We start from the raw sequence: 57,318 nt of genomic DNA on the forward strand, positions 1-57,318 counted from the left end.
TTCTGGCGAATTCTGGTCAGGCGGATAAGATGGGGTTCGTGGACCGCTTACGAAATTCGCTGCATTATTTTGCAAAGTCTCTCCACTCTGGAAACCGACCCATTATCAGTGGTCATACTGCGTTCTCCTAGTCGTAGTCACACTCTGGCGAACCCCATTCGCCGCCAACAGGACCTCCAACGGCGCCCTGGAGCCTGCGGTGCTTGATCCAGGCAATGGCGATTTGATCAAACAGTTCACAGGGTATCTGCAAACGAGTTCGTAATTTGGTCCAGTTGTCCTGTTCAACTAGGAGCCCCTGTGTGTTTTCGAGGTCGAGGAAGACGTCTTCGGGCTGTACTGGGTTGAACGTTAACTCATGGTACAGGTGGAATGTTGGCCCTGATGCTATGGAACATTTCGTACTCATTTTTACGCCTTTATAAAACAAGTTTTACATATGTAGAAGTACAAAACTGGCTTGTTTTTATTATTATATGAAATAGGAACGAGATGCAACTTGTCTGGGTGCGAAAGTTATTATCACACTTATGCTTTCCTGAGCTTAATATTTGTTTTATCACAGTGTTTTATTTTGTAAATACACTAGATTTCGACCATCGCCCAACATAGTCTATAGGAACAATCTTGCATCAGGTATTAACATGGATTTCAAATGTCGATCGGTTAAAATCAGCGACATCAGACTGGATTCATCGGTGTATTCCGTAAATCGATGTGTGGCAAATATCATCGAGCCCTGTTTTGATAAACTCGAATTGACGCCATTTGCCATCGAGCTCTTACTCGCCTCATCGCCACTCATTGGCTGGGAGTCAAAATCAAAAACAGTCCATGTTTTCGGGAATTTGCGCTCGTTGTATCTCGTCAGTCAGTTGGATAACACTCAGAAAGTTCCCGTTCTGTTGGTTCCCGAGAAAAGCATCTCAGATCCCACAATCTTCTCTATTCAATCCACGTTGCTCAGCCTTCTGAACCACTCAGTTGATCGTCGTGTTTTAACGGATTTGATCTCGCTGTTTTGGCAGGAGTTGGACACCAGTGATAACCGAGGGCAACTGTCACCGAGGTTCGTGAGTAAATCAGGTCTCGCGGAGGCTGCCGGGATTAATCGGCGCGATTTCCCAAGGCAGACCCAATATTACCATTCCAAATTTATGGCTTATCGGGAGGCGGATGAATGACTGATTCCAATTCTCCAGCTCTTCTATCGCCTGGGCTCGTGGCAGAGCTTGGCCTACGGCAAGACATAATTGGTGAGGCGTTGGTTAAACGCGCGCTTCGACTGCTGTGGCCATTTCTACAGCGCGTGAACAATGGGGTCTATCTGGAGGCCACATTCTCGATCGTTCTACAATGGATCGATGACGACGCGGTTTCTGATTCTAATAAACAAATCGCGCACCCTGCTGGTACCCGAGGACTGAAAACGGAATATCCGGTTCACGCGCTGTTGCTACACATTGGGGCGCAACGCACGCTATCCGAACAGTACCTTCATTTGTGCGCTCACGTTGTCTGGATTGCCCAGACATTGCAGGAAGCAATTAATTCAAACATTGCGGGTACAGGAAATACCAGCGGTGTTGCGGAAAACCGTCGAGAGGTTTGCAGGCGGATGCGCAAACTATCCGATAAAGCGCTCGGGTTTTTGCCGGACATACCGGATTCATCGAAGCATTTACATCAGCGACTCAAGCAATTCTCTCCTCGGGGTCAAGTCCGAGGACTTAATAAAACCTGTGAAATCCTTGAGCGCTCATCGGCGTACGCGCTCGCGCTCAGAGGCTCCCCGTTTCGCGATAGTTATCCCGGGGCCAAAAAGCGTCATGCCAGTATACCAAAGCAGTTCTGGGAGCGGAGCGTGGACTGTATCGATCCGGATGATCAGTACGCTGATGAGGAGGCGTTTACCATCCGATCTGAGGCTGAGCCCGATGGGATGAGTCCCCAGGCGTTGATCTGATCAGGTGCCGCGCCCGATGAAGTTCAGTCCCAGACCCGTCTGCTGATTAGTCACCGGCCTATCAAGGCGAGGTCTGGTGAATCGCTGGTGCAGCAGCACTTCCGCAGTCGATATGCTCATCGACACGCTGTGAAAAACGGGCAGATGACCCCGTCACAGTGGCGGAAATTAAGCTTTTTTGATTTACATGTTCTGATCGGGGCATTGCGTGAAAACGAAGCGGAAGATGCTTTTGTATCTATTTTTCTGGTGCTCTCTTTGCTCACAGGTTCCCCTGCGGAGCGGGTGCTGGAGTCCCAGCTGTATAGATCGACCACCGATATCCCCCGACAGCTCGATGCCGGTGCTCTGTGCTGTGTTCTCAGAGAACGGGTTTGGGTACGAGGTGTGTTGAGGCCTGATTATGCTAAATCGGCGCGGTCTGAGTGGTTGCGGTATGTCGAGGCAACCACGACGAAGCTGACGTTTCCAATTCCTGAGGAACTGATGTCGATCCTGGTGAGTCGACTCAAAGAACTGCCGTTGGATTTCAATCCCGGTAAACGGCGGCCGCTTTTCCCGCTTCGTGATGCGCCTATTCTCGAGGCTGTAAAGCGCTTTTTGTCAAAACTCAACGAGCGATACAAAACGCAATTCACTCTCCTGCGTATTCAACAAATACTTTTTAACCTGCTTATCGCTGGAGAGGGGGATCGGGTGGAGGCAGCGTTAATTACCGGGCAGATGCCGTCCACTGGCCAGGCGGCCTCGTTATACTACCACTGGGCCAAAAAATCAGATCTCATCCACACTTACAAGGAGGCCCTTGGAGGACTACCCGCACCTATTACATTCGAGTGGTCGGCACGATCAGGTGCCTCAACACTGGGGGTGGGGTCTGAGATCTGCCCAAAAACAAAACCGCTGCAGTTGTTGGCCAATGATCTCCAGGCGGCTATTGAGATTGCCAGACGAAACTGGGGTCATCAGGATGCCTGGATCGATTTTCATAACTGTTATATCCGCTATGTCATCGTAATGGTGTTGTTCGCAACGGGGCATCGCGCTGTTCAGGATCCCATCCCTTACGCTGAAGACGTCGATTGGGAGCGAGGCCTTGTCGTCATCAACGATAAATCCGGCGATCACATGCAGAAAGATCGACTGGTTCCGTTGGTCCCGACCTGCTTGTTGCAATTGGAAAAGTTCGTTCGACATAGAAACTGCATTTTGACTCGAATGCGCCTGCTCCTGAAAACTCCGGTTCGAAATGAGTTACCGTTTTTCTTTTTCCTCAGTGACGATTTGAAGCCGCAAAGCGTTCAACCAAAAACGCTCCAGGACCAGCTCAGCGATACCTATGACTTGCCACTGAATATCAACCGACATCTTCTCAGGAGTACGCTGCGCAAGCAGGGATTGCCGGGAACAGCCGTCGACGCTTTTATGGGGCATTGGTCGGATGGTCAAAACCCTTTTGACCGGTTCTCAGCCATGGACCCTCAGGTGTTCCTGTCCCAATGTTCCAAAGCGTTAGAAACGCTTTTCTCGGAGGCAGGTTGGCACGTGGTGGAGGGCCTGTCATGACGGAGTCGGTTATGTGGTCCGGTTGGTCGAGGGCTATGAAAAAGAAGAGCGAAAAGCTGGGTGACAAAGCGCGCTCGCATGAAAGGCATCGTAGGCGACGAAAGTGCTGGGTACACGCGCTTGAGATTCTGAAAACCGAGGCCCCTGGATTGTATTCTGGCGAGCAAAACGCTGACTATAACCCGACCGAAATGAATCAGTTGTTCGAAAAACTCAAGGGCCATGCGTCGAATCAGGATTATCGCGATCGCCACAATTACATAGTCGAGGGGCTTCACCGAGGTGCGCGCGAACTGGCCTGGCAGATCGAAGTGCCGAGTATGATTCAGATCTACCACTCGCCTAAGGCTCCCCTGTCCGTTCAGGGGCAGCGACAGGGTGTGAGTTACCGTCGTTTACTGACGATGTCTAATGAGCACTTCGGCGATATTCTGCTAGAGCCTGCATCGAGCGATTCAAAAACAGAATCACTGCAGGCGCGGGAAGCCGAGGCAGGGCGCCTTCTATTCTCGGCTATAACCCGAGGGGGCATTCTGAATGCCGGGTGGTTGACGGCACTTCCCGATGCGTTGCATCGAGGAGTCTGGGTTGACGAGAAGAGCATTTCGCTTGAATTGCAAATGTCGGATGTGGACAGCTATCGTTTCAAGGTCGATTTTTCCAAGTCGGAGAGCCGCAGGCGATGGTTCCCCGATCCTGTAACGGCCATGCTCCTTTTGAGGTGGTACAAAAAGTACGGAAGAGCGTGGCCTGAATCGAAAGGGCCGGTTTTTCGTCAAATAGACGTTTTGCTAGATGCGTACTTCCGATCTCTGTCTTTGCCCAAGACATTAGAACTGCCGAAGGTAGATCATAAAGGTGGTAGGCCAAGGATTTCTCGATGGCTGCAAGAACATGCGTGCCGGGAAGCTGCGAAAGATTTTCCAGGGTATCTGGTTCACTTTGCGTCGTCGTTGGAGGTAGGCGCCTCGGTTCCCAGAGAGGCTTGGCTTCGGTTACAAACCGGTTTGATTGCCAAAGACATCAGTCGGTCTTTGCCTGCAGATAACTCGGTGCCCAGCGTGACAATTGGAGGAGACCAGCCGTTACCGAGTAGTGAGCAATCTGGGCAAAGGGTTGCCAAAGACCATCAACAGACCCTCAACGCTTTGCGACTATGTTTGACGCATAGGCGCTATGACCTTGGGGCGGAAAGGTCGGTCCCGAACGCGATTGAGGCACTCAAACGCTTTGTCGCAGAGCCTAAATACAGATCTCCTATTCTGAGTCTGGTTGCGCATTGGTTACTGTCGAGGTTGCGCAGTGAATCAGCACTTAACGCAAAACGCATAAAGCCTGCTTCTGCATTGCGATATCTAGGAACCGTGGGAAGACCATTACTTGTTGCAAGTCTCCAGAACCCGGACGTTGAACACTATGATGCGGACGACTGGATCGAGCTCTACGAGAAAGCCATCTGTTTTGACCTGAGCTCGGAAAGCAAAGCGACTCGTCGCCAGCGCCTCTCGGAGTTCCATGCTTGGCTCGTTGGACATTATATGGTTCCGCCAGTCGATATTGTTGAAGAAGGGGTCTCAGTGCGAAACGTGGATGCAAACCTTCTTACACCCAGAGAATACACTCGGGCTAAGTCGTGGCTGATGGCCCTTGAAAATTCTCGTCAAAGTGTGATTTGTTCACTGGTGCTTACGATCGGGTTTCGTTGCGGGTTGCGTCGGCGTGAAGTCACTCACCTAAGACTGCAGGATCTCGAGGGGCTGGGGGAGCCGGGTTTCAATAAGCCGTCACTGAGGGTAATGAATCAAAGAGGCATGACGCACAAATCTCAGTCTGCAGTCCGTCGTTTGCCGATCTGGCTGCTTTTGATGGAGGCAGAAATAAATGAACTCAAACGCTGGCTACATACCCGGATAGCGGAGCTGGGGGGTTCCCTCCCGCCGAATGCCCTGTTGTTTTCCATGGAGGGACGGCCTGCTGAGATTATAAACGATACCTATGTGTTCAAGCCCGTTACCCGAGCCATGCGTACAGCCAGCGGTGACAACAATCTGCGCTTTCACCATAATCGGCACGCGTTTGCTACTTTTATGGGCTTGAGAATGCTTGAAAGCTACCCGGGGCAGTTTCTGCCAGATCCTTGGGTCACGGAAGACTCGGGCGAACCTCTTTTGCCCTATTGGGGAGAAGATTTTTCCCAACTGGCGTCGCTTGGTTCTGCGCAGTCGCCTACTCAAAAGCATCTATGGGAACTGTGTACCTGGTGTGGCCATCTGACACCTGGGGAAACCATGAGCTCCTACAGTCATTTATTTGATTGGGTGCTGCGCCGATATCTGGCAGAGCGACGAAACCCCGAGTTGACGTTGGCTCAACAAGCTCAGTTGGTAGGTGTCTCTGCGACTGGAATTGAAAGACTTCGTAATCGACACCACCTGCGTGGGACCCATCGCGCCGGTGATATTTTGGCAGCACTGGCTAATCGGTGGAAACCATTCGCGATCAAGGCCAGGCTTGAAAAACGTGTTCTGGCGACCGCTCCTGAATTTGAAGAGTCTGATCGTAACGCTGCCACGGGCACATCGCCACTGGTTCTCTATGAGATGCTAAAGAACCTCGAAAAACTGTTTGAGCGCGATACCGAACCATATCTGAAAATTGCGGACACTTATGCCCTGCCTGAGCGGCTTGTGCGTGAATGGGCCTCCCGGGCAGAACTTTTATCTCAGGCGCAGACGTACAGAAAAACGCCAATCCTAAGGTTTTATCGGACGCTGCCTCGTAAACCTCGGGTGTTACCCAAGTCCCGACCGGACCATGCGCCGTCGTCTGAAATTTTTATAGCGCCGCCAAGAGAAAAAGATTTGCGCGCAAGAAGTGAGCAACTTTATAAACGTTTGGTCGAGCTTTTCGAGAATGATCCGGATCTGGTATTAGGAATGCTGTCCTCTTCACTGAAGGCGTTTCAACGCACAAAGGTGGCGCTCAAATTCGAAGACCTCGAGGATAGGCGGAAGTTTTTGACGATCCTCGATTCGGTGGGGCTAAAAAGCTGGACATTTGTTCACTTGAAGTTGGCGCCGGGAATGGACGAGCAGCGCGCAAAGACCCATTGGAGTGATGTTTTTGATGTGGATAAATCACGGATAAAGATCAAACGTGGACCCGAGGACGAAGTGAAGCCATTTCCTTTAGGTTCGGCGCACCCTGATTTTTTTGCCGACAAAACGGGGCTGCGGAGCACTTGGACGGTCGTGAAGTTCGTTTTGGCCGCCGCCATCATCATGTTGCCATCGATAGAAATGTCTGGGGGTGTCTTGTAGAAGGAATGAACCCCTGGCGGCCGAAGGGCCGGCAGGGGTGTTTGTCAGGCGATATCTGGCAGGAGTATGTGCTCTTCAATGAATGCGTACTGGCGACCGCCAAAGCGGAGGATCAGGAGTAGGGCATACAAGCGCTGATAGAGACCCGGCACCTGAGTGCCACTTCCTGCCGAAAGTGTCAGAAAAGCCAGGATATCTCCTCTTTCAGACTGAAGGATGACGCTCATTATCGATGCATCGGGTTGGGTTTCAGTTAAAAGGATCTTCACAACAACAAAGATACCTATCTCGTGAGACGCCTGTTTGAGCATTGCGAAACGGTTCATAGATCCATCTCCCACCGATTAAGTGCCTTCTCCAGCTCGACGATCAGAAACGCCAAAGCTTGACGGGTTGGACTGAGACCGTGGTGGAGCAACTGGGAATGGACCCAGGTTACCAGCGCCTCATCGTTTGAGCGCTCTGTTCCTGTCCCCAGGCAAAACACCAGTTGCTTGCCTGATTGAATTCGAAGCGCAAGCCCAAGAGAGGCGGAGAGCTTGTGAACGGAGTCTGAGTTTAATACACGCACGTCATGATTGGTCTGGACCAATTTCAGATCAGGTTTCATCGCTCACCTCCAAGGGTTTGCTGTCGAATTCGGTAATTAAAAGCCGCTCAAAAGCTGAGCCATCACGCCGGGTCAGGTTGGGCACATAACGCGAGTACACCCGGAACAACATTTCGGTCGTGGTGTGTCCCATCTGGCGAGCGATCCATTCCGGATTCTCACCCGCGGCGAGCCAGAGAGTCGCTGCGGTGTGCCGAGTCTGGTAAGGGCGACGTTTTCGCAAACCGAGGTGACGGAGCAGGGGATACCAGACTCGTTTGGTGACGTTGTTGTGGCAAAGTGGGCCACCAGTCCTGGTGCAGAATACGAAGGCCTGTTTACCTGTTGCGCGTTTTTGATCCTGAAGGGCAGCGGCCACCAGCTGGGACATTTCGATGGTACGGAATGAACCATCATTTTTTGTGTATTCCAGCCGACCTTGAACCAATGCTTGGCGAACCAAAATCTGACGACGCTTGAAATCCACATGCTCCCAGTTAAGCCCATCAATTTCACCGGTTCGCATCCCGGTAAAGAATCGGACGACGTAGTAGTTCCTGAAATCGGGCCGTACGGTATCGATGATCTGTTTCACTTCTTCGATTCTGAACGGCTCCACATCCGTCCTCGGCACCTTCAGTGATTTAATCCCGTGATAGGGTGAGCTAAACTCAAAGCGGTTGGCTGCTTCGCTAAGGATCATGCGCAATGGCGTGATGATTCGGTTGATACGACTGGCTGAAAGACTTTTTCCGCTCCGGGTTGTAACTTTGGCGAGTGAGGCCCGGAATTCGAGAATGTCTTTTTTGGTGATGCGGCCAACCTCTTTTTCCCCGAAATAGGGGTTGAGGTAGTTTTTCAATGTTCCCTCCACTGTCGAAATGTGTGACTGGCGCCACTGGATTTTCATTTCGTCGAGCCAGTCTTTCGAGAAGGCTTCGAACAGCGGTGTGTCGTGTGCCTCCCTGGCTCGCTGGACTTCCGCCTGTTTGGTGAACTTCTGTGCCAAAGAGCTGTTTGGGAAATAGCGGTGGTACTCGAAAGTTCCCAGAGTGATTTCTGCTTCAATCCGTTTAAGGATGGTCTCGAGTTTTTTGCGGTTAGCAGATGTGCTATCCAACGTTGTCTGTTCTCTGCAGCGCTTGCCTGCATATCGGAAATCGAAAAATAGTTTGCCCGTTTCGGGGCGTTCTACGATTTTACCCACGGCACATACCTCCTCCGGCCATTGGCACAGCGAAGGCATGGCTGCTGGAGTGATTGAGCATGTCCTGCTCGATGACGTTCCAGATGTAGAGGATCTTCCGGCCGCCAAATGGGCGGAAGTAATGCACACCCTCGAGTAGTACTGAGTCTTTAAGACGTTCACGGATAGTCCGTGTGTCGTACTTGATCCGCTCCGCCAGTTCTTCAGTGGTGAGATATTCCTGTGACATAAGAAAGCTCCTTTGCTATCTTCGAGTGCTGGAGGACATACCGCATTTCTAGCGCCTCAAAATGTCCTCCTGTAGATCATTATGCACTCATTAGGACCTTAAGCAAGTCTTTTTGAGCTCCTGCGGGTTAATTTGTTCTTTGGTGGGCCAAATGATTAAGTGCCATCTGTCCAGACTGATGGGTGAGAAGAAGCTCAAGATTGTTGATGTGGCTAGGGAGACTGGTTTAAACAGAGGCACTGTAACCAGGCTCTACCATGAGACTGCGAATCGAGTTGATTTAGAGGTAGTTGAAGGGCTGTGCCGGTATTTCAGTTGTCAGGTTGGAGACCTCTTCGAGTTCGTTGATCAACCAGATGGAGGTAATAGTCGTTTTGATAAAACGCCGTGAGATTGCTGGGTAAACGTCAGCGGTCTCGGCTTATCTTCGCAGAAGGATTGTCTTTTTAAATCTATCCAACGCCATGGCGAAAATGAGTTTTAGGACACAGTTCTGAGGCTTCCACCAATATGGGGATATGGAGTGGTAATGGAACCGACGCAGTACTACGAAATAGCGAGAAGGACCTCAGTCATTAGATGGCACGTAGAGGAACAATCCTGGATAGCTCCACTTGGTTTGCTCGGAGAGCTTGGATCTCTGGCTACGGTATTAAAAAGGAAGATTCGGGATCGTTTTGCGAGCACCCGATATGACACCCATATGTCTGAGGAATTGGCCGACCTTCTGTGGTACGCGGTGACAATTGCTGACCACCATAGTTTCTTCTTAAAGGAGTGGCCAACTCCCAATTCTACCCGGGGACTGTTTGAGAAAATAGTTCGTCTCGAGAACAAGATATCCAGCTATTTGGTCGAGTCTGTTGCGGGGCCAATCAGTACTGAAAGGGCTGCTGAACTTCTTTCCAACATTTTTACCGAGTTGGCCAACTCCGCAGCTTCGTTGGGCCTATCTATGGATGCCGTGGCTGGGGTGTCTGTTTCTAAAATTGAATCTCACTGGTTGCCAGACTCCTCAAGGCCTGCGGAGCAGTTCGATAGGGGGTTTCCCGCGCATGAGCAACTACCAAGGCAGTTTAGTGTTGATTTTCTAGAAATACCTCACGACGAGGGCCCCCATGAGCTCATCGTTTCTATGAATAATGTGCATTTAGGCGATCGTCTCACGGATAATAATCACCGCGTCGATGGTTACAGATACCATGACATTTTTCACTTGGCCGCAGCCTGCTATTTAGGTTGGTCTCCCGTCTTCCGGCGAATGCTCAAGCGAAAAAGGAAAAGCGATCCAGAAAAAGATAATGTGCAAGATGGAGGGCGCGCTGCGATTCTCGAAGAGGCAATAGTTGGACAAATTTTTGCATATGCTAGGCAAAATAAATTTTTGGCAGGAATGGATAGGGTCGACGCGGATTTGATTAAACTAATTCAGGCGTTGGTCGAAGATTACGAAGTCTCGAGTACCGAGCCATGGGAGTGGCAAGAGTACATTGTTGAGTCCGTCGCGATGTTCCGTAAGATACGGAACGGATTCACCGGCCAGATAGTTTTCAATGCTGATTTACGCAAAATGTGGATCAAGACTGAAACTAGTGAACATTAGGCTTCCACCAATCTTCATTGGCAACCTACGCAAACAACTTTAAGCTTTTTTGCTCAAAAGAGAACGTTTCCTGAGTCGTTCTATCAATTATGCTGCGTTGGAATTCGGAAACTCTGGCATTGATACCCCATTTCGGTGGGTACCAAGGAAGGTTGAGCGAAGGCGTTGTGGGTTGAAACTTTTGTTTGATTCTTGACCTGCCAGTTCTTCCAATAATTTCAGGATGTTTCACTCGCGCATACTTATCTACTTCGCAAAATAAATTTTGACAATCGATAAGCTGCAACGGACGTCCCCATAGCGACTCAAAGGGTAGGTTTAGGCGGTCAAAGTTTGCCTCTTGTTCTTCAGACATCATTCTAATGATATCGATCTCGCTGTAGTCACCAAAATCAGTGAAACATTTCCTGATTCCGTCTCTAGCTCCTGGTCCCGGGATCACGAATTCTTGCTCAGAATAATCGAAATGGGCCGAGTAGTTTAGGTCTGTAATATACTGGTATGCGAGAAAAGGCCCAATTGATGGCAATGAAAGAAGAAGTTCATAACCCTCTTTCATCGATTTGGCATGGCTGATTTGGCTGAAGAAACCATTTTTTTCCAGGGATTTTAAAAGCTCTAGGTGAAATCGATGTTTGCTTCCAGTGCGCACTCCATTGGAAGAAGCGCCAGAGGGCATTATGTATGCTGCAGAATAGATCGATCTCTTGCTGGCCTTGGCCGCTTCAAGCAGACGGCTGTATTCGGGGACATTAAATGTATTGAGCGATATTTCCTTCTCTAGACCGCTTTCAAGCAACTCCCAAGTTTCGATCTTGTTAAATATCTTGAACAGTAGCGTTCGGAAGATCGTGTTTTCAGCATCGAAAGAGCCTGAATAAAGGACATTTTTGATTAGGTATTGGCTGACTCGATCCGACGCACGATAGGCATTAGTGAACTTGTGGGCCCGTAAAATTGGATCGTTCGTCCATGGCCCGATCTCGCCGACCACACGTTTGTTGAAAACAGTCTGCCGCTCAGTTGCGAATTTCCAGTATGAATCGAAAACCACAGACGCTTTTGGACGGCGCTTCCTGATTATTGATAAGGGGGCTGCCACATTTTTTCGTAGCGCTGTGCTTTTCATGAGTTACCTCAGAGCTTGAATACAATGCGTTCATGATAGTACAATTATAATAACAAATATTATTGTTAATAACAAAATGTCGCGAACGAAGAAAGACTCTGAATTAATGGGCGCCATGTGCGCGAGGTTGAGATACTTGGCTCAGGAAATCCTATGCTTGAGTGACAAGGTTGTGGCGTCGAGGATGGGCTACAGCAATACCACCACTCTATGGCGTGTCTGGCAGGGTAAAACATTTCCGGATCCTGAGAAGCTTTTTAGACTGGCAGAGTTGCGTTCTCCCGGTGGACAGAGTCCCTGCCTACACTGGATTATTACTGGTGAGGGGGAGCCATTGCTTAGTGACGTAGGCTATCCCTCGAGTGTTGGCTCCCGTGCTTTTCTACAGGACAAAATTAGAGTCCTTCCATTGAGCAAAGTTGAGTCTCTTATCAGTCTTCTGGCTGACTAAAGAACATCCTCGGTAAAATCGAAATACTCCTCTTGAATCGCCCGGGTATAGCCGACGCTCAGCTTCGGCAGGCTCTATATTTGTCAGGCAGCCTTCTAGCTAAATAGGTAATCAGATTCACGCACAACGAATCACAGCCGGGCAAAGAAATCTTTAAAGGCTAAGCTAGAGGGGGGCAGGTCAAAAGTTGCATGCTACGTAACGTCCTGGCTTGATTGTTTCAGCACTAGGGTACAGGGGATAGCTTGCTTTATAGTGATGTCTCCGAGAAGGTTGGAGTGAATATTCAGTCGAGGTTATTTGAAATGGAAAAAGGTGTTAGCAATATATTCATCAGTCACCATCACAAGGATGATGCGAGTGTAGATGGATTTACCTCGCTATTAGGGGCTAGGAATTACTGGGTTAGAAATAGCTCAATCAGGGTGAAGCCTGAGAACCAACGCCGCATCGAAGAGAAAAAGGTTAGTGACGCAACGATTAGGCGATTGCTGCGCCGTAAGCTCCGCTGGGCCAGAAAGCTCGTTGTGATTGTCGGAAAAGAAACCCATCAGCGTGACTGGGTTAATTGGGAGATAAAAATTGCTCACCAGATGGGCAAAGAAGTAATCGGCGTTTATGAACATGGGCTAAAAGATAAAGTTGAGATTCCAGAAAATTTAGCTGAGTACGGCAAGGCCATAGTCCCTTGGCGTGGTGACCTCATTAAAGAGGCGTTAGAGGGTAAAGGCGACTTTTTGAAACCCACAGGTGAGGCTTTTCCCAAAGGAGTAGGAGCTAACGTTTTATGCTAATTGATCAGAACTCGCGTCTCTACATTTATGCTATAACTCGAGACTATGGCTTTGCGCCAAATCCATTCTTCGGTGTGTGTACACTCGCCACATGTAAACCACGAATTAGAAAGCAAGCTCGGGTGGGGGACTGGATTCTCGGAGTGGGAGGCGCTGAGCTTCAAGAGCATTCAAGAAAAGCGATTTTTTTAATGAGAGTTTCTGAAAAAACGACATTCCAAAACTATTGGAATGATTCTCGATTCGCTAACAAAAAACCTCTTCGGAATGGGAGTAAGGTCCGGATGGTTGGCGATAATATCTATCACAAGGATATGCATGGAGATTGGTTGCAAGAGGACTCTCATCACAGCAATGCGGATGGAACTGTAAATCAGTCCAACCTAAAGCGAGATACTGGAGAAACGAGCTTAGTTTTAATATCTGATTATTTTATTTATTTCGGTTCCAAATCAAGGGAAATTGACCTGACGCTCCTAGACTACAAGCGCATCAGAGATTATAGGAAACTTGAGCTGAATAAAAACCCCGTTGCGTTTGAATATTTTCAAGAGTTCTTGGATTCTAATAGCAGTTTGGTAAATATGATTATGGCAGACCCGTGTGACTTTGAAAGCTCCTCTGCAAGAGTCGATCAGAAGACTGGAGCCGTGACGTGATTAGAGAAATGTAAATTTTATCTTAGTCGAAGCGATCTTCTACTTATCGCTAAACTTCAGCAGTGTTTTTAGACGCTAAATGGACATTGTCTTATGGACTATGAGTTTCTCTCACCGTTAACAATAAGTTTTATTTGGCATCCCTTTGATAGGGATGCCGTCGATCCAATTGTTGACCAAGTTAGAGGCTCGTTTGCGAGAGATGCTAGCCGTCCGTTCTCGCGATCATTAAATATCCCATTGTTTTTTTATAGCTCTTTATCACCCAACACGCCTCCACAAAACCTGCCCGTGAGCTTAGCTTCAAAAAACTTAATTTTTGTGTTTACAAGTGTAAACACAATGGGCTTTGAGCGATGGACCGAATATGTCGAAAAGCTTGGTAAGAAATCCGGGCTTGTGGCTGTGCCAGTGGCAATTGACCGGGAAGGGCTCTCCCACGAAGGAAGCCTCGCAGGGGTTAATTGCCTCAGAGCATTCGATTGGGCTGGCCCCCATTACAAAGCAAAGGCGTTGGTTGCGTTGTCTCATGAAGTTTATCGTTTCGGATTCGCCAAGCCAGACATTAAAAAAAAAGGCAAAGATTCTTCTATTACGTTGTTTTTAAGCCATGCGAAGCGTGGCGGGACTGGGCTAAGAATAGCCCAAGCGATAAAAGAATTGATCGATGAGAGCAATTTAAAGCGATTCTTTGACGCGACAGAAATTGCGCCTGGCTTCTCGTTCTCAGCGGAGATCGAAAGGCATATTCCCGAATCCACACTGATTGCTATATCGAGTGATGAATACTCCTCGCGATATTGGTGTCAGAGAGAAGTGCTTTATGCGAAGCGATGCCAGCGTCCGATCGTGGTGGTGGATTGTTTGGAGGATTACGAGGACCGAGTTTTTCCAGCTTCTTCAAATGTTCCTTGTGTGCATGTGTCTCCGGACGAAAGCTTCTCCAAAAGGGATATCTTAAGAATTCTCAATGTTGCAATACTTGAGACAATAAGGCATGAATTTGCTTTGCAATCCTTACAGTTTTGCCAAAAGCAGGGCTGGATTCCCGCCGATTGTTTAATATCACCTCGGCCACCTGAAGTTCGCCAAGTGCTATCTCTGGCCGATTCGAGACCAGTATCTATTTGTTATCCAGAACCGCCGATTTATGAGCAAGAGGGTGACTGGCTATCTGGCCTAAACTGTAAAGCATTTACGCCTCTTTGGAACGAGGAAGATAGAGATTGCTTCAAGAGCTTGAGAGCTGGGATATCTATTTCAGAAGTTTTGGGCGATGGATTTTCAATGCATCATCTACACGGTGATCAGCTGATTAGGCTAGCACAAGATGTTGCGCGGCACTTGTTATCACGTAGCGCAATTCTTCTGTACGGGGGCGATCTTCGGAAGAATGGGTTTACTGAGTTTGTCCTTGATGAAGCTGGCATCTTGAAGGACCGCCTTCCGATGAGTGAGCCCCTTGTTGAAAACCACTTGGCCTGGCCGCTTTACGTATCTTCGGCTGACATCGTTGCTTGGCGTGCGAGGCATCGAAACGTCATGCTAACGGTTCAACATGACGTCCCTGAAGATGTCGCTTTGGGAATCGATAAAGAGAAATTCTTGGAACCTCATTCGGGATCGAATCGGTTTGTCTGGTCTCGCTGTCTGACTGAGATGCGCGAAAAGTCAGTTAGCTCAAGCGATATCCGAATATTTGCTGGAGGCAAGACTTGCGCCTACTTGGGCAAAATGCCAGGAGTCCTAGAAGAATTCTTGATAGCAATGCGCCATAAAAAACCAACCTTCCTCCTCGGTGGTTTTGGAGGTGTCGTTGCTGAAATATGTGAGCTTCTTGAGACAGGCAAAGGTTCTGGTGTTTTTGATGAACAGTGGCAGGTTGCAAACAATGCTGGTTATCAGGAGCTTCAAAGTGTTGCATCTCGTTATCGACTGGAGGCGGACTATTCATCAATTGTGAACTCTATTGTTGGTCTAGACTTGGCTGAGATTTCATTGAGATCTGGGCTAGAAAAAAGCGAATATCTTCGGTTAATGAAATCTCCGTTTCCTGATGAATGTGTCCATCTGGTATTGAAGGGGCTGAGGGATCTTGACGTAGTGTAAGCCTCCCTGTTTTAGCTGCACTGGTGATCACAGTTTGCCGCCCATTAGTGTTTCGCTAGATTGCCCTTAATCACTGGGGAACAGGTCAGGGCGTCGAATTTAATATGGTCTGTAAAGAAAAATAGGTTCAAACTAGTGCTTGAAGGAGTTGGGTTAATGAGCGACAGGAAAAACTGCCGCTCATGCAACGTGGTGAAATTAGCTATTTCACCAGCGTCAAGTTAGGTTTGAATTTGTGAGAAAAATTGCTTTGCGAATTACCACTCAAAGCATTCAGCATCAAACCGAATGTAAGCTCATTCAGTTCTTCCGGTTCAATTAATAGCTCCTTGGCAACATCACTTTTTGAGATACCATCATTGCGAAGGCTGGAAAAAACCTTCTTGAGCACCTGCGATGTTTCGAATGGCGAGGGTTCAGGTTCGTGATCCCGGCCTAATTTAGCCAAGTCAATACACAGTGTTCGATAGGTCCAGTCCGATGTTAAATTCAGGGAATGAAGCCGGTAATTAAGGGCCGCTGCAGAGACGTTCCAGTATTTCTTATGAGAGATAAGGCTCTTTAACGTCGCTGTTCTTGGGGCATTTGCCAGCACACTTCTTCTAGGCATTAGAAACGCTGATGCAAAAGCGTTAGCTTCCTTCTCTGCTTCTTGACCTTGTGGTGCGCCGTGTCGGTGCATTACCAAATGGCCCAATTCGTGTGCGGCATCAAACCGGCATCGTTCCGCTGTTTTCTTTGTGTTGAGAAATACAAAAGGAATATCGTCATACCACATGGAGAAGGCATCGACTTCCCTAGCATCAACGGATAGAGAAAATACACGCACGCCCTTGGATTCAAGTAAAGCGATCATGCTTTTAATTGGAAGCTCGCCTAAATCCCAGTATCGGCGCAGCATTTCGGACGCGGCTTCAGGATCATTTTTCTGCCCGACACCTGGATATTGGTCACCCTCAGATGATCGTTGGCCAGCGTCAGTTTTTGAATCTACATTCGACGCAATTCTGTAATCCTCAGGAAAGTCGGGTGAAGGCAAATCAAACTTGCCATCGATCCAGCGGTTCAAGAGAAGTGCCACAGCACCCGCCGATAGAGCAATATCCCTTTTAGAAGCTGTCATTTTGGTAAGCGCACGAAAGCTCGCCACCTCGACGGGGAGCTCTTCTACGTCATCAGCAAAGAAGAATTCGACCGGAAACCTGAGCGCGTTCGCGATCTTTTCGATTGTGTGGCTTTCAGGCACGGTCTGACCGCTCTCATAAGCAGTGATTGACCGGTCTGTCACACTAACTACCTTTGCCAATGCTCGCTTTGTAAGGCCTCTGCGCTTTCTCGCGAGGGCAAAACGAGTATTGTTGAACATGCTATGCCTTTTTCTTAATGGGTACTTCTATATCCGGCAAGTCTGGGAGTTCGATTTCGACTGAATCATCATCTAGCGGCATACTCGGCAGAACAATCCGTTCCTTCCAACCATTGATTTTTCCGCTGGAAATACTGGATGGAAGGGAGAGCTCGCAGCGTACTTCGTTGGCAGCCAAGTGCATCAAAAGTACCCAAGTCGTAAGCCCTTGGGCTTCCTCTATCGCTTGCAACAACTCACTGAACATATCCAACTGATTGTTGGCCTCAATCGCTTCAGCAGTATTAATTCCCTTCGGACACTTATTTGAAGGCGTCGGCCCAACCATACCGGTTGCATCATCTCCGGTGGTGACAACGATAGCCAAGCCCTCTTTTTCGTTCACCGTAAGCTCATAGTTGCCTTTATCTGATTTAATCCACCCCTCAGGCCTTAGCTGTTCCCGTAATACGGCAACGGTTTCTGCCCACATGATGATCCCGCGAGAGATACTCGGATGATTGGCCGTAGTGCGAGATCTTGCCAGGTATCCCTGCCAGACGGATTCTCTAAGGACAGGTAACCGAATCCCAAGTTGGGACAGTCGATCTATAGCATTCTCTTCAGTGTGTAAAAGGTTGTGCATGAGGTTGCCTCCAGGGCGGAACTCTAGTCTTCCTGTTTTTATACCTCAAATGAGGTTAAAAAACAAGAAGAGTAATGGCGTGATGGAACTAGACAGCCTGCCAGAGCCGGGAGATCTCGTTGAGGGGGCATCGAATATTTCGAGCCGGATTGAGTAGCTACAGAGAAGTTCTCACTGGTCTACCAAAGGCGTAGGCCGGGCATTTACATTGGGGCTATGGTAGCTCTATATTGCCCTCATAAACGTTCGGAGCCCTAACAGAGGGACTTTTTCCGATGGTTTTTTGTGTCCAAGTTAGGGGTTTGCGGTTTCCATGCAAAGGTCAGTTATTTCGGGCGGAGAAAAACGTCCCGAAAGCCGTGGACACACCATGGACACAATTTGGACACAGACAAATAAAAAAGGCCTGCGTTCTCACGCAAGCCTTTGAAATATATGGTGCGCCCGAGAGGATTCGAACCTCTGACCTCTGCCTCCGGAGGGCAGCGCTCTATCCAGCTGAGCTACGGGCGCGTCAAATGGATGCTGCTGCATCCATTTCGAGTGCGCAATCTTACGTGCGAAGGGGTTGCCTGTCCAGCCCCTCAGCGGTTGTTTCTTAACGTGGATAGAGCCGTTCCGGGGTGATAGCGACCAGGGTACTTTCGTTGCCAATGCTGATTTCCCCATCCTGAATTGTGCACTGCAGGCTCATGTTGCGCTCGGCCAGTTTGGCGAGTTCTTCGGTCGCATCAGGGGGTAGGTTGATGATGTTCAGGTTGTTGAAACGGCTGAGTTTGCTCTGGTGCTTTTCCCACCATACTGGCACGCCGCGGCCGCCGTAGGTATAAAGGATAACTTTGCGGGCGCGGCTGCAGGCTTTGCGTAAACGGCTCTCGTCCGGCAGGCCAAGTTCTATCCAGAGCTCGATCTCGTCACTCAGGCTCTTCTGCCACAGGTCTGGCTCGTCGTCGGTGCTGATGCCTTTGGTAAATTCCAGGTTTTCACTGGCGTTCAGAAGAAAGGCCAGAAGACGAATCATCATGCGTTCGTCGTTCTCCGAGGGGTGTCGTGCCAGCGTTAGCTGGTGATCGCCATAGTAGTGTCGGTCCATATCGGCGATATTGAGTGTCGCCTTGAAGATGGTGGCCTTGAGCGCCATAGGGCTTCCTGCAATGGGGTGAATCTGTTTATTTGAGCTAGTGTAAAGCAATTGATGGGGCGAGCAGAGTATAACGCTTATGGTGATGTTGCGCGGTTTTCTGGTTTTGATGATGTTCTTCCTGTTGGGGGAGACTTTGCGGGTGCTTTTCGGGTTGCCGGTGAGTGCGGGTGTGTTGGGTATGATCCTGATTGCGGGTTTTCTGATGTTGTGGGGGCGGGTCAGCGACAGTCTGGCGGTGGCCAGTGAGTCATTCATCTCGGTGTTGGTGTTGTTGATTATGCCGGGCGTAGTGGGAGTGTTTTTTCTGGCAGATGCTTTTGCGGGTATGTGGCTGGCGATCGGTGTGGCGTTATTGCTGGGCACCTTTCTCAGTGTGCTGACGACTCTGCTGCTGATGCGACATTTCGCCCCCGCAGACGCGGAGGATAAAGCTGTTGAGTGAATTGACGGAAAGATTCGATGTTCTGGTCCAGACGTTATTGCAAAGTCCCTCCCTGGCCATTGCTTTGACGCTGGCGGCTTATTTTGCAGGTATTTATCTTTTCCGCGTCTTTGGTAGCCCGGTCTGGACGCCGCCGATACTGATATCAGCCACGCTGCTGGCAGGCACCCTGGCGCTGGCAGGCGTTGATTATGATATTTACCGGGGACAAGCCCAGTGGTTGACTGTGTTGCTCGGCCCCGCCACCGTTGCGCTGGGTGTACCGTTGTATCAGCAAATGCATCACATTCGCGCCTTGTGGCGCCCCATCCTGTTTACCTTGCCACTGGCGGCCACACTGGCGGCACTTTATGCGCTAGGGCTGGCGGCTATGTTTGGAGCCTCCCCTGAAGTGCTGGCTTCACTGGCGCCCAAATCGGTTACGGCGCCGATTGCCATCGGCATCACTCAGCAACTGGGTGGTTCCGTTCCGCTGATGATGGGCGGTCTGCTGGTGACGGGGGTGGTGGCTACCCTCTGTGTTGATTTCCTGGGGCGATGGCTGAACATCGCTGATGAGCGTATTCTGGGCTTGGCACTGGGGCTGAACGGTCACGCTATTGGCACGGCCCGGGCCTTCGAGATCAGCCCGGCTGCGGGTGCATTCGCGTCCCTCGGAATGGGGCTTACCGGTATTTTTACAGCGCTGATGTTGCCTTTGGCTTTTCGGCTCTCTCTATGAAATTGCTTTTAGTTACATCAAAACACTTGAATTCTTGCATGCGAATGACAATAATTATCAGTACATTTCATGGGGCCAGTGAATTTTCCTATGTACGTATGTCTTTGCAAGGGCGTAACAGACCATCAGATTCGCGACGCAGCGGAAAACGGCTGTCAGTCAATGCGCCAGCTTGGCAAAGATCTGGGGGTAGGGCGCCAGTGTGGTCGTTGTGCCTGTATGGCCCGGGAAATCCTGCGTGAAGCACAGCCCCAGGACTATATGAATCTTGCCAACTTACTGGCCCAGCCCGCCTGATTACCCCTCTCAGACCTAAGGAGCCTCTGATTAACTCCTAGATCGCTCAGAAAGCCCCGAAGGGCGCGCTCTGAAGGCTGCATCTGCGGCGTTGCGACTCTTGCCAAGGGTTACGGCCATTGGCGGCGAGCCGCGCCTTGCACCTACAGCCTTCAGAGCGCGCAGAGACGATTCAGGAGTTAATCAGAGGCTCCCTGAGTTCATCTACAGTCCAGATAGAGTAAAGAGTACCCTTCATTTGTGTCCTGCTCTCATATGTGAATCATTCACCGGCGCGATTTTTTATCGCGACGAATAGGGCTATCCTTGTGAAAATATCCGAATAATTAGGGAGAAACGGTCATGAAAGGCGATAAAAAAGTCATCCAGTATCTCAATAAAGTGCTTGGCAACGAACTGACAGCGATCAACCAATATTTCCTGCACTCGCGCATGTACAAGGATTGGGGCATCACCAAGCTTGCGGCAAAGGAATACGAAGAATCCATTGACGAAATGAAGCATGCGGACCAATTGATCGAACGCATTCTGTTTCTCGAAGGTCTTCCAAATTTGCAGGATCTCAACAAATTGTTGATTGGTGAAAATGTTAAGGAAATGATTGAGTGCGATCTTAACCTGGAAATGATCGCCCACAAGGATTTGAAAGAAGCGGTTATTCATTGTGAGACCGTAAAAGACTTCACCAGTCGAGAGCTGTTCAGAGGTATTCTCGACAGTGAGGAAGAGCATATTGACTGGCTCGAAACCCAGCTCGATATGATCGAGAGAATGGGCCTCGAGAATTATATCCAGCTACAGTCGTCAGCCGCTGAATAAGCAGTCGCCAGCGAAGGGTGTGCGGCTCACGCCCTTTACCGGCCCGATTTGACTTGCCGCGATGTCTTACATAACCCTCACATCCAGTCAGATGCTTAAGCAGGTACAATGCTGGCACGCTTTTTTTATGGCATTTCTCGGTACCCTCTATAACGTTCCACCGTACCAAAGGACCTCAAAAGGAGATTGTGATGGATCTGTCCTGCTTCAAAGCCTATGACCTGCGTGGTCGTGTACCTGACCAATTGAATCCTAAGCTGGCCGAGTTGATCGGACGGGCGTATGTAGAGATCACCGGCGCCCGCAAGGTCATTGTCGGCTATGACATCCGGCTGTCCTGTCCTGAAATCACTGAAGCGCTGAGCTCTGGGTTGATGGCGGCCGGTGCAGACGTGTTCGATATCGGCCTGTGCGGTACTGAGCAAGTGTATTTCGCCACGTCTCATTACGGCATGGACGGCGGCATCATGGTGACTGCCAGCCATAACCCCCGTGATCACAATGGCATGAAGATGGTGGGGCCGGAATCCCGCCCGATCAGTTCCGATAATGGCCTGAATGCCATTCGTGACCGTGTCCTGGAGCCTTTTTCCGATGCCGCCAGGCAAGGGCGCTATGAAACGCTTGAAGTCCAGGCAGCCTATATTGATCACTTGCTCGGTTATATCGACGCCGGGTCACTGAAACCGCTGAAAATTGTGGTTAATGCGGGCAACGGTGGGGCTGGCGTGGTGGTGGATGCATTAGAGCCACACCTGCCGTTTGAGTATATCCGTTTGCATCATGAACCAGACGGCCACTTCCCCAACGGTGTACCAAATCCGATACTGGAAGAAAATCGCGCTGTAACCGCAGACGCGGTGATCGCCAACAAGGCCGCCATGGGGATTGCCTGGGACGGAGATTATGATCGCTGTTTCTTTTTTGACGAGAATGGCCGGTTTATTGAAGGTTATTACATTGTCGGCCTGCTGGCAGACCAGTTCCTGCGTAAGGCGGGCGGTGGCAAAGTTATCCACGATCCTCGGCTGATCTGGAATACTCAGGATCTGGTAGAAGCCGCCGGTGGTACGGCGATTGAAAGTAAGACGGGCCATGCCTTTATAAAGCAGCGGATGCGCGACGAGGACGCCCTTTATGGGGGTGAAATGAGCGCCCACCATTACTTCCGGGATTTTGCCTATTGCGACAGCGGGATGATTCCCTGGTTGCTGATTGCCGAGCGGCTTTGCCAGTCCGGCCAGACTCTGTCATCGTTGATTGATGCCCGTATCGAGGCTTACCCGGCCAGTGGTGAAATTAACCGGACGATCGATGACCCTGCCAAGGTGATTGCTGCGATTGAGGCGACTTATGGGCCTGATGCGAAGTCCGTTAGCCATGTTGATGGCCTAAGTGTGGAGTTTGCTGACTGGCGCTTTAATCTGCGGATGTCCAACACCGAACCGGTTGTGCGTCTGAATGTGGAATCCCGTGCCGATATCCCGCTTATGAAGGCGAAAACAGCACAGCTGCTTGCGGAAATGGACCGTTTGAATCAGGCCTGAAAGATGGCAGGGCGACTGTCGAACTAGTCGCTCCGCTCTAACACTGAGGTTAAAGCCAGTCGTTGAGCATTATGCCAATTCCAATTCGCTGTATGCGATGGTTGTAGTCGATCAAGCTTTCACCGTACCCGTTGTAATACTGAATATAGCCCTTCAGGGCATCTCCTAATGGAAAGCTGTAACCAAGCTCGACGGACGTTCGGTTATCCGATGATTTCAGATTGTTTCTCAGCTTGAGAGAAATAGTCTTGTCTTCGGTCAGCTTGTAAACAGCCCAGTAATCCGCATAACCGAGGTAGCTTTCGATGTCCGGGTTGTCATCGTCACTCTCTGGTAGACGGTACCAGGGGGATACAATGAACAGCCAGCGGTCATAGCTGTAGGTGACCGTGCTCAGGATCCGGTTCCAGCTTCTTGATTCGGGTTCGGAGCGTCCATTTGACTGATGATTGAAGCCCAGCGCAACCGTATTGAAAGTGCCCGGCCCGAAATCCAGATTAGCCTCATACCTCAGAAACAGTTCGGGTTGGTAAGTGGTCTCACGGAAGGGCGCAGAGTTGTCGGTGTTGTATATCTGCCAGAACGAGAGCTGGGTGTAGCCGAACCAGAAGGTGGTGCGGTTATCGAAGATGCCGGTCAGCAATGGTACTTTGAAGCTTATTTGATATTTGGCTTCCTCATTGTCCAGCGGATCATCGTAGTTCGTTGTACCGGTCCGCGGGCTGAAAGGCGTCTGGTTAGGCTCGTGCGCCCATGTCGCTGGCATTAGATACATGGGGCGATGGGAAACAAAACCCCCGGAAAAAGAAAACAGCGCTTTTTCCGCGGCGACATAACGGTTAACCAGGGATTTCATGAAACCCGACTCGTGATCCTGTTCGGCTTCACCCAAAGGTGAGCGTTCGTCGGATTCAGCCGCCAGTCGAGTGTGCCCGTTCTCATCGGTCTGAAGCATTTCGGTGGCGGTTTCAGTGGCTTCAATTTCCTGCTCGCTGGCAGCTTCCCGGGCTAGCTGCGGATCAGAGTTGGCATCGTAGCAGGCAAGCCGCTTGACACCGTCCTCTATCAGCGCGCAGTCTCGTGGGCTGATATCGCCTTGCTCAGAGGTTTGTGCCTGGCTGTAAGCTCCGGTTGGAGTTATCAAAACAGCCGTAAAGAGCAACCAGCTTCGGGTCAGAATCATGACGGTATCCAGTTTGATGTCAGGGGGTGGCAGTAATACTTGACCAGGTCTGAACAATGCTGAATGCCCAGATTCCGAGGAGTGTCAAAGTTAACAGGGCAAAGACTACCTTATGTTTGGTCCCGGTGCCTGCCTCTGCGGCAGCGATCCAGCGCACGTACATGAGCCCGATAAAGCTGATAAATACCACCAGGCTTGCGACAGCAGGCAAAAGCAGCCATCCGCTGTTGAACGAGGTGCCATCACGAGCCAGGCTGCTAAAAATAAACATGGAGCCCAGTAAGACAGCGAGGGCAGAAAATTCAGCAATCAGTAATGGTACTCGCCAAGGATGCTTCGGCAAGTTATTTTTTTGCGAGTTCTCTGGCATGACCTGCTCCATTTAAAACAAGCGATATGTTAACGGTTTCCGTGAGTTAGGGTTACCGAAAAAACTCTTAATTAATCGTTGGGTAATGTTTTTGCCCGGAAAAAAGGGCGTAAAATGCCGCGTTGGTTTTTTTGGTCTGCCCCAGTCGCTATAATGCGGCAAATGAAATTATAACGCTCTGATGAGGTGCACTGTGAAGATGATGAAAGTCCTGGCGATGGTATTACTCGGGTTCGGTCTGACGGCGGGTGCAGTAATGGCCAGCGTTGAAGATCAGATCCGTGCGCGAATTGAACCTGTTGGTACGGTGTGTGTTGACGGCGAAGATTGTGGTGATATTGCCACCTCAGCGGCACCGGCCCAGGCCAGCAGCGGGCCGCGCAGCGGTGATGAAGTTTACACGGCAGCATGCCAGGCATGTCACGCCAGCGGTGCGGCAGGTGCTCCCATTCTTGGTGATCAGGAGGCCTGGTCGAGTCGAGTAGATAAGGGGCTGGAAACACTCGTGACTCACGCGATTGAAGGCTTCAACGCGATGCCGGCGAAAGGTGGCTGTGCAAGCTGTTCTGATGAAGATATTCAAGTCGCAGTTGAATATATGGTAAGTGAGCTGGAGTAACGCTGGAGAATAAGGGTTCAATGTTGATAAGAGGCTGGCTTTATTGCCGGCTTCTTGCTGAGTAGCGGGTGGCTCAGACGCAGTTCCTCTAAGCGGTTCCACTAAAGTGTCACGCGCCAAGATCGCCCAATAAGGCGCTCAGGGTGGCCTTGCCCTTCTTGTTATTAGCCTCCACATCCAGATCGCCCATACCTTCCCATTTGAGGTCTTCTTCGGGTAGCTCGTCCAGAAATCGGCTCGGAATAGTTTCCAGCTTTTCGCCGTACTGCTTACGGGTGCCTGCAAACGTTAATGTCAGGGTCTCCCGTGCACGGGTAATGCCCACATACATTAGCCGTCGTTCTTCTTCGATGTTACCTTCCTCGATACTGCTTCGATGGGGCAGTATCTCCTCCTCCAGACCCATAATAAACACATGAGGAAACTCGAGTCCCTTGGAAGCATGGAGGGTCAGCAGTTGCACCTTATCACTGTCGTCCTCTTCTTCGCGCTGCTCCATCAGATCTCGCAAGATCAACTTGCTGATAGCGTCCTCGATTCCTAGTTCGTCGGCTGTACCCTTACCGTCTTCCAGCATGCGCTGGATGGAGTCCACCAGGTACCAGATGTTTTCCATCCGCCGCTCTGCCTGCTTCGGCGAACCTGCATGCTGGTGCAGCCATTCCTCGTACTCGATATCAGTAAACAGCTGCTTGATGACCGGGATAGGGTCTTCCTGATGCAGGCGCTGACAGGTGTGGTCTACCCAGTGGGCGAAGCGGCGCAGGCGGTCTAGACCTTTTTCGGTAACATGTGCTTCAGCGCCCAGGTCACCCAATGACCGAAACAGACTGATATCACGGGAGCGCGCATAGTGACTGAGCTGCTCCAGGGTTCGCGGACCAATCTCCCTACGTGGCACGTTCACCACTCGCAAAAAGGCCGCATTATCATCCGGGTTGACCAGCAAGCGCAGGTAGCCCATGGCATCCTTGATTTCGTTTCGGGAGAAAAACGATTGGCCGCCGGAGATATGATAGGGAATCTGGTACGCCTGCAATTTCATTTCCAGTAACCGGGCCTGATGATTGCCGCGGTAAAGTACTGCAAAGTGCCGAAAAGAAAGGCCTTTTTTCAGTTTCTGGTCGATGATTTCAGTCGCCACCCGATCCGCTTCCGCATCTTCGTTACGGCACCTTACCACCCGGATTTCATCGCCGATGGTGTGGTCACTCCAGAGCGCCTTTTCAAACACATGTGGATTGTTGGCGATTACCGTGTTGGCGCTGCGAAGAATGCGGCCGGTGGAGCGGTAATTCTGCTCGAGCTTGATGATCTTGAGGCTGGGGAAGTCCTCTTTTAACTGGGCCAGATTTTCGGGCCGGGCGCCCCGCCAGGCGTAGATTGACTGATCATCATCCCCGACCACGGTGAAGGCGACACGTTCCGCTACAATAAGCTTGACCAGTTCGTACTGGCACAGGTTGGTGTCCTGGTATTCGTCGACCAGCAGATAGCGAATTTTACGCCGCCACTTTTGCAAGGTTTCCGGTTGGCTGCGAAACAGTTGAACCGGTAGCAGAATCAGGTCGTCAAAATCGACCGCGTTATAGGCTTTCAGGTATTCGGTATACCGGGCATACACCAATGCAATCCGCTGTTCCCTTTCATCCGTAGCTTTACTAAAGGCTTGTGAGGGGCTGCGCATCGCGTTTTTCCAGGATGAGATTGTCATCTGGATATCCGAAAGCTCATCACCTGCGTCGGCGCTGGCTTCGCGCATCATGAGGTCCTGCAGCAGGGCCTTGGCGTCTTCAGCATCAAAAATCGAGAATCCCGGATGGTAACCGAGGTGGGTATGCTCTTCACGAATAATGTTCAGACCCAGGTTATGAAAGGTAGAGACCGTCAGCCCCCGGGCAAGCTTCTTGTCGACCAGTTTGCCGACCCTTTCTTTCATTTCCCGCGCTGCCTTGTTGGTGAAGGTGAGGGCGGCAATATGGCGGCCCGGAATCCCCACCTGCTCAATCAGATAGGCCATCTTGCGGGTAATGACGCTGGTTTTGCCGCTACCCGCACCGGCCAGCACGAGGAGTGGACCTTCCACAAAACGAACGGCTTCGCGCTGGCGGGGATTGAGTTCGGCCACAAGGAACCTGCTTTAAGTGATTGGAGGCGGTATTCTACACCAGTGAGCTTTTCTGTACCTTGTGGTTCCTTCAGCTATTCTTTATAGGTAACTCTGAGATACTTGCTTACAGGGTTCCGAACGGACGCAGCTTGTCAGCCATGGCCGAAATGATGGATTCAATGAATCGCAGTAGTGTCCGAATACTGATTCTGACGCCCGAACATACTGATTACCTGTGGTATGTGTCCCTACTGCGTGGCTGTTTCGAAATATTACCTGACACCACCTGGTGCCCGGACCTGATTGACTGCGACGACCTGATCCGGAACACCGCGTTTGAAGTCATTCTTTGGGATTGTGTGCTTCATGGCGGTTCCGAATTGGGGTTCCTGCAATATCTTTCGGTCTCGGGCAGCGGTAAACCGATTATCGCACTCAGTTCCGAGGTGGAGTCCGAACGTACGCCTGAAATGTTGATAAACGGCGCTGCGGACTATCTCCGCAAGGGCGGGCTTGATATCTGGTCCCTCGGGCGCGCTGTACGCTGTGCCTGGTACGGGGATCAACTGGCGGATTCCGCCAATGGCCGTCTTGGCTGCGAAGTGGCCAGCGGCTTCATCAACCGGGATCTGTTTTTTGACCGTTTACAGCAGTCATTGCTTCGAGCCGAACGCAGCGAGACCCAACTGGCCCTCCTGCACATTAATCTGGATGACTTCAGGGCGGTTAATGAAAGTCTCGGCTATCAGATGGGCGACCAGTTGATGCTCAAACTGGCAGAACGCCTGCGGCAGGTGTTACGGCGAGTGGATTCCCTGATGCGAATCGGTGGCGATGAGTTCGCTATCATCGTCGAACGGGTAGGAAATTCCCTCGATATCACCCAGATAATCCGAAAGATCGTCCAGGCTCTGAATGATCCGGTAGTGGTTGACGGAAATAGAGTTGAAGTCAGTGCCAGCCTGGGCGTTGCGACTTATCCCGAAGCTGGCGACAGCCCGGAAACACTTTTGCGACGCGCTAACCGAGCCATGTTCGAGGCCAAACTGGACACCGGCACCAGCTACCGCTTTTACAACCAGCAACTGCACATTACCGCTGGCCGGCAACTCAAGCTTGAGGCGGATCTTCGAAACGCCCTTAGAGGCCGCGAGCTCGAACTCTATTATCAGCCCCGGATAGATCTGGTCACCGAAGAGGTTCGAGGTGTGGAGTGCCTGCTAAGGTGGAATCACCCGGATGGTACTCTGGTGCCACCGGATGAATTTATTCCGGCGGCCGAGCGGAGCGGCCTTATCGTGCCTATAGGCTACTGGGTTATCGAGCAGGCATGCGAGCGCCTGCGCGAAGCAGCTGCGCTTGGTTATCCAGGTCTGGTTTTCGCGGTTAACCTGTCGTTCAGGCAGTTTCATGACCGCAAGATGACCGAAACTATTTTCCGGATTATTTACAATGCCAACGTCGATACCAGTCTGCTGGAGCTGGAGCTGACGGAAAGCGCCATGATGCATGATCCCGAATATGCCCAGCGTTGTCTGCGAGAGCTAAACCAGTTAGGCATCAGTTTCGCCCTGGATGATTTTGGCACGGGCTTTTCTTCCCTCAGTAATCTTCAGCATTTGCCTATTTCAATGGTTAAAATCGACAAATCGTTCGTGCAGGAACTGGGTGTATCCGGTGATGCCGAGCACATTATCCGGGCGATCATAAGCCTGGCTCACAGTTTACAGATGAGTGTTGTGGCGGAAGGGGTGGAAACAGAGGGCCAATTGGACTTCTTGCGACAACAGCACTGTGACGAAGTTCAGGGTTATTATTATGCCCGCCCGATGCCTTGGAAGCAGTTGATCGAATTCCTCCAAGAGCGCAACCGCCTCGCTTGCCTGCAGCAATAAGCCGCTGTACCTTTGCGCTTTAGCTTTTTCTGAAAGCGCCTTTTTTGTGCCAGCGCTTTCTCAACCGTGTTGAAGACGAGGTTGCATGAACAGTATTTCAAAGCGCATTGCGGATGAACTGGGGGTTCGGGAACAACAGGTTAACGCGACGGTTGGGCTTTTAGATGGCGGCGCGACGGTGCCTTTTATTGCCCGTTACCGCAAGGAAGTGACCGGTTCGCTAGACGATAGTCAACTGCGTTTGCTGGAAGAGCGGTTGCGGTACTTGAGGGAACTTGAAGATCGCCGTGCAACCATCCTCAAAAGCATTGATGAGCAGGGCAAGTTGAGCGATGAACTGCGTGCGTCAATTGAGGCAGCCGATGCCAAGAATCGCCTCGAAGATCTGTACCTCCCGTTCAAACCCAAACGTCGTACCAAGGCGCAGATTGCTCGCGAGGCAGGTCTCGAGCCGTTGGCCAATGCACTGTTTGATGATCCGCGCCAGGAACCCGAAACGCTGGCTGCCGGTTACCTGAATGACGACGGTGGCTTCCCGGATACCAAGGCCGCTCTGGAGGGTGCACGCTACATCCTGATGGAACGGTTCGCAGAAGATGCGGAACTTCTGGGCCGACTCAGAGATTTTATCTGGCAGCAAGCGCAGCTGAAAGTCAGCGTCATCGAAGGCAAAGAAAATGAAGGCGCTAAGTTCCGGGATTACTTCGACCACGTGGAACCGCTCAGAAAGGTGCCTTCTCACCGGGCATTGGCGATCCTTCGGGGCCGTAATGAAGGGATATTGAGCTACACCCTAGCGGTAGGTGACAGTGAGGAAAATCGACGTCAGCCTCACCCAGCCGAACCTCGTATTGCTGCACACTGGCAGATTCGTGACCAGGGCAGGGCAGCAGATAAGTGGTTGTCAGAGGTGGTGCGCTGGACCTGGCGGGTAAAACTCTCTACCCAGATTGAAACCGATCTCATGTCCCAGGTGCGGGAAGCGGCAGAAACCGAAGCCATCAATGTCTTTGCTGCCAACCTTAAAGATCTGTTACTACTGGCTCCGGCTGGCCCTCGGCCGACTCTGGGTCTGGACCCGGGCCTACGTACCGGGGTAAAGGTGGCGATCATTGACGGCACTGGTCAGGTCACCGGTCATGGCGCCATTTTCCCCCATGCGCCCCAGAACAAATGGGACACGTCTATTGAGCAACTGGCAAAATGGAGCCGGGAATACAGCATCGAGCTGGTTGCGATTGGCAACGGTACTGCTTCCCGGGAGACTGAAAAGCTGGTGGCAGATGTCATCAAACGGTATCCGGAATTGAACCTGGCTCGCATTGTCGTTAGCGAATCAGGTGCCTCGATATACTCAGCGTCTGAGTTTGCTTCACGTGAGTTGCCTGATCTCGACGTCACTATCCGGGGTGCCGTTTCCATTGCTCGCCGCTTGCAGGATCCGTTGGCCGAAATGGTCAAGATCGAGCCAAAATCCATCGGTGTGGGCCAATATCAGCACGATGTGTCACAAGTCCAGCTTGCCCGAAGCCTCGATGCCGTGGTGGAAGACTGCGTAAACGGTGTCGGGGTTGATCTCAATACCGCGTCCATACCGTTGCTTGCGAGAGTGGCCGGGCTGAACCAGACCCTGGCAGAAAACATCATAGAATTCCGGAACTGTCACGGTGCCTTCCGCAGTCGTAAACAGTTGCTGGACGTCGCGCGGCTGGGTGCCCGTACTTTTGAGCAGGCGGCGGGCTTCCTGCGTATTGCCGACGGTGACAATCCTCTGGACCGTTCCTCCGTGCATCCGGAAGCCTACGGTGTAGTGCAGGCTATCGCCAAAAAGAGTGGGCGGGATATTACCCAGATCGTCGGGGATTCCGCGTTTCTACGTACTCTGAATGCGCAGGATTTCGTCACAGATCAGTTTGGTCTGCCCACCATTCAGGATATCCTTGCAGAGCTGGAGAAACCTGGGCGGGACCCTCGTCCGGAATTTCGCTCTGCCAGCTTCCAGGAAGGGGTGGAAACCCTGAAAGACCTGAAGCCGGGCATGGTGCTTGAAGGCACTGTCACTAACGTGACCAACTTCGGGGCCTTTGTGGATGTTGGTGTGCATCAGGACGGACTCGTACATATTTCAGCGCTGTCTCACGAGTTCATCAAGGACCCCCGCGAGGTGGTAAAGGCCGGTGACATCGTCAAGGTCAAGGTTATGGAGGTTGATATCCCTCGCAAGCGCATTGCGCTGACCATGCGCATGGATGATCAGCCCGGAGCATCCGACCAGAAAAGCCAACGTCAGGCCCGGTCGGGTTCGACAGGCAGGCAGGAGAGCCGTCAATCCGGCCCTGCAAAGCGGGACAATGCGCCCCAGGGCACCATGGCAGGAGCGCTGGCCCAGGCGATGGCATCAGCTCGAAAAGACAAACGCTAGAGCCCTCCCGAGGGCTCGGTATTTCCAGATACATTCCGGACAGTGGTCAAGGGCCACTCCGGCCTAACAGGAGTGATTCATGGGTGCATCCCGGCAGCAGCTTTTCGGTCAGTTTACGTCGCAACAATGGGACGGCTTCCGGAAGGGTGTCGAAAAAGAAGGGCTGCGGGTGGACCGGAACGGCTTTATCGCGCAAACGCCACATCCTGAAGCCCTGGGTTCCGCGCTCACGCACCCGAGAATTACCACGGATTACTCGGAGTCCCTGCTTGAGCTGATTACCCCGGTGTGCGACAGCACCGAATCCATGCTGGCTTCGCTGAGTGATATCCACCGATTTGTACAGGCCCACCTGGGAGATGAGGTGTTCTGGTCGGCCAGCATGCCTTGTGAACTCAACGGCGATGAAAGTATCCCGATTGCGGAATACGGCACTTCCAATATTGGCCAGCTCAAACATGTATACCGCCAGGGATTGGCGGTTCGGTATGGTCGCATGATGCAGAGTATTGCTGGCACCCACTACAATCTGTCGTTCCCCGACAGCTTCTGGCAAACCTGGCAGAGTGCGCTGGATAATCGCCAGAGTCTGCAGGAGTTCAAGTCGGATCAGTACTTCTGGCTGGTGCGTAATTTCCGCCGTCGCAGTTGGTTGCTGATGTACCTGTTTGGCGCGTCGCCCGCACTGGATGCCAGTTTTGTGAAGGGCGTTTCCCACGACCTGTCCCGCTTCAATGAGAACAGCTGGTATGGCCCAGAGGCGACGTCTCTGCGGATGGGCGACCTGGGTTATCACAACAATGCGCAGTCATCGCTGGATATCTGTTTCAACAAACTCAGCACCTACACCGATACTCTGGCCAGGGCGATCCACACCCCCTGGCAGCCCTATGAACGCCTGGGCACGCGCCGTGATGGCCAGTTTATCCAGATCAACACCAATATCCTGCAGATCGAAAACGAGTATTACAGTGCTGTGCGCCCCAAGCGGACCACTCACGTGGGTGAGAAGCCGATACAGGCCTTGAATGCACGGGGCGTGGAGTACATTGAGGTGCGCTGCCTTGATCTCGATCCTTTTTCGCCGATTGGAGTGAATGAGGCTCAGGTCGATTTCCTCGATCTGTTCCTGTTGGATTGTTTATTGTCGGAGAGCTCGGAGATCAGTGACGATGAGTGCAACCGCCTTGACCGCAATTACAAGGAGGTGATCAAGCATGGTTCCAGAGAGCACTTCGACATGTCTTTATGCGATGACACGATACCCCTGCGTGAGGCTGGCCGGAAACTGATGGAGCGGTTGGCACCTTTGGCCCAGCAACTGGATGGGTGGTCTGGTGGTACGGCTTATGGTCGGGCACTTGCAGCGCAGCAGGCCAAGCTGGATAACCGTGATGAAATGCCTTCGGTGAAAGTGCTGCAGGGCATGAGGGAAGCAAACCAGGGACATCGCGAATGGACACTGCAAATGTCTCGGAGCCATCAACAAACGCTGAATGCAGAAGGCCTGAGTGAAGCTACCAGGCTTGCCTTTGAGCGTATGAGTCAGGAGTCCCTGGCAGAACAGCAAGCGATCGAACAGGCGGATACCCAGCCGTTCGAAAGGTTTCTCGCAGACTACCTTGAAGCCTGAACCGCAGCTGCGTGTTGTCGTCTAACGTTGGACCACGAAGGTGGTGAACAATACATCCTGAACTTCATCGTCGGTTTGCTGCTTTGTCAGCACTGTGTTGATTCGGGTGCGCGCTTCTTCTCTCAGTGCGTCCTGCCCCTGTGTCGAGGTGAGGTTTGCGACGTCAGTCTGTTCACCAAACAGCATCACTATTTCGTGACGCAGGCGGGGCATGTGATTGACCAGGGCAGTTTGAGCCGCCTCTGACGATACCCGAAGAGAGACATCAGCCTTCAGGTAAGTCAGTTTGGTGGCGGGTTCGCCAACGTGTGTTATGAAGGGCTTCCCCATCTCGACGTACAGAGTTATGGCAGGCTCAGCGTCAGCCTCCTCATCTTCACTTTGCGATGTTTCAGGTTCATCCCCGTTCTCCTCAGCGTGAAGAGTGGACGCTGGTAACAACACTAAGGACAGAAACAGCACCAGAACGGCATTGAGGCGTGTGATAGGTAACATCATAGGCTTGAAGTTGTTCACTGTTTGCGGTTAAGTGAGCGGGCACCGGGCCCAGCAGATGTGCTGAGAATAACAGGCCCCGGGTCGGGTTGCAGCCTATACGATGCTCCCCGCTCAACCACGCTATGAATGAGGTTACCGTTTGACTCGCCAAAACGTCTTTTTCCTTGTATTCCTCGTCTGCGCTGCCCTGCTGGGAGTGGCTTTCTACATGGAGTACGTCATGAATCTGGAGCCTTGCCCACTGTGTTGGCTACAGCGCTATGCCTTCATGGCGATAGGTGCGGTCAGCCTGATCGCTGCGTTGCACAACCCCGGTGGCTGGTCTGGCCGAATTTATGGTTTGCTGCTGGGTGTATTCTCTGCGATCGGCCTCGCGTTGGCAGGTCGCCAGCTATGGTTGCAATCGTTGCCGGAAGATCAGGTGCCTGCGTGTGGGCCGTCCGTGGAGTACATGCTGGATGTGTTGCCTTGGCTGGACGTACTTAAAACCGCGATCCAGGGTACGGGCGACTGTGCCAAAGTGCTATGGAGCTTCATGGGTTTGAGCATTGCGGGCTGGACTGCGGTTTTCTTCAGTTTCCTGATCTTACTGGGGTTGGTTTTGCTGTTTGGTGCCTTTGAAAAAAGTCGGCATCTGTGAGTTGGCGGCTTTCATGTATTAAAAAGTCCCCCAGAGGGCTTTGAGTAGTTGCTGTAAGGCCGTGCCATGGGGTAACTTGAAGATCGACCAAACAAGAAGCGAACTGTGCCAGTCAGGAGGCATCATGTTAGAGAATTGCCACAATGCCAAGGAACGTTGGGGTGGCGTCAGCGACCTGATTGATCGCTGGCTAAAGGACCGTCAACAACTGATTGTCCATTACATGGATATCTCGAGCGTAGACGAAAACGCACGCGGTGATGCCTCGCTGAACGAGAAATTTACCGAGCTTTGCGAGGTCCTGCTTGACTACGTTTCCGCCGGTCATTTTGAAATCTACGAGCAACTGATCACCGAGGCTAAAGAATTTGATGACGGTGGTATCGAGCTGGCTGCAAAGGTATATCCCCGCATTGAGAAGACCACCGAAGTGGCGTTGAATTTCAACGACAAGCTTGATGGCGGAAAGCTGGATAAGGAAGGTCTGGCGAGTTTGTTTGACGAACTTTCCCGGCTGGGTGAAAACCTTGAGACACGGTTCGAACTTGAGGATTTCCTGATTGAACATCTTCACACGGTGCACGGTGAGAAGGTAATGTCATCCGCCTGAGTGGGAGACAGGTGTCGCGGCGAAACATTGTAGTTAATGTCATAAAAAAACCGGCACTCCCTTATCGGGAGGTGCCGGTTTTTTTATTTCAGCAGGTTGTCCTAAGGGTTAATTTCCAGCAGTTCAACATCGAATACCAGAGTCTCGTTGGGCCCGATGGAGCGGTTGCCGCCCGGCCCGTAGGCAAGCTCGGAAGGAATATAAAGCTTGTACCTGCTGCCCTCGGGCATTAACTGCAAACCCTCGGTCCAGCCGGGTATGACCTGGGAGAGGCCGAAGGTAACCGGCTCGCCACGCTCGCGGGAGCTATCAAAGACGTCACCGTTCAGCAATTCGCCAGTGTAGTGAACTTTTACCTGGTCGCTGGCTGTAGGTTTCTCGCCTTCGCCCTCTTCAATCACTTCATATTGCAGGCCGGATTCCGTCGTCATGACGCCCTCCCGCTCACTGTTTTCTGAAAGGAAGGTTTCGCCAGCAGTTTTGTTCTCTTCTGCCAACTGTTCAATGTTGGCGGCTTGTTCCTGTTGCATGGTCTGTTGGTATTCTTGCAGGGCCGCCTGGATTTCTTCCGGTGTCATTCTGGCTTCTTCACCGCCAGCGTGGCCGTGTTGAATACCCTGCAGGAACTGATCCATTTGCAGGTCAGGCAGATCGTTGTTCATGCGTTCGCCCAGAACCAGGCCCATACCATAGCTGACTTTCTGGTCCGAGTTTTCCAGTACGGGATCGGTTTCTGCCTGGGTGCTTGAGTCACTTGAGCAGCCAGTCATAATTCCGGCAATAGCAATGGCGAAAAACGTCTTTTTCATGCAAGCGTCCTTAGATAGGTTAATGATAATTAGCTGTCATTACGGGGAGTGTCGGTGTCCAGGGCGAAAGGAGCTGCATAAGGCGAACTCCAGTCATCGTCAAGACCATTATAAGAGGCGGAAGCATCCAGGCCCTGAGTAGCAGGTTCTACCGCCAGGGCATTCCAGGCCCCCTGTGCCGGCGGCTTGTCAGCATAATGCCAACTGCCGTCACTATCGCGCCATTTAAATACGATATCCGGTCCTTTCTGTTGTGGTACCGGTGTTGGTACGACACCTTCAAAAGAGGGTATCGGCTCTGCAACTTCGGGTGGCTTGGCGCTGGTTTTGGTTGGTCCTTCCGGATCATTAATTCCAAAAAAGATCAACGCTAGCAGTAAGCCCAGTGCAGGAAAGGCGAGGCGAATCAACCACTTCATGATCACAGCTGACGCTCCACCGGGGTGATGAAATGATCTGCCAGCAGTTCAGTCAGAGAATTGATCAAACGTCTGGCCTCCTGGTCAATGGCTTGGGCATCCGGTGCTGCTGCGTACAGGTTACACCGAAAAAGGGTGTCGGCAACATCTTGCGATGGAACTGAGACTTCATTTTCCCGATTAAGAGCGTTGAATGCCAGTGCCAGTTCGACGCGTTCTGCTTCCAGCTCGGAAGCCGCCAGTTGTTGCCGCAGTTCTGAGAGCGCAGCCACGCCCTTTGGGACAGCCTGTCTCATGGAGCGCAGCGGCAATGTCATAGTCCTGCGCCAGTGACAGACCCCTTCGGATTCATCTTTGTAAGTCTTTCCCAGAGTAGTCAGCCAAATGGCGCACAGAATGCGGGTTACGCTCCAGCCTTTGGCCTGCAGTGCCAGGCAGAGGGATTCCGCCTTCGGAACGCGCCAGAAAATGAGGGCGAATTGCCAAAGTGGGGAGTCCAGATCAAGTGACTCTAATGAGGGCTTGCGTGTCATCGTCCTGGCCTCCCATTAAACGAGTGCCTCGGAATTCGCACCGGAAGCACTAAAAAATGTGTGACTGAATACGGGGGACAATAACAGACGTGGAAACTTCCCTGTTAGAATGCCGCCATGCTAACAATCTCAGAACTCAGTTTACAACGTGGTGGCGTATGGTTACTAGAACGCGCCAGCATTACCATTCAGTCCGGCCAGCGGGTCGCGATTGTGGGTGCCAATGGGGCCGGAAAATCCAGTCTGTTTCAGTTGCTGCTGGATGAGCTGTCGCCGGAAAGCGGCGATATATCGCTGCCAGGAGGGTGCCGGATAGCGCACATGGCCCAGGAAGTGGCGTCGTCAGATCGCAGCGCCCGCGATTTTGTGCTGGACGGTGATATTGAATTGCGTCGTCTGGAGGCCGAGCTTGCTGCTGCCGAAGCTCGCGACGATGATTATGCCCAGGCCAGAATCCACGGCGAACTGGATATCCACGAAGCCTGGTCCGCCGCCCGTCGTGCAGAATCACTCATCCGTGGTCTCGGATTCTCGGACGCCGATGCGGACCGGCCGGTCTCGGCTTTTTCTGGTGGCTGGCGTATCCGGCTCAATCTGGCGCAAGCGTTGATGCGGCCCTCCGATCTGCTATTACTGGATGAGCCGACCAACCACCTGGACCTTGATGCCTGTCTGTGGCTGGAGAACTGGTTGCGACGTTACCCGGGCACACTGCTTTTTATCTCCCACGACCGGGACTTCATGGATCGGGTTGCTACCCATGTAGTGCATTTTGACCAAAACCGGCTGGATACCTACAGCGGCAATTACTCCGCTTTTGAGCGTCAGCGTAGCGAACGGCTGGCTCAACAACAGGCAGGTTTTGAAAAACAGCAGGCCGAGATCGCCCAGATCCAGAAGTTCATTGACCGTTTCCGGGCCCAGGCTACCAAAGCCCGACAGGCCCAGAGTCGTGTGAAAGCACTGGAGCGTATGGAGAGAATTGCACCTGCCCACATCGATTCTCCATTCCACTTTGAGTTTCCAGTGGCGGACAAGGTCTCGAATCCGTTGCTGTCGATCCGCAACGGCGCTGCAGGCCATGGCGACGCTACGATTCTATCCGGTCTTAATCAGACGCTCCTGCCCGGCAGTCGCATCGGATTGCTGGGACCGAACGGCGCTGGTAAGTCCACCTTGATGGATGCGTTGCGAGGTGAGAGCACGCTATTGTCTGGTGAACGTACCACCGGGGAACATCTGGCGATTGGTTATTTCGCCCAACACCAGTTGGAATCGCTGGATCTGGACGCCAGCCCGTTCGTGCACCTGCAACGGCTTTCCCCCAAAGCCTCAGAACAGAAAATCCGCAATTTCCTGGGCGGGTTCAATTTCCATGGGGATGAGGCGTTAGCGAGCATTCGCACCTTCTCCGGTGGCGAGAAGGCCCGCGTCGCTCTTGCTGTGATTGCCTGGCAGCGGCCTAATCTTTTGCTGCTGGACGAGCCCACCAACCACCTTGATCTGGAAATGCGCCAGGCCCTGACCATGGCGTTACAGAGCTTCGATGGCGCCATCGTTATTGTTTCTCATGACAGGCACCTGCTGCGCAATACGGTGGATGAGTTCTGGCTGGTCAATGAGGGTCGGGTCAAGCCTTATGACGGCGATCTGGAAGATTACGAACGTTGGCTGGCTGATCGCCGTGTTGATGAGTCCGCTGCCCCAAAGCGTCAGGCCCTGGATTCGGGGAGCATCGCCCAGAGCGGGCTGAATGCAGGGGCACAGAACGGCTCGGAAAATGTGGCAGAAAATGTGGCAGAGAGTGCTGATGATCGCAAAGCCCGAAAACGCGTCGAAGCGGCGCTACGGCAGACAATCAGCCCATATCGCAAGCAGCAGAGCGGGCTGGAGAAACAGATGGAGCGTTTGCAGGTGGAACTGTCAGAGCTGGAGCAATCTCTGTCGGATCCGTCCCTGTACGATGACGCCAACAAGGCGAAGATGAAAGACTTATTGGCCCGGCAGGCAAAGTGCAAAGGCCAGCTTGAGGACGTCGAGGCCGAATGGCTGGAAATCAGTCAGCGGGTCGAGGACCTTGAGGCGCAAATGGCCTGAGCTTTAGCTGGCGTCCTCAGGACATTTGGCTGGCTATCAACTGACGATGGATAACTTGAAATTCTGGCGCCCCAGATAGTCTTTTTCATTCTCCAGGTCAGCCAGGGTCAACGGCCGTTCGTCCACCCAGCCCGCGGGAAACCGGATAGTGAGCCGGTTATCACCGGCCTCAAGATCGAACTCTGGCGGCGCCTCGTGATTACGCGAATGCTGTAACAGCACGGCGAGACGGGTCAGCACACAAAGGTAGGTCAGGCGACGGGTGTCCTCCTGATCAAGGCCTTCAAAGATGGCGGGTGAAAACTTGCGGCGGTGACCCCGGACAAGGGTTGCCAGATCGTTCTGGAATTGCTGGCTGAAGCCCGGCAGGTCTGAGTATCGTAAAAGGTAAGCACCGTGTTTATGATACTGGCTATGAGAAATTGTCAGGCCAATTTCGTGTAATCGACAGGCCCAGCTAAGTACTTCCTCATCGGCCGGAGTACGAATTTTCCAGCTGTCGGCTACCTGTTCATAAGCGGCAAGGGCGGTTTCCTCTACTGCTCGAGCGTGGTTCTGGTCAACGTGGTAACGCTCCTGGAGCGCCTGAATAGTTCGGTCACGTACATCTTCATGCTGGATCCGGCCCACAATGTCGTACAGCAGGCCTTCACGCAAAGCGCCATCGGCGTAAGTAAGCTTATCAATACCCAAAGATTCGAAAGCGGCTAGCAGGATCGCAAAGCCGGCCGGGAAAATACTCTGGCGATCCGACCGTATCCCCAGTTCACTGAGACGCTGGACAGAGCCCATGTCGATCAGCCGCTGGCGCAGCTCCCTCATGGCTTTGAGCGTGATGGACCCGTCGGTTAACTTGAGTGCCGTCAGCGCGCTTGAAATGGCTTTGATCGAGCCGGAGGAGCCGACCGCGCTTTGCCAGCCCAGCGCCCGAAAGCGATGCCGTATATTGAGCAATTCCTGGGCTCCGTGAGTGACGGCACGATCCATTTGTCGCCGGGTAATTTTGCCGTCTGGGAAGTACGTGTTACGTAAGGACACGCAACCCATGTGAAGACTATCCAGCTCCTGGGCTTCAAATCGCTCACCGATAATGAATTCAGTACTACCACCGCCGATATCAATGACCAGCCTGCGCCCGGTGTCATCAGACAAAGTATGAGAGACACCCAGGTAGATCAGGCGCGCCTCCTCCCGACCCGCGATTATTTCGACCGGGTAGCCCAGCACCTGCTCGGCCCGGGCCATAAACTGAGGCGCGTTGCGGGCGACCCTGAGAGCATTCGTGCCGACTATCTGTACCGCCTCGGGGGGCATGCCGCTGAGTCTTTGCGCGAAGCGGCCCAAACATTCCAGCCCCCGCTGCTGAGCCGCTTCGGTCAAATTATTACTGGCATCCAGACCCGCGCCCAGCTGGACTTTTTCGCCCATCTTTTCGAGTGTCCGGATTTCGCCATGAACTAAGCGCGCCACCACCATGTGGAAGCTGTTGGAGCCCATATCAATAGCGGCAACTAATTCGGGCGGGGTGGCGGATGATGCGACCGTCACGTGTCTTGAATTCCTTCTGTCTGGCCTTATAGTTATTCAGGCGTTCATGGAGCTTCTGGCAGTCACCGAAGTCTCGGCCACTATAAGCGAAAAATTGCGGGAATGTCAGCAACGTCGTTCCGCTGGTTGGAAGCGAGACGGGGGGAGGCAGGTTGTCGTACGGAACTGCTTCACAGCGAACGGAGTCTTCGCGTAAAGTATCCGCTAATAACAATGAAGCTTTCAGGGTGACGGGCGAAGGGGCTTGTCGCCGGTAATTGGATCCAAGTGCACGCCGGGCCATGTCAGGTTTGGCGATTGCCAGAATCGGGAAAATGTAATGAGTGGAAATATCGTAAACGTAAGTGATGCGTCTTTTGAGCAGGATGTACTGAAATCTGATACACCGGTACTGGTCGACTACTGGGCTGAATGGTGTGGTCCCTGCAAGATGATTGCGCCAGTGCTGGAAGAGATAGCCGAAGAATACGAAGGCAAGCTCAAGGTTTGCAAACTCAATATCGACGAAAATGAGCAAACACCGCCCAAGTTCAACATCCGTGGTATTCCTACGCTGATGTTATTCAAGAATGGCAATGTCGACGCTACCAAGGTAGGTGCACTGTCCAAGTCTCAGTTGGCTGCCTTTCTGGACAGCAACCTCTGATCCGCTGCATCCCCTAACGGGGTGCGTCCGGTGAGAAAGCCGCCCCTGAACTTGTTTCATGGGCGGTTTTTTTTGCACAATGAAAGCTCAGACTCCCGGCCATGCCACTGACTGGCTTGCTGACGATCTGTGGCTTTTTGCTCAACCCAGTGCTCGCCCTCTGACATAATTTCTTTCTTCCAGAACGGAGCTGAGGTTTTCAGGGCATCCATGATGAACTGGCAGGCACTGAAGCTATCGCTGCGGTGGGCGCTGGCAACGCCCACGAAGACGATCTGGTCACTCAGTTCAAGTCGTCCGATCCGGTGGATGACCGTTGCTTCGCGTACGTCCCAGCGGTCTGCGGCCTGCTGGATGACGTCTTCAATGACCGCCTCGGTCATGCCAGGATAGTGTTCCAGGTAAAGTGCTCTTACATCAGGTCGGTCGCCGTTGTCCCGCACCAGTCCGGTAAACGTCACGATTGCACCAGTGCCCGAGCCGGAATCCCGTAGCGCCTGGTACTCAGCCGCTGCGTCAAAGTCTCCGAGTTGGATGGAAATCATGTCAGCCTCCGGTAACAGGCGGGAATACAGCGACTTCGTCATGGTTATTCAACGATGTCGTTGGCCGCGCCATGGTCTGATTCACTGCGAGCATCACCGGCGCACCATCGATCAACTGGCTCCAGTTGCCCCCGCGTAGGGCCAACGCTTCGAGTATCTGCCCGGCGCTGCTCCCGGCGGGCATGTCCAGCGAGAGCTGGTCAGTATCGAGCGACTCGCGCAGTCTGGCGAAGAACCGAACCGAGACGGTGATCGTGTTGGTGGTCATGCTGGTATTACCCCGTTAACTCGTGAAATCCATAGAATGTGATCGACTCCCCGGGTGCGACAGTGCTGTGCTCCGGTATTACTGCGAGGCCGTTTGCCCAGCAGGCTGAACTGAGGACCCCGGAGCTCTGGTTTGGGTATATCGTCACCACATACTGGCCATTTACCTGCTCCTTGCGGGCTCGCATGAACTCCCTTCGTATGGAAGGTCTGTCTACTGAAAATGCAGCCGGCAGCCGTTCACCAATGACCGGTGCATTAACGAGCCCCTGTCTGCGACGAATATAGGGTACGCCAACCATCAGGAATGTCACCAGTACAGATGCCGGATTGCCGGGTAACCCCAGTAGCGGGGTGCCATTCAGTTTACCGAAAGCCAGTGGTTTGCCGGGTTTTATCGCCAGTCGCCACAATGTCAGTTCGCCCTCCGATTCCAGAACTGTCCGGATGTGGTCCTCTTCCCCTACCGAAACGCCCCCGCTGGTGACAATCAGGTCTGCGAGTTCTGACGCTGCCTTGAGAGCGTCAGAGGTTGCGCTGCGGATATCCCTGACTGTCTCACACATCACCAGGTCACAATTCATCTGAGCCAGCAGCCCCCGCAGTGTGGGTGCATTGGTGTTGTGGATTTGCCCGGGTTTCAGGGGCTGCCCGGGCTCGACCAGTTCGTCGCCGGTGGTCAGTACCGCGACCCGAAAGCGGCGATAGACTGGCACCCGGTCAAGTCCCAATGAGGCAATCAGGCCCATTTCCTGCGGCCTGATAAGCACACCCCGGGCGAGCGCCAGAGTGCCTGCTGCCAGATCCTGCCCCTGGCGCCGGATATTCTGTCCCAGGGTCGTCTCGCTGGGCGCGCGGATGCCTTCCGGAGTGATCTTTACGTCCTCTTGCATTACCACGGCATCCGCTCCCTCGGGAATACTGGCGCCGGTGAAAATGCGCACCGCAGTGCCGGGTTTCAGGGGGGCAGGCGCCTGGCCAGCCGGAATGCGCGCCGAAACAGGTAAAATTGCACCGCCTCCGAGGTCTTCACAGCGAAGAGCATAGCCATCGACAGAGCTGTTATCCGCAGGCGGAACATCCGCAGGTACCTCAAGATCAGAGGCTAATGCCCGACCCAGCGATTCCGTCACCAGAACGACTTCCGTTTCATCCATTGGTAATGCGTTACTCAGAATGTGGTCCAGTGCTTGTTCAAGCGGAACGAGTTCGCTAGCCATCAGTAGTGCCCCGATTCGCCAACTGGCTCGTCCAGCCGGTGAATTTGTCGTTCAGGCTTACGCAGGACGAGACCGCAAAAATTGCAGGGTTGATGCGCGCTATCGAGCTGGCTTAGCAAAATGCCTTCCCAACCGGTGCGGCAAGCCCCCGTCGAACCTGGCAGACAGAAGATCACGGTATGGTTGGCCAGACCGCCAAAGGCTCGGGATTGAACGGTAGAAGAACTGATATCGGCGGCTGATAGCCGGCGAAACTCTTCCCCGAAGCCCTCAATGGTCTTGTCGAGCAGGGGGCGGACAGCCTCCGGCGTACTGTCTCGCTCAGAAAAACCGGTACCACCGGTAATCAGGATGCCGTGAATATCGGGGTCAGCGATCCAGCGGGAGACCAACGCACGAATCAGGTATACATCGTCCGGAAGCAGCCGTCTGGCGTAAAGCGTGTGGCCAGCCTCAAGCATCTGATCCTCAAGATACTGGCCGGAGGTGTCCTCACTCGGGCCACGGCTGTCGGATACCGTCAGCAGGGCGAGATTCAAGCGGGTTGCGTCGGTGTTGCTGGTCATGGGGTGTTCACTCTATGATTGAAAGGGTGATGTATTGTTATCTGTCCAGTATCCCGCCGCAGACTTGCTTTGGGAAGGGCTGGTATTGAGCCGGTTTATTGTTATAATTGGCGAAATATGAATTTTCTGGCTTGACATCTGTTCAGCCCTGTACAACTATCGGCATTCGTTAGGCGAGCTGTTGTTCTCCAGCTAGCGACCTCAAGATCTAATATCTGCGTGAAGCAATTCTTATTAGTAGGTTCGGTTTAAGAGTTTAGGCGGACCTCTACTTGCGAATCCTGAGTGGCTTTCAACGCTAAAAGCTGGCGAATCGTTAAGATCAACCATTAAAATCAACATAGTAATCTGAAAAGAAGCTTGCCCCGGCGCCCGCCAGGCAGTTTCTGTCCGAAACTGAAATAAGCACCTTTAACACAACATGGCCAGGGCGTTGCCCCTGTCTACCCAAACCCTGTCTACTTCCATTCCTGATTATCTAATAACTTATGAATCTTACTGAACTTAAGCAGAAATCCGTACCCGAACTGCTCGAAATTGCGCAGGAAATGGGCCTCGATAACCTTGCCCGTTCCCGCAAGCAGGATGTTATTTTCGCTATCCTGAAAAAGCACGCAAAAAGCGGTGAAGACATCTACGGCGATGGCGTACTGGAAATCCTCCAGGACGGCTTCGGCTTTTTGCGCTCCGCTGATGCGTCGTATCTTGCCGGACCGGACGATATTTACGTCTCGCCAAGCCAGATCCGTCGTTTCAACTTGCGTACCGGCGATACAGTCGCGGGCAAAATCCGTCCTCCGAAAGACGGAGAGCGTTATTTTGCGTTGTTGAAGGTTAACGAGATTAACTTCGACAAACCTGACAACGCCCGTAACAAAATTCTGTTTGAGAACCTGACTCCGCTCTTTCCTGATGAGCGTCTCACACTGGAAGCGGGCAGCGGCAGTACTGAAGATCTGTCCTCACGGGTGCTGGATCTGGTTGCACCTATCGGCAAGGGTCAGCGCGGCCTGATCGTCTCTCCGCCGAAGGCTGGTAAGACGGTGTTGATGCAAACCATTGCCCAATCCATCACCCGCAACAGCCCAGAATGCCACGTCATGGTGTTGCTGATTGATGAGCGTCCGGAAGAAGTTACCGAGATGCAGCGCACCGTGCGGGGTGAGGTTATCGCCTCCACCTTCGACGAGCCGCCTGCCCGCCATGTTCAGGTAGCTGAAATGGTAATCGAGAAGGCCAAACGGCTGGTTGAGCACAAGAAAGATGTCGTGATCCTGCTGGACTCCATTACCCGTCTGGCTCGCGCCTACAACACCGTGATCCCGTCTTCGGGCAAGGTATTGACTGGTGGTGTGGATGCCCACGCTCTGGAAAAACCCAAGCGCTTCTTTGGTGCCGCCCGAAATGTGGAAGAGGGCGGTAGCCTGACCATCCTGGCGACGGCGCTCGTTGACACCGGCTCCAAAATGGACGAGGTCATCTACGAGGAGTTCAAGGGCACGGGTAATATGGAAGTTCACCTTGATCGCAAGATTGCTGAAAAGCGAGTTTATCCAGCGATCAATATTCGTCGTTCAGGTACCCGGCGTGAAGATCTGCTGATGGCCGAAGCGGATATCCAGCGTGTGTGGATTCTGCGTAAGTTGCTGCATTCCATGGATGATGACACGGGATCACTGGAATTCCTGCTGGATAAACTGCGCGAAACCAAAACCAATGATGAGTTCTTCCAGTCCATGAAACGTCGTTAATTGGCGGTCTGTTCTGGTTGAATTGGTTGGGTGGGGCTTCTAAAGCCCCACCCAAGTCTGCCTTACTTTTATCCTCGTAAACGTCTTCCTGACACGCCAACACGGGGCACCCCCATGAAATACAACGATCTGCGTGATTTTATCGGCCAGTTGGAAAAGCAGGGCGAGCTCAAGCGTATCGCCGTGGAAGTGGACCCCTACCTGGAAATGACCGAAATTTGTGATCGCACGCTTCGCGCGGGCGGGCCAGCCCTGTTATTCGAACGCCCCAAAGGCTACTCGATGCCGGTGTTGGCCAATTTGTTTGGTACGCCAAAGCGGGTCGCCATGGGTATGGGTCAGGATGATGTCGAGAGTTTACGGGATGTGGGCAAGCTGCTTGCGTTTTTGAAGGAGCCTGATCCCCCGAAGGGTTTCAGAGATGCACTGGAGAAATTTCCGGTGTTTCGGCAGGTTATGAAGATGAGTCCGAAAATTTTGCGGTCGGCGCCCTGTCAGGAAGTGGTATACAACAGAGATGAGGTTGACCTCAACAGGATTCCAATCCAGCATTGCTGGCCGGGAGACGCCGGTCCGCTGGTCACCTGGCCTCTGGTTATTACCCGCGGTCCCCACAAAGAACGCCAGAATCTGGGTATCTACCGCCAGCAGTTAATTGGCAAGAACCGATTGATCATGCGCTGGCTGAGCCATCGGGGTGGCGCGCTGGACTTCCTTGAGTGGCAGAAGGCGCATCCGGGCGAGCCATTTCCGGTGGCGGTTGCCCTGGGTGCTGACCCGGCAACGATTCTCGGTGCAGTGACGCCGGTGCCGGACTCGTTATCTGAATACGCCTTTGCTGGTCTGCTTCGGGGGGCACGTACAGAGTTGGTCAAGGCCCAGTTGAGTGAACTTCAGGTGCCAGCGAGTGCTGAGATTGTCCTGGAAGGCTTTATTTATCCTGACGATACGGCTCCGGAAGGTCCATTCGGTGATCACACCGGTTATTACAATGAGGTTGAGCAGTTTCCGGTGTTCACCGTGGAGCGTCTTACTCACCGTCGTGATCCGATTTACCACAGCACTTACACCGGGCGTCCGCCGGATGAGCCGGCTATTCTTGGCGTGGCGCTGAATGAAGTCTTTATTCCGATCCTGCAGAAACAGTTCCCGGAGATTGTCGATTTCTATTTGCCTCCAGAAGGGTGCTCCTATCGACTTGCCATTGTGACCATGAAGAAACAGTATCCCGGTCATGCCAAGCGGGTGATGATGGGTGTATGGTCGTTTTTACGGCAGTTCATGTACACCAAGTTTGTGATCGTAACAGACGATGACGTGAACGCCCGTGACTGGAAAGACGTAATATGGGCTATAACCACCCGGATGGACCCGGCACGAGATACGACAATGGTGGAGAACACGCCAATCGATTATCTGGACTTCGCTTCGCCAGTCGCGGGGCTAGGCTCAAAGATGGGCCTGGATGCCACCAGCAAATGGCCAGGAGAAACCACGCGGGAGTGGGGCACGCCCATCACCATGTCGGATGAAGTTCGCCAGCGGGTGGATGATATCTGGCAGAGCCTCGGGATTGAATCCGACGTTGGCCGCCCCGATTGACTTCGGTGCCGGAAGAAAGTTCGGAGGCGTTCGGGAGCACGAATTCACAGCATCACGTAACCTTGCAGCCTTCTGGTCTGATGTTCCGTGCAAGCGAGAGTGAAGATTTACTGAGTGCCGCCGCCCGTTCCGGGATCGCGGTGCCATCCGCCTGCCGCAATGGCGTATGTGAGCTGTGTGAGGCAATTCTGAAACACGGGCAGGCATTGAATACTCGTAGTCAACAACCTATATCTGAAGCCAGGCACCTGATGCTTTGCCGCACCCGGGCACTTGGCCACCTGGAATTGGAGATCGAAACCGTTATGGCAGCTGGAGAATATACCGCCCGGAAATTTCAGGCGAATGTGGTGGATGTGCGCTCTATCAGCCACGACGTGTTCCGGGTTGAACTGCTGTTGCCTCGTCGTCGGGAATTGTCTTTCCACGCTGGCCAGTATCTGTCGGTCATTCTGCCCGATACCGACCCCTGCTATTTTTCCATCGCCAGCAGCCCGCTGGAACAGAACCTGGAGTTGCACATCCAGGCGTCGCCGGAATGGGTGTCTGCACAAAAAGTGATTGATGCGATTAAGTCCGGGTCGTCGGTAACTCTCGAAGTGCCCCACGGTCGTGCCTGTCTCGCGTCAGCGCCTGCCAAACCCCTCTTGATGGTGGCAGCGGGAACTGGGTTTGCCCAGATGAAAAGTATGGTGGATTACCTGCAAACCACAGGTTTCGAGCAGCCCTTGCGGCTTTTCTGGGGTGTTCGCCGTCACGAGGATATGTATCTCCGATCTCTGGCGCAGCAGTGGCACGAACAATGGCCCCCCTTTAGTTTTTTGCCAGTGGTAGGGGATGACGAGGACAACGATTGGAGTGGTCATCATGACCAGCTGGTGCGGGCAGTTCTTGCGACGGGCCAGGACTGGCAGGGCATTCAGGTGATGGCCAGCGGGTCACCGGTGATGGTCTATACGCTTATGGATGCGCTGGTAGAAGCCGGACTGCCGCCGAGCGCGTTTTTCTCCGATGTACTGGAATATGCACCGCGAAAATAGACCCACCTCGTAGAGCGGGTCCCTATCGATAGCGGCCCGATCAAGCCTTGGGCATCGGCAGATCTGGCAAACCGCTGTCTCTAACCAGCCCCTGCATCAGCAGTTTCATGCTGGTCTCATCTTCTCCCATATGGGCATTCAGCCGACTCAGTTCTGCCATGGTTTCCCGGCTGCGCCTCAGTCTCAGGCTGGTATCAAAATACTCCCGGGCCTTGCCCCAAAGCTCATTGCGGAGGCTGAGGCGCCCAAGCGCCAACAGCAATTCGGCATTGTTGGGACGGTCTTGCAGCCAACGTTCTGCGATCAGGAGCTGCTCGTCCGGTTTAAGCCCTTTGAGGCGGCCGTAGAGATTGATCAGCTCATCACTCCAATGGTTTCGCAATACCTTGCGGAGCAGGGTTTCAGCCTGAGCTTCATCTCCCAGGGCGGCAAGCAGTCGCGCGTACTCACGGATACTATGCTCGTCGCGCCGTACTGACCCCGGTAGTTCATCCCACAACTTGGTGAGTGGCTCCAGGGACGCATTGCCACTATCGGACTGACGCCTGCAGTCCTCTGCAGCCCGCAAAAGTAAATTCTGCCAGGTGGTGCGTTCAAGCTGATCCAGTTCATCCTTTGGAATCAGATCACGCTTGCGCAGTTCCGGAAGCAGTCTGGCCAGCTCCTTCCAGTCTTCAAGCCGGACATAGGTGTTCTTCAACAGTTTGAGCACAAAAGGGTGGTGGGGCGCACGCTTTCTCAAGCGAATCAGTGTGGCCAGCGCCTGCTCCAGCCGGTTCCCCGCCAACTGCAATTGCGCCTGGGTGATACCCACCGCCATATCGGAGCCACGCGTACTGTCATAGGCTTTGCGAAGCAATTCATCAACCGCGTCAGGTTGACCAGATTCGAACGCCGCCTGGGCCGCCGCCAGGTAATTGATCAACGGTGTGTCCGCATTATTGGCGGATGCCTCCAGCAATTTGCGGGCACGGGGCCAGTTACCTTCTGCCAGCGCCAGCAGACCCTGGGTGGTGCGACGTCGCGCGCGCCGTTCGTTGCCCCGGGCGAGCCACTTGGACATCACGCTTGCACCTCGGGCAAATCGCCGGATCAAGCCCACTATCAGCAGGATCGCGCCCACCACCAGAATCAACGCCAGCAGGCCAATCCAGAAGTTGGTTTCCACCAGATAATTGCCCAGACTGATACGGATATAGCCCAGGTCGTACTGCAGCCCCAGGCTGAGGCCCGCACCGATCAGCAATGCGAGAAGAATGATCAGTAACAGCCGGATCATGACGCATCATCCTGGGAGTCGGTGTCGCTTTCCGAGTCGCCGGTCCTGCCAGCAATGCGTGATTTCAGCAGAGCCAGAGACTGGCTAATGTCGGGCAGTTCCGGATCAATCTCCCTGCCCTGAAGTTCCTGCAGGGAATTTGTGAGGCCTTGGATGCGCTCGTCGCTGTCATCATACCAGTCGGTCAGAGCCTTGACAGCTTTGGTGAGCGCGCGGTCGAAAAGGGTCTGGTTGCCCCGAAGTACGGCGAGTTCAGCTTCTTCCAGCATCAGTTGCATGTTGAGCCGGGCATAGGCGCTCTGGTCCGGCGACATCAGCGGTTTTATTGTCTCATCCATCCGGCGGACCACGATGACGTCGTTTAGGGTTTCACGGGTATGCTGCCACGCCCGTTGCAGGGGGTTGCCGGTCGTGTCCTCCTGAGCGTCATCAGGTTTGGCAGGTGCGATAGGGCTGTTACCTGCCAATGCACTGTCGGTGAGTTCGTGAATACTGGCGATGGCGGCTTCGAGCTGCAGGTAAAGACCGGTGCGGTCGACTCCGCTGATGCCGCGCAGAGCGAGGATCTCTTTGGCCAGTTGCTCTCGCACCGGATAAACACCGATGTCATCTGTTTCAGTGAGCACTTCGTCGGCGGAGCGTAGAGCAGCGAGAGCGCCTTTGAAATCTTTTTCGATCAACAGGCGCTGGTTGGCGATGCGCAGCAGATACTCCGCTTCTGCCAGCAACCAGTCAGTGCGGGTGCGATTGCCTGATTCGAGCAGTTCCCGGGCGTTGTGGTCAATCTGGCGCTGCTGGGTGGCGAGCTTCTCTCGTTGGGCTTCGAGTGACTCTTCCATCGCCTGGATGCGCTGGGCCTGCTGGCCATCGGTCTGACTGTAGAGACGTTCCAATCGCTCGGTATTGCTGTCCACAAAAGCAACGCTTTTTTGCAGCGCCTGTTGGGTTTGCCATTGCTGCCAGCTCCAGAGTGCCAGCAACAGGGCGAGGATCAGAGCTACCGCTGCTGTCAGCCACAGGGGCCAGAGGCGAGGGCGCGCAGGCCAAGTCTTTTCGACCGTAGCGGGCAGTTGAGCTTTTGAATCAGTCACAGGTGTCCTTACTTGGCTGTTATTTATTCTGGTATGTGCTGGTCACGTTCAGCCAGCTGCTCGGTAATACAGGTCAGGATAGCATTATCATCCAGCGCTGCTGGCAGGCTGATCCATTTGAAACCGGCGTTTCTGGCCTGTTGGGCTACGCGCTCAGCAGGTACCACCAGAAGCTGTTGTTTCAGATTATGGTTGGTATTCTGGCTCAGCGCGACGAGATTGTTCAATGTTTCCCCCGACAAAGTAATAATCACCTCCGGGCTGAAGGTGCCCAGAGCGTCCTCCCTCTGCGCATTGCTATAAGTCGGACAGTCTCGCCGGTAAAGTGCCAGCTCGGTAACGTCGGCGCCACGTTGCGTCAGCGTGTCGCGAAGCAGTTCCCTGCCTTGCTCTCCACGGGCAAGGAGAATGCGTTCGCCTGCGAGTGTCGCCAAATCCGGCAGTTCCAATAAATGTTCACTGGTAAACCCCGTGGCTGGTGCCTGAGACTTGATTCCGCCACTTGTGAGCGTTTCGGCGGTCGCCGCGCCTACGCCATACCATTTGATTCCCACCGGGGGTTGCGGCCACCAGATATCAAGACGTTCCAGCAACAGCTGCGCAGCAAACGGGCTGACGGCAATCACGTGGGCAAACTGATCCAGGTTCTGAATCAACGTGCGCTGGGCAGGGGTTTCCTCCAGCCGCTGCCTTTCCAGCAGCGGAAACTCCTTCACAACGGCGCCCGCTTGTCGCAGATACTCACTCAGCCGATGTGATTCCGGCTTCGGCCTGCAAACAAGGATGCGCCGCCCTGCGAGGGGCAGCTCAGGTCGGAGTGTGGCCATAGATCTCCGCCAGCACCCGATCCGCGCCCAGCGCCAGTAGCTCTTCAGCCAGCTCGCGCCCGAGGCGTTCACCTTCCGCACGAGGTGCGCGACCTTCTACCCGGAATACTTCTGTGCCGTCTACAGCACCCACCAGGCCTCGGAGCCACAAAGTGTCGTTTTCTTCCAATAAGGCATAGGCTGCGATGGGTACCTGGCAGCCGCCCTCAAGTCGGCGATTCAGCGCTCTCTCTGCCTTCACCCGATCGGCGGAATCCGTGTGGTTGAGAGGTGCAAGCAGGTCCACCAGTTCATGGTCGTCCAGTCTGCATTCGATACCAAGCGCGCCCTGGCCGACAGCAGGCAGAGAGATCGTGTCAGGCATGCTGTAGCGGATACGGGCATCGAAGCCCAGGCGTTTCAGACCGGAACTCGCCAGTACGATGGCGTCGTAGTCACCCGCGTCGAGTTTTGCCAGCCGGGTATTCACGTTGCCGCGCAGAGTTCGAATCTGCAGGTCCGGCCGGTATGCGCGCAATTGTGACTCCCGTCGCAGGCTGGCGGTGCCGACAACTGATGCATGGGGCAGGGCGTCAACGTTGTCGAAGTCGTTGCTGACGAAGGCATCGGTGGGGTCTTCCCGTTTGCAAATGGCGACCAGCCCAAGCCCTTCCGGAAACAGCATCGGGACATCTTTCATGGAGTGCACCGCGAGATCGGCGCGTCCGTCGAGCATGGCTTCTTCCAGCTCCTTGACGAAGAGCCCCTTGCCACCAATTTTTGCCAACGGCACATCAAGGATTTTATCGCCCTGGGTTTTTATTCCCAGCAGCTCTACCGTAATGTGCTCGTGCATGCGCTCCAGTTCAGACTTGATAAATTCTGCCTGCCACAGGGCCAGGGCGCTATTACGGGTTGCGATACGAAGTGTGCGTTTTGCCATGATTCAGTACATTGCCACAGTTTAAAATGAGTGGCCTTAGCGTACCTTGTGAGGACGCAAATGTCCCGTCTGGTATACCTCCCGGGCCTAACCTGGCTGCAGGTCATTCAGCCATTGCCTGACGGCGGTGGCATGACGCCGGCTGACACTGAGCGTCGACGCTCTGTCTCGTAAGGCAAGCTTGTAATGGCCGTCACCCGTGCGCTCGAGCCCCTGGATGAAGCGCACCCCAACCAGGGTGTGCCGATGAATTCTGAGCAGCTCATCGGGGTAGGTGTTCTCGAGTTCTTTCAGGGTATGGTCAGTGACCGTTTCGCCACGGTCATGGTGAATCGTGACGCATTTCTGGTCCGCTTCGCAGAAGTGGATACGGCTGAGTTCGATCAGCTCGGTGCCACGATGGGTCCGGACTACCAATTGATTGCTGACCGCGTCCGGGGCTGACGAAAGCGCCCGGAGCTGAACCCGGTTAACTCGTCCGGCGCGGGCCAAAGCGTCACTGAGGGCTTCGCGGCGGACAGGTTTTAACACGTAGGCAACCGCGTGAACTTCGAAGGCCGCGATAGCGTAGTGATCGTAAGCCGTACAGAAAATAATCGCCGGTGGATTGTGGATCGTGTTGAGCTGCTCGGCGACTTCCATCCCATCCATGCCAGGCATCCGGATATCAAGCAGAATAATGTCCGGTTCCAGGTCGGCCACGGCCTGCAATGTACTATCTCCATTACTGGCTTCACCGCAGACCTCATAGGTCTCGAGCACGTCTACCAGTCGGCGGATACGTTCGCGGGCAAGCGGTTCATCGTCGGCAATGAGCACCTTCTGGCGGACGGGATCAATCATGTTTGCGGACCCGGAAAAGTATGTGTTTTGTCAGCAGCACGCTGCCAGGGTAGCCGAACGGTGACCGTATAAATATCGTTTTGCTGGCTGTTCTTGAGGACCGCCGGTTCGCCGAACAAGGCTCGCAGGCGCGCCTGAATATTATCCAGGGCCATACGGTTGCCCTGATGGTTCTGCTCGCTCGGGCCGGGCCGGGGGTTTTGCACCATCAGGTAAACATAGTCGCCTTTTCGATAACCTTCTATGCGCACAGTGCCACCCTCCTGCCGCGGCTGGACGCCATGGTAGATGGCGTTTTCAACCAGAGGTTGCAGCGTCAGCGGTGGGATGGCCTGCATCATTAAGGCATCCTCCACAGCCCAAGCGACGTTTAATCGCTCACCCAGGCGCAGCCCTTCAATCATCAGGTAACGGCGGCATAAGGCGAGTTCTTCTTCCAGCGGGATCAACCGGTCCTGGGTGCGCAGGCTGGCCCGGAACAACTCGGACAGGTCCAGCACGGCCTCTTCGGCCTGCTCCGGCCGGGTAGCGATCAGGCTGGCAATGGTGTTCATGCTGTTAAACAGAAAATGCGGGTGGATCCGGGCTTGCAGTGCCGTCAGACGTGATTGCATTTCAGCCTGGCGCTGCTGTTGCCACTGGTGTTGCAGGTAAAAATACCGGAGTACCATCAGGGTGATGACCATTGCCAGCACCAGGTTTTTGCCAATAGCCTGCCAGCCAGTCGGCGAAAGTCCGGGATTCAGTATCTGGTCCGCAAACAGACTGAAGAACAGCACATCCAGCATCACCAACAGCGTGACCACCAAGGTTGCACGGCTCACCCGCAAGTGTTTCAGCCAGCGTCGCGTCAGACAGATCAACGCGGCACTGGTCAATACTGTCCATTGCACGAACAATGACAGCAAACCGAAGTAGTTCCAGTCGATCCATTGCCGTTCCGCATGCATGACCGCCAGTAGCAGAACCGTGAGTTCGCTGGTGATCAACAGGGTGAAGACAGCCTTGACGCGGCAGAGATCCGGCACAAAAAAAACGTCCGAGACGTCCAGTGCCGCGCTGCTCGGTCGGTTTCGGTCAGCGTTTCTCTTTACAGGATGCTTCATGGGATTCTGCATGGGGTGAGAGTCCTTGAGACAGTGTTATAATGCTGGCCTCATTTCATTCAGGTCCGCCAGATAATGCCGGGCTGTCAGCAGGAAAGATAGACCATGACTGATCAGAACAAGACCTCCGAGAAACCCTGGGGCGGTCGGTTCAGCGAACCGACTGATGCATTTGTGGAACGGTTCACAGCGTCGGTGGGATTTGATCAGCGTCTTTATCACCACGACATCACAGGCTCAATTGCCCATGCCACTATGCTGGCAGCGGTAGGAGTGCTGACTGAGGAAGAAAAGAACCAGATTCTCGAGGGTCTGGCGGCCGTCAAGGCGGACATTGAGGCGGGCAGGTTCCAATGGTCGGTGAGTCTCGAAGATGTCCACATGAATATTGAAGCCCGGTTGACGGATCGCATCGGCATAACCGGGAAAAAGCTGCATACAGGCCGCAGCCGTAATGACCAGGTGGCCACCGACATCCGACTGTACCTGCGGGATGAAATCGATGTAATCGCCGACGAGTTGGCCCGTCTTCAGGCTGGCCTGCTTGACTTGGCCGAGGGCGAGGCGGACACCATCATGCCCGGCTTTACGCACCTGCAAACCGCCCAGCCAGTGACGTTTGGTCATCATTTGCTGGCCTGGTATGAAATGCTGGCCCGAGATGGCGAGCGTCTGCAGGATTGCCGCAAGCGCGTTAATGTCATGCCGCTAGGGGCTGCGGCGCTGGCAGGCACGACCTATCCGATTGATCGGGCGATGACCGCGCGCCTGCTGGGCTTTGACAGGGCCAGTGAGAATTCGCTGGATTCGGTCAGCGACCGCGACTTCGCAATCGAATTCTGCAGCTTCGCTGCCCTGTTAATGACCCACCTGTCACGCTTCAGTGAAGAGTTGGTGCTGTGGACCTCCGCGCAGTTTGATTTTATCGACTTGCCGGACCGGTTCTGCACGGGTTCCTCAATCATGCCCCAGAAGAAGAATCCGGATGTGCCGGAACTGGTGCGAGGCAAGACCGGTCGGGTCAATGGTCATCTGGTCAGCTTGCTGACACTGATGAAAGGCCAGCCATTGGCGTACAACAAGGATAACCAGGAAGATAAGGAACCGCTGTTTGATACTGTCGATACGGTGAAGGGTTGCCTCAAGGCCTACGCGGATATGGTGCCTGCTATTCACGCCAAAGCCGGGAATATGCGCGTGGCCGCTAAGCGCGGTTTCTCCACCGCTACGGATCTGGCGGACTATCTGGTCAAGAAAGGTGTGGCGTTCCGGGATGCCCACGAGATCGTCGGCAAAGCGGTGGCGTTTGGTGTGGCGGAAACCCGGGATCTTTCCGATATGACGCTGGCGGAATTGGCTGGATTTTCCGGTGTGATCGGCGACGATGTTTTTGACGTGCTCACACTGGAAGGCTCGGTTCAGGCACGGGACCATCTGGGCGGCACCGCGCCTCGGCAGGTGCGGGCTGCGGTGGCCCGGGCCCGCCAGAATCTGGCCGGTTAGTCACCGTGGTTGTCCAGGCTGCACCGATCACGCTCGATTTTGACGAGGGCCTTGACCGCAAGACCCTGAAGCAGCTTTGTGGCCGCTTCCTGCAGGTCAACGAAGTCCGCTGGCAGCGGGCCCGCTCTGCCCTGGCCTCTCGACAGCAGGCGCTGTTGGACATTTTGCCGCTGATTTTCCACGTCAATCATCCAGCCTTGCCAGGGTACCTTGACTACGATTGTCCCTATGGCATGTCCAACTACCAGCCTTCTGCTGAGGTATTACGGGCTGCCCACCGCCTGGCCCGGCCGTTTGCACTGAAAGATGCGGGCAGGCGCAAACCGGACATAGAGGCTCTTTTTCTGATGGGCAGTCCAGGCACGCTGGGCCATTCAGTGGCCAGTGACCTGGACGTGTGGCTGTGCCATAGAAAGGACCTGAATGAAGCTGGCGTCAGGCTACTGGAACGAAAATCATCTCAAGTGTCCGCTTGGGCTGCCTCGCTTGGTCTTGAACTGCATATCTTCGTTTTTTCAGCATCAGACTGGCGTGCCGGGCGACAACGGGCCGAAGTAAACGGTGAGAACTGTGGCAGCGCCCAGCACTACCTGCTATTGGATGAGTTCTATCGTACCGGTATCCATCTGGGAGGGTGCTACCCCCTGTGGTGGCTGATTCCGGTGGCGGATGAGCCCCGGTATCAGGCCCGCGCCAGACAACTGATCGAGTGCCGGTTTATTCGATCAGAGGATTACATTGATTTCGGGGCAGTGCCTGGGATTCCGCAGGAGGAATTCCTCGGTGCCGGTGTATGGCAACTCTACAAGGGTATCGATGCACCCTGGAAATCTCTGCTAAAGCTGTTGCTGATCGAGTGTTATGCCCGGGATCGGGCCGGTGGCCTGTTGTCGTTGGCATTCAAGGACGCAGTTTATCGGGGTGAAACCAACGCTGACCGTCTTGACCCTTATGTCTTGCTGTACGAGCGTCTGGAAACCTGGTTGCTGTCGATTTCCGCATCAAACCGGCTTGAGCTTATCCGCAAGAGCCTTTATCTGAAGGCAGGTTTGCCACTGAGTCGCGCTGAGGCGGCGGCGGAAGGCTGGCGGGGTAGGTTGCTGTCTGACCTGGTCAAAGGCTGGGCCTGGGACAATGCGACTCTCAAAACCCTGGATAACCGACACCAATGGAAGGCTGGCGATGTGCAAACCTTACGTCGCGCTATTGTCAATGAACTGACCCACAGCTATCGGTTGCTGTCCCGGCTGGCCCGAACCCATGCAGGAAAGGCTTCCATCAGTGCTGAGGATATGGGCCTGTTGGGGCGCAAACTCTATGCGGCGTTCCAGCGCAAAGCTGGCAAGGTTGAGCTTATTAATCCGAATCTTGCACCTTCGCTGGCGGAAGAGAACCTGGCGTTTTATCACCAGTCAGAGCAGACCGGGCACGAGGCCGCCGATGGCTGGTTGCTTTATCGGGATCTTGAGGTCTCTTCGGATGCCTTCTGGCAGCCTGTAATCCGGCGCTCCAATAACCTGACAGAAATGCTGGTGTGGTGCTATTGCAATGGTTTGCTGACAAGCTCAACCCGTCTGAATGTTCGGGCGGGTGCGAGCGCGCTTACCGTGGGCGAACTTCGGGAGCTCCTTGAGGCTCTTGGCGCGGGGCTTCCCCTGCCCGTTGCGCCCGCCAGTAGGGACGCTTTAAAGGCGCGTGCCCGACCTCTGCGCACACTGCTGTTTATTAATGTCGCCACAGACCCCCAGGCTCACCTCACCGAGCGTGGACTGCACAAACTGAGTTCCCGCCATGACTCCCTCGGCTTCAGTGGTGGGCGTGAAAATCTGGTACACAACATTGATCAGATCACCCTGAATAGCTGGCATGAGGTGAGCCTCCATCATTACAGCGCAGGGGATACCCTGATTCAATGTCTGAAGAATTATCTGGCAACGGTCGTGGGCTCGCCGTCGCAGTTGCCGAGGCTCTCGGTGCATTGCAGTAGCCTCGGGCACGGCAGCGCCATCGCCCGTCGGGTTTATGAGTTATTTAGCGATGTGCAGGACACGTTCTTTGCGGGCGGCTGCGGACCGCAGCAACTGCGCTACGTGATAGAAATGAATCGCCGGTTTTTTGTACTTCAGTTTGCCGCCAGGGAG

The 57,318-nt window shown here is 53.3% G+C and carries 54 protein-coding genes and 1 tRNA gene (1 of these 55 only partly in view); 27 read left to right on the forward strand and 28 right to left on the reverse strand.

The window, feature by feature from the left end:
• Positions 1–127: 127 nt before the first annotated feature.
• The gene (locus WEB64_RS13790) at positions 128–409 is read right to left on the reverse strand and encodes a hypothetical protein (RefSeq protein ID WP_368065651.1); all 282 of its coding nucleotides are present in this window, start codon (positions 407–409) and stop codon (positions 128–130) included.
• Positions 410–644: 235 nt separating this feature from the next.
• Here WEB64_RS13790 and WEB64_RS13795 point away from each other — a divergent pair, with 235 nt between their 5' ends.
• The 4 genes from WEB64_RS13795 (at position 645) to WEB64_RS13810 (ending at position 6,852) form a co-directional block, all read left to right on the forward strand.
• Positions 645–1,184, forward strand: coding sequence for a hypothetical protein (locus tag WEB64_RS13795; protein WP_368065652.1), 540 nt, complete (start codon positions 645–647; stop codon positions 1,182–1,184).
• Positions 1,181–1,966 carry a hypothetical protein gene (locus tag WEB64_RS13800; protein WP_368065653.1) on the forward strand — a complete coding sequence of 262 codons (786 nt, stop codon included), beginning with the start codon at positions 1,181–1,183 and terminating at the stop codon, positions 1,964–1,966. The genes WEB64_RS13795 and WEB64_RS13800 overlap by 4 nt, the downstream gene beginning before the upstream one ends.
• Positions 1,967–2,110: 144 nt before the next feature.
• Positions 2,111–3,532: a hypothetical protein gene (locus tag WEB64_RS13805; protein ID WP_368065654.1), complete on the forward strand. Its 1,422-nt coding sequence runs from the start codon at positions 2,111–2,113 to the stop codon at positions 3,530–3,532.
• Between the two features lie 200 nt (positions 3,533–3,732).
• A complete protein-coding gene (locus tag WEB64_RS13810) occupies positions 3,733–6,852 on the forward strand; it encodes a hypothetical protein (RefSeq protein ID WP_368065655.1) in 3,120 nt (1,039 codons plus the stop codon).
• 44 nt (positions 6,853–6,896) lie between these two features.
• Here WEB64_RS13810 and WEB64_RS13815 read toward each other — a convergent pair whose 3' ends face one another.
• The 4 genes from WEB64_RS13815 to WEB64_RS13830 are packed head-to-tail and all read right to left on the reverse strand — an operon-like array spanning position 6,897 to position 8,877.
• Positions 6,897–7,178 (reverse strand): hypothetical protein, encoded by a 282-nt coding sequence (locus WEB64_RS13815; RefSeq protein ID WP_368059418.1) that lies wholly within the window; start codon positions 7,176–7,178, stop codon positions 6,897–6,899.
• Positions 7,175–7,462, reverse strand: a complete 288-nt coding sequence (locus WEB64_RS13820; RefSeq protein WP_368059420.1) for a hypothetical protein — start codon at positions 7,460–7,462, stop codon at positions 7,175–7,177. The genes WEB64_RS13815 and WEB64_RS13820 overlap by 4 nt, the downstream gene beginning before the upstream one ends.
• On the reverse strand, positions 7,452–8,648 hold the full coding sequence (locus tag WEB64_RS13825; RefSeq protein ID WP_368059422.1) for a DUF3596 domain-containing protein: 1,197 nt from the start codon (positions 8,646–8,648) through the stop codon (positions 7,452–7,454). The genes WEB64_RS13820 and WEB64_RS13825 overlap by 11 nt, the downstream gene beginning before the upstream one ends.
• Positions 8,641–8,877: a hypothetical protein gene (locus WEB64_RS13830; RefSeq protein WP_368059424.1), complete on the reverse strand. Its 237-nt coding sequence runs from the start codon at positions 8,875–8,877 to the stop codon at positions 8,641–8,643. The genes WEB64_RS13825 and WEB64_RS13830 overlap by 8 nt, the downstream gene beginning before the upstream one ends.
• A gap of 151 nt (positions 8,878–9,028) precedes the next feature.
• Here WEB64_RS13830 and WEB64_RS13835 point away from each other — a divergent pair, with 151 nt between their 5' ends.
• Positions 9,029–9,268 (forward strand): helix-turn-helix domain-containing protein, encoded by a 240-nt coding sequence (locus tag WEB64_RS13835; protein WP_368059426.1) that lies wholly within the window; start codon positions 9,029–9,031, stop codon positions 9,266–9,268.
• Between the two features lie 312 nt (positions 9,269–9,580).
• A complete protein-coding gene (locus tag WEB64_RS13840) occupies positions 9,581–10,480 on the forward strand; it encodes a hypothetical protein (RefSeq protein WP_368065656.1) in 900 nt (299 codons plus the stop codon).
• 25 nt (positions 10,481–10,505) lie between these two features.
• Here WEB64_RS13840 and WEB64_RS13845 read toward each other — a convergent pair whose 3' ends face one another.
• Positions 10,506–11,609: a nucleotide kinase domain-containing protein gene (locus WEB64_RS13845; protein ID WP_368059430.1), complete on the reverse strand. Its 1,104-nt coding sequence runs from the start codon at positions 11,607–11,609 to the stop codon at positions 10,506–10,508.
• Positions 11,610–12,305: 696 nt separating this feature from the next.
• Here WEB64_RS13845 and WEB64_RS13850 point away from each other — a divergent pair.
• The 3 genes from WEB64_RS13850 (at position 12,306) to WEB64_RS13860 (ending at position 15,622) form a co-directional block, all read left to right on the forward strand.
• On the forward strand, positions 12,306–12,854 hold the full coding sequence (locus tag WEB64_RS13850; protein ID WP_368059432.1) for a TIR domain-containing protein: 549 nt from the start codon (positions 12,306–12,308) through the stop codon (positions 12,852–12,854).
• On the forward strand, positions 12,848–13,513 hold the full coding sequence (locus WEB64_RS13855; protein WP_368059434.1) for a hypothetical protein: 666 nt from the start codon (positions 12,848–12,850) through the stop codon (positions 13,511–13,513). Before WEB64_RS13850 ends, WEB64_RS13855 begins: the two co-directional genes overlap by 7 nt.
• A gap of 93 nt (positions 13,514–13,606) precedes the next feature.
• On the forward strand, positions 13,607–15,622 hold the full coding sequence (locus WEB64_RS13860; RefSeq protein WP_368059436.1) for a TIR domain-containing protein: 2,016 nt from the start codon (positions 13,607–13,609) through the stop codon (positions 15,620–15,622).
• Between the two features lie 202 nt (positions 15,623–15,824).
• Here WEB64_RS13860 and WEB64_RS13865 read toward each other — a convergent pair whose 3' ends face one another.
• From WEB64_RS13865 to WEB64_RS13880, 4 genes are all read right to left on the reverse strand, one after another.
• Positions 15,825–16,988 carry a helix-turn-helix domain-containing protein gene (locus WEB64_RS13865; protein ID WP_368059438.1) on the reverse strand — a complete coding sequence of 388 codons (1,164 nt, stop codon included), beginning with the start codon at positions 16,986–16,988 and terminating at the stop codon, positions 15,825–15,827.
• A 1-nt stretch (position 16,989) separates the two neighbouring features.
• A complete protein-coding gene (locus tag WEB64_RS13870; protein ID WP_368059440.1) occupies positions 16,990–17,460 on the reverse strand; it encodes a hypothetical protein in 471 nt (156 codons plus the stop codon).
• A gap of 589 nt (positions 17,461–18,049) precedes the next feature.
• Positions 18,050–18,126 (reverse strand) — tRNA-Arg (locus WEB64_RS13875).
• An 85-nt stretch (positions 18,127–18,211) separates the two neighbouring features.
• Positions 18,212–18,754, reverse strand: coding sequence for a YaeQ family protein (locus tag WEB64_RS13880; protein WP_368059442.1), 543 nt, complete (start codon positions 18,752–18,754; stop codon positions 18,212–18,214).
• A 79-nt stretch (positions 18,755–18,833) separates the two neighbouring features.
• Between WEB64_RS13880 and WEB64_RS13885 the strand changes: the two genes are divergently transcribed.
• The 5 genes from WEB64_RS13885 (at position 18,834) to WEB64_RS13905 (ending at position 22,583) form a co-directional block, all read left to right on the forward strand.
• Positions 18,834–19,199 (forward strand): CidA/LrgA family protein, encoded by a 366-nt coding sequence (locus WEB64_RS13885; RefSeq protein WP_368059443.1) that lies wholly within the window; start codon positions 18,834–18,836, stop codon positions 19,197–19,199.
• Complete coding sequence (locus WEB64_RS13890; RefSeq protein WP_368059447.1) at positions 19,189–19,920, forward strand: LrgB family protein; 732 nt, start codon at positions 19,189–19,191, stop codon at positions 19,918–19,920. Before WEB64_RS13885 ends, WEB64_RS13890 begins: the two co-directional genes overlap by 11 nt.
• A 90-nt stretch (positions 19,921–20,010) precedes the next feature.
• Positions 20,011–20,217 carry a bacterioferritin-associated ferredoxin gene (locus WEB64_RS13895; RefSeq protein WP_368059445.1) on the forward strand — a complete coding sequence of 69 codons (207 nt, stop codon included), beginning with the start codon at positions 20,011–20,013 and terminating at the stop codon, positions 20,215–20,217.
• Between the two features lie 342 nt (positions 20,218–20,559).
• Positions 20,560–21,036 (forward strand): bacterioferritin, encoded by a 477-nt coding sequence (gene bfr / locus WEB64_RS13900; RefSeq protein ID WP_368061507.1) that lies wholly within the window; start codon positions 20,560–20,562, stop codon positions 21,034–21,036.
• A gap of 191 nt (positions 21,037–21,227) precedes the next feature.
• Complete coding sequence (locus WEB64_RS13905; protein ID WP_368061508.1) at positions 21,228–22,583, forward strand: phosphomannomutase; 1,356 nt, start codon at positions 21,228–21,230, stop codon at positions 22,581–22,583.
• 49 nt (positions 22,584–22,632) lie between these two features.
• Here the strand turns inward: WEB64_RS13905 and WEB64_RS13910 are convergent, their stop codons facing one another.
• Together WEB64_RS13910 and WEB64_RS13915 are read right to left on the reverse strand one after the other, a co-directional pair.
• Complete coding sequence (locus WEB64_RS13910; RefSeq protein WP_368061509.1) at positions 22,633–23,766, reverse strand: phospholipase A; 1,134 nt, start codon at positions 23,764–23,766, stop codon at positions 22,633–22,635.
• 19 nt (positions 23,767–23,785) lie between these two features.
• Positions 23,786–24,148 carry a hypothetical protein gene (locus tag WEB64_RS13915; protein WP_368061510.1) on the reverse strand — a complete coding sequence of 121 codons (363 nt, stop codon included), beginning with the start codon at positions 24,146–24,148 and terminating at the stop codon, positions 23,786–23,788.
• A 187-nt stretch (positions 24,149–24,335) separates the two neighbouring features.
• On the opposite strand from WEB64_RS13915, the gene WEB64_RS13920 reads away from it, so the two are divergent.
• Positions 24,336–24,755, forward strand: coding sequence for a cytochrome c5 family protein (locus WEB64_RS13920; RefSeq protein ID WP_368061511.1), 420 nt, complete (start codon positions 24,336–24,338; stop codon positions 24,753–24,755).
• 109 nt (positions 24,756–24,864) lie between these two features.
• Here WEB64_RS13920 and rep read toward each other — a convergent pair whose 3' ends face one another.
• Complete coding sequence (gene rep / locus WEB64_RS13925) at positions 24,865–26,883, reverse strand: DNA helicase Rep (protein WP_368061512.1); 2,019 nt, start codon at positions 26,881–26,883, stop codon at positions 24,865–24,867.
• A 140-nt stretch (positions 26,884–27,023) separates the two neighbouring features.
• Between rep and WEB64_RS13930 the strand changes: the two genes are divergently transcribed.
• From WEB64_RS13930 to gshA, 3 genes are all read left to right on the forward strand, one after another.
• Entirely contained in the window at positions 27,024–28,760 is a 1,737-nt protein-coding gene (locus WEB64_RS13930; RefSeq protein ID WP_368061514.1) for an EAL domain-containing protein, read from the forward strand.
• Between the two features lie 85 nt (positions 28,761–28,845).
• Complete coding sequence (locus WEB64_RS13935; RefSeq protein WP_368065657.1) at positions 28,846–31,182, forward strand: Tex family protein; 2,337 nt, start codon at positions 28,846–28,848, stop codon at positions 31,180–31,182.
• A gap of 79 nt (positions 31,183–31,261) precedes the next feature.
• Positions 31,262–32,815, forward strand: coding sequence for a glutamate--cysteine ligase (gshA, locus tag WEB64_RS13940; RefSeq protein ID WP_368060933.1), 1,554 nt, complete (start codon positions 31,262–31,264; stop codon positions 32,813–32,815).
• 21 nt (positions 32,816–32,836) lie between these two features.
• Here the strand turns inward: gshA and fliL are convergent, their stop codons facing one another.
• Positions 32,837–33,313, reverse strand: a complete 477-nt coding sequence (gene fliL, locus WEB64_RS13945) for a flagellar basal body-associated protein FliL (protein ID WP_368060935.1) — start codon at positions 33,311–33,313, stop codon at positions 32,837–32,839.
• 139 nt (positions 33,314–33,452) lie between these two features.
• Here fliL and WEB64_RS13950 point away from each other — a divergent pair, with 139 nt between their 5' ends.
• Positions 33,453–33,953: a disulfide bond formation protein B gene (locus tag WEB64_RS13950; RefSeq protein ID WP_368060937.1), complete on the forward strand. Its 501-nt coding sequence runs from the start codon at positions 33,453–33,455 to the stop codon at positions 33,951–33,953.
• Between the two features lie 124 nt (positions 33,954–34,077).
• Positions 34,078–34,563: a sigma D regulator gene (gene rsd / locus WEB64_RS13955; protein WP_368060939.1), complete on the forward strand. Its 486-nt coding sequence runs from the start codon at positions 34,078–34,080 to the stop codon at positions 34,561–34,563.
• Between the two features lie 101 nt (positions 34,564–34,664).
• On the opposite strand, the gene WEB64_RS13960 is transcribed toward rsd, so the two are convergent.
• From WEB64_RS13960 to WEB64_RS13970, 3 genes are read right to left on the reverse strand one after another with little or no spacing between them, the layout of a single operon-like run.
• On the reverse strand, positions 34,665–35,372 hold the full coding sequence (locus tag WEB64_RS13960; protein WP_368060941.1) for an FKBP-type peptidyl-prolyl cis-trans isomerase: 708 nt from the start codon (positions 35,370–35,372) through the stop codon (positions 34,665–34,667).
• 29 nt (positions 35,373–35,401) lie between these two features.
• Positions 35,402–35,791, reverse strand: coding sequence for a DUF4124 domain-containing protein (locus WEB64_RS13965; protein ID WP_368060943.1), 390 nt, complete (start codon positions 35,789–35,791; stop codon positions 35,402–35,404).
• Between the two features lie 2 nt (positions 35,792–35,793).
• Positions 35,794–36,324 (reverse strand): DUF2390 domain-containing protein, encoded by a 531-nt coding sequence (locus WEB64_RS13970; RefSeq protein ID WP_368060945.1) that lies wholly within the window; start codon positions 36,322–36,324, stop codon positions 35,794–35,796.
• A 117-nt stretch (positions 36,325–36,441) separates the two neighbouring features.
• On the opposite strand from WEB64_RS13970, the gene WEB64_RS13975 reads away from it, so the two are divergent.
• Positions 36,442–38,421 carry an ATP-binding cassette domain-containing protein gene (locus tag WEB64_RS13975; protein WP_368060947.1) on the forward strand — a complete coding sequence of 660 codons (1,980 nt, stop codon included), beginning with the start codon at positions 36,442–36,444 and terminating at the stop codon, positions 38,419–38,421.
• A gap of 36 nt (positions 38,422–38,457) precedes the next feature.
• On the opposite strand, the gene ppx is transcribed toward WEB64_RS13975, so the two are convergent.
• The gene (ppx, locus tag WEB64_RS13980; protein WP_368060948.1) at positions 38,458–39,969 is read right to left on the reverse strand and encodes an exopolyphosphatase; all 1,512 of its coding nucleotides are present in this window, start codon (positions 39,967–39,969) and stop codon (positions 38,458–38,460) included.
• 319 nt (positions 39,970–40,288) lie between these two features.
• Between ppx and trxA the strand changes: the two genes are divergently transcribed.
• Complete coding sequence (trxA, locus tag WEB64_RS13985; RefSeq protein ID WP_152208506.1) at positions 40,289–40,615, forward strand: thioredoxin TrxA; 327 nt, start codon at positions 40,289–40,291, stop codon at positions 40,613–40,615.
• 56 nt (positions 40,616–40,671) lie between these two features.
• Here trxA and WEB64_RS13990 read toward each other — a convergent pair whose 3' ends face one another.
• The 4 genes from WEB64_RS13990 to moaB are packed head-to-tail and all read right to left on the reverse strand — an operon-like array spanning position 40,672 to position 43,213.
• Positions 40,672–41,160, reverse strand: coding sequence for a molybdenum cofactor biosynthesis protein MoaE (locus tag WEB64_RS13990; protein WP_368060950.1), 489 nt, complete (start codon positions 41,158–41,160; stop codon positions 40,672–40,674).
• A 1-nt stretch (position 41,161) separates the two neighbouring features.
• On the reverse strand, positions 41,162–41,428 hold the full coding sequence (moaD, locus tag WEB64_RS13995; RefSeq protein WP_368060951.1) for a molybdopterin converting factor subunit 1: 267 nt from the start codon (positions 41,426–41,428) through the stop codon (positions 41,162–41,164).
• Positions 41,429–41,435: 7 nt separating this feature from the next.
• Positions 41,436–42,650, reverse strand: coding sequence for a gephyrin-like molybdotransferase Glp (glp, locus tag WEB64_RS14000; RefSeq protein ID WP_368061018.1), 1,215 nt, complete (start codon positions 42,648–42,650; stop codon positions 41,436–41,438).
• Positions 42,647–43,213, reverse strand: a complete 567-nt coding sequence (gene moaB, locus WEB64_RS14005; RefSeq protein WP_368060952.1) for a molybdenum cofactor biosynthesis protein B — start codon at positions 43,211–43,213, stop codon at positions 42,647–42,649. The genes glp and moaB overlap by 4 nt, the downstream gene beginning before the upstream one ends.
• A gap of 488 nt (positions 43,214–43,701) precedes the next feature.
• On the opposite strand from moaB, the gene rho reads away from it, so the two are divergent.
• The 3 genes from rho (at position 43,702) to WEB64_RS14020 (ending at position 47,606) form a co-directional block, all read left to right on the forward strand.
• Positions 43,702–44,964 (forward strand): transcription termination factor Rho, encoded by a 1,263-nt coding sequence (gene rho / locus WEB64_RS14010; protein ID WP_368060954.1) that lies wholly within the window; start codon positions 43,702–43,704, stop codon positions 44,962–44,964.
• Between the two features lie 114 nt (positions 44,965–45,078).
• Positions 45,079–46,566 (forward strand): 4-hydroxy-3-polyprenylbenzoate decarboxylase, encoded by a 1,488-nt coding sequence (ubiD, locus tag WEB64_RS14015; protein ID WP_368060956.1) that lies wholly within the window; start codon positions 45,079–45,081, stop codon positions 46,564–46,566.
• Between the two features lie 62 nt (positions 46,567–46,628).
• Complete coding sequence (locus WEB64_RS14020) at positions 46,629–47,606, forward strand: 2Fe-2S iron-sulfur cluster-binding protein (RefSeq protein ID WP_368060957.1); 978 nt, start codon at positions 46,629–46,631, stop codon at positions 47,604–47,606.
• Positions 47,607–47,646: 40 nt separating this feature from the next.
• On the opposite strand, the gene WEB64_RS14025 is transcribed toward WEB64_RS14020, so the two are convergent.
• The 6 genes from WEB64_RS14025 to WEB64_RS14050 form a co-directional block, all read right to left on the reverse strand.
• Positions 47,647–48,885: a heme biosynthesis HemY N-terminal domain-containing protein gene (locus tag WEB64_RS14025; RefSeq protein ID WP_368060959.1), complete on the reverse strand. Its 1,239-nt coding sequence runs from the start codon at positions 48,883–48,885 to the stop codon at positions 47,647–47,649.
• Positions 48,882–49,976, reverse strand: a complete 1,095-nt coding sequence (locus WEB64_RS14030) for a uroporphyrinogen-III C-methyltransferase (RefSeq protein ID WP_368060961.1) — start codon at positions 49,974–49,976, stop codon at positions 48,882–48,884. The genes WEB64_RS14025 and WEB64_RS14030 overlap by 4 nt, the downstream gene beginning before the upstream one ends.
• A gap of 23 nt (positions 49,977–49,999) precedes the next feature.
• Positions 50,000–50,803, reverse strand: coding sequence for a uroporphyrinogen-III synthase (locus WEB64_RS14035; RefSeq protein WP_368060963.1), 804 nt, complete (start codon positions 50,801–50,803; stop codon positions 50,000–50,002).
• The gene (hemC, locus tag WEB64_RS14040) at positions 50,784–51,725 is read right to left on the reverse strand and encodes a hydroxymethylbilane synthase (protein ID WP_368060964.1); all 942 of its coding nucleotides are present in this window, start codon (positions 51,723–51,725) and stop codon (positions 50,784–50,786) included. The genes WEB64_RS14035 and hemC overlap by 20 nt, the downstream gene beginning before the upstream one ends.
• A gap of 87 nt (positions 51,726–51,812) precedes the next feature.
• Complete coding sequence (locus tag WEB64_RS14045) at positions 51,813–52,568, reverse strand: LytR/AlgR family response regulator transcription factor (RefSeq protein WP_368060966.1); 756 nt, start codon at positions 52,566–52,568, stop codon at positions 51,813–51,815.
• Positions 52,565–53,686 (reverse strand): sensor histidine kinase, encoded by a 1,122-nt coding sequence (locus WEB64_RS14050; RefSeq protein WP_368060968.1) that lies wholly within the window; start codon positions 53,684–53,686, stop codon positions 52,565–52,567. The genes WEB64_RS14045 and WEB64_RS14050 overlap by 4 nt, the downstream gene beginning before the upstream one ends.
• Positions 53,687–53,779: 93 nt before the next feature.
• Here WEB64_RS14050 and argH point away from each other — a divergent pair, with 93 nt between their 5' ends.
• Together argH and WEB64_RS14060 are read left to right on the forward strand one after the other, a co-directional pair.
• Entirely contained in the window at positions 53,780–55,177 is a 1,398-nt protein-coding gene (gene argH, locus WEB64_RS14055; RefSeq protein WP_368060969.1) for an argininosuccinate lyase, read from the forward strand.
• A gap of 5 nt (positions 55,178–55,182) precedes the next feature.
• Positions 55,183–57,318 carry the 5' portion of a class I adenylate cyclase gene (locus WEB64_RS14060; RefSeq protein WP_368060971.1) on the forward strand. It continues 732 nt past the right edge of the window, so the window shows 2,136 of its 2,868 coding nt (coding positions 1–2,136); the start codon lies at positions 55,183–55,185; its stop codon lies beyond the right edge, outside the window.

It is taken from the genome of Marinobacter sp., assembly GCF_040882185.1.
Classification (GTDB): domain Bacteria; phylum Pseudomonadota; class Gammaproteobacteria; order Pseudomonadales; family Oleiphilaceae; genus Marinobacter.

Bases quoted from the DNA above. Each gene is read 5' to 3' on its own strand.
- WEB64_RS13820 (WP_368059420.1), bottom strand. From the start codon at position 7,462: ATGAAACCTGATCTGAAATTGGTCCAGACCAATCATGACGTGCGTGTA.
- WEB64_RS14035 (WP_368060963.1), bottom strand. From the start codon at position 50,803: ATGGCCACACTCCGACCTGAGCTGCCCCTCGCAGGGCGGCGCATCCTT.
- WEB64_RS13815 (WP_368059418.1), bottom strand. From the start codon at position 7,178: ATGAACCGTTTCGCAATGCTCAAACAGGCGTCTCACGAGATAGGTATC.
- WEB64_RS14025 (WP_368060959.1), bottom strand. From the start codon at position 48,885: ATGATCCGGCTGTTACTGATCATTCTTCTCGCATTGCTGATCGGTGCG.
- bfr (WP_368061507.1), top strand. From the start codon at position 20,560: ATGAAAGGCGATAAAAAAGTCATCCAGTATCTCAATAAAGTGCTTGGC.
- gshA (WP_368060933.1), top strand. From the start codon at position 31,262: ATGGGTGCATCCCGGCAGCAGCTTTTCGGTCAGTTTACGTCGCAACAA.
- WEB64_RS13970 (WP_368060945.1), bottom strand. From the start codon at position 36,324: ATGACACGCAAGCCCTCATTAGAGTCACTTGATCTGGACTCCCCACTT.
- WEB64_RS13905 (WP_368061508.1), top strand. From the start codon at position 21,228: ATGGATCTGTCCTGCTTCAAAGCCTATGACCTGCGTGGTCGTGTACCT.
- WEB64_RS13910 (WP_368061509.1), bottom strand. From the start codon at position 23,766: ATGATTCTGACCCGAAGCTGGTTGCTCTTTACGGCTGTTTTGATAACT.
- WEB64_RS13870 (WP_368059440.1), bottom strand. From the start codon at position 17,460: ATGTGGGCAGAAACCGTTGCCGTATTACGGGAACAGCTAAGGCCTGAG.
- WEB64_RS13990 (WP_368060950.1), bottom strand. From the start codon at position 41,160: ATGATTTCCATCCAACTCGGAGACTTTGACGCAGCGGCTGAGTACCAG.
- ubiD (WP_368060956.1), top strand. From the start codon at position 45,079: ATGAAATACAACGATCTGCGTGATTTTATCGGCCAGTTGGAAAAGCAG.
- hemC (WP_368060964.1), bottom strand. From the start codon at position 51,725: ATGGCAAAACGCACACTTCGTATCGCAACCCGTAATAGCGCCCTGGCC.
- WEB64_RS13800 (WP_368065653.1), top strand. From the start codon at position 1,181: ATGACTGATTCCAATTCTCCAGCTCTTCTATCGCCTGGGCTCGTGGCA.
- WEB64_RS13865 (WP_368059438.1), bottom strand. From the start codon at position 16,988: ATGTTCAACAATACTCGTTTTGCCCTCGCGAGAAAGCGCAGAGGCCTT.
- moaD (WP_368060951.1), bottom strand. From the start codon at position 41,428: ATGACCACCAACACGATCACCGTCTCGGTTCGGTTCTTCGCCAGACTG.
- WEB64_RS13830 (WP_368059424.1), bottom strand. From the start codon at position 8,877: ATGTCACAGGAATATCTCACCACTGAAGAACTGGCGGAGCGGATCAAG.
- WEB64_RS13805 (WP_368065654.1), top strand. From the start codon at position 2,111: ATGACCCCGTCACAGTGGCGGAAATTAAGCTTTTTTGATTTACATGTT.
- rho (WP_368060954.1), top strand. From the start codon at position 43,702: ATGAATCTTACTGAACTTAAGCAGAAATCCGTACCCGAACTGCTCGAA.
- WEB64_RS13920 (WP_368061511.1), top strand. From the start codon at position 24,336: ATGATGAAAGTCCTGGCGATGGTATTACTCGGGTTCGGTCTGACGGCG.
- WEB64_RS13795 (WP_368065652.1), top strand. From the start codon at position 645: ATGGATTTCAAATGTCGATCGGTTAAAATCAGCGACATCAGACTGGAT.
- WEB64_RS13930 (WP_368061514.1), top strand. From the start codon at position 27,024: ATGGCCGAAATGATGGATTCAATGAATCGCAGTAGTGTCCGAATACTG.
- WEB64_RS13880 (WP_368059442.1), bottom strand. From the start codon at position 18,754: ATGGCGCTCAAGGCCACCATCTTCAAGGCGACACTCAATATCGCCGAT.
- WEB64_RS14050 (WP_368060968.1), bottom strand. From the start codon at position 53,686: ATGCAGAATCCCATGAAGCATCCTGTAAAGAGAAACGCTGACCGAAAC.
- WEB64_RS13975 (WP_368060947.1), top strand. From the start codon at position 36,442: ATGCTAACAATCTCAGAACTCAGTTTACAACGTGGTGGCGTATGGTTA.
- WEB64_RS13915 (WP_368061510.1), bottom strand. From the start codon at position 24,148: ATGGAGCAGGTCATGCCAGAGAACTCGCAAAAAAATAACTTGCCGAAG.
- fliL (WP_368060935.1), bottom strand. From the start codon at position 33,313: ATGATGTTACCTATCACACGCCTCAATGCCGTTCTGGTGCTGTTTCTG.
- WEB64_RS13895 (WP_368059445.1), top strand. From the start codon at position 20,011: ATGTACGTATGTCTTTGCAAGGGCGTAACAGACCATCAGATTCGCGAC.
- WEB64_RS13835 (WP_368059426.1), top strand. From the start codon at position 9,029: ATGATTAAGTGCCATCTGTCCAGACTGATGGGTGAGAAGAAGCTCAAG.
- trxA (WP_152208506.1), top strand. From the start codon at position 40,289: ATGAGTGGAAATATCGTAAACGTAAGTGATGCGTCTTTTGAGCAGGAT.
- WEB64_RS13845 (WP_368059430.1), bottom strand. From the start codon at position 11,609: ATGAAAAGCACAGCGCTACGAAAAAATGTGGCAGCCCCCTTATCAATA.
- WEB64_RS13790 (WP_368065651.1), bottom strand. From the start codon at position 409: ATGAGTACGAAATGTTCCATAGCATCAGGGCCAACATTCCACCTGTAC.
- WEB64_RS13960 (WP_368060941.1), bottom strand. From the start codon at position 35,372: ATGAAAAAGACGTTTTTCGCCATTGCTATTGCCGGAATTATGACTGGC.
- WEB64_RS13965 (WP_368060943.1), bottom strand. From the start codon at position 35,791: ATGAAGTGGTTGATTCGCCTCGCCTTTCCTGCACTGGGCTTACTGCTA.
- WEB64_RS13885 (WP_368059443.1), top strand. From the start codon at position 18,834: ATGGTGATGTTGCGCGGTTTTCTGGTTTTGATGATGTTCTTCCTGTTG.
- argH (WP_368060969.1), top strand. From the start codon at position 53,780: ATGACTGATCAGAACAAGACCTCCGAGAAACCCTGGGGCGGTCGGTTC.
- WEB64_RS13840 (WP_368065656.1), top strand. From the start codon at position 9,581: ATGTCTGAGGAATTGGCCGACCTTCTGTGGTACGCGGTGACAATTGCT.
- WEB64_RS13935 (WP_368065657.1), top strand. From the start codon at position 28,846: ATGAACAGTATTTCAAAGCGCATTGCGGATGAACTGGGGGTTCGGGAA.
- rsd (WP_368060939.1), top strand. From the start codon at position 34,078: ATGTTAGAGAATTGCCACAATGCCAAGGAACGTTGGGGTGGCGTCAGC.
- WEB64_RS13860 (WP_368059436.1), top strand. From the start codon at position 13,607: ATGGACTATGAGTTTCTCTCACCGTTAACAATAAGTTTTATTTGGCAT.
- WEB64_RS14045 (WP_368060966.1), bottom strand. From the start codon at position 52,568: ATGATTGATCCCGTCCGCCAGAAGGTGCTCATTGCCGACGATGAACCG.
- WEB64_RS13855 (WP_368059434.1), top strand. From the start codon at position 12,848: ATGCTAATTGATCAGAACTCGCGTCTCTACATTTATGCTATAACTCGA.
- moaB (WP_368060952.1), bottom strand. From the start codon at position 43,213: ATGACCAGCAACACCGACGCAACCCGCTTGAATCTCGCCCTGCTGACG.